The 57,439-nt window shown below is 51.9% G+C and carries 56 protein-coding genes and 4 tRNA genes (1 of these 60 cut by a window edge); 36 read left to right on the forward strand and 24 right to left on the reverse strand.

Going from position 1 to position 57,439, the window contains the following annotated elements:
• From NNO08_RS05930 to aspA, 7 genes are all read right to left on the reverse strand, one after another.
• Window positions 1-233: hypothetical protein (locus NNO08_RS05930; RefSeq protein ID WP_271456342.1), on the reverse strand; the 233-nt coding region annotated here is incomplete at its 3' end.
• 337 nt (window positions 234-570) lie between these two features.
• Window positions 571-646 (reverse strand) — tRNA-Phe (locus NNO08_RS05935).
• Between the two features lie 297 nt (window positions 647-943).
• The gene (locus NNO08_RS05940) at window positions 944-1,519 is read right to left on the reverse strand and encodes a transcriptional regulator (RefSeq protein WP_271440259.1); all 576 of its coding nucleotides are present in this window, start codon (window positions 1,517-1,519) and stop codon (window positions 944-946) included.
• Window positions 1,520-1,555: 36 nt separating this feature from the next.
• Window positions 1,556-3,265: a protein-disulfide reductase DsbD gene (locus tag NNO08_RS05945; protein WP_271456343.1), complete on the reverse strand. Its 1,710-nt coding sequence runs from the start codon at window positions 3,263-3,265 to the stop codon at window positions 1,556-1,558.
• Complete coding sequence (gene cutA, locus NNO08_RS05950; protein ID WP_003025447.1) at window positions 3,241-3,588, reverse strand: divalent cation tolerance protein CutA; 348 nt, start codon at window positions 3,586-3,588, stop codon at window positions 3,241-3,243. The genes NNO08_RS05945 and cutA overlap by 25 nt, the downstream gene beginning before the upstream one ends.
• Before the next feature lie 125 nt (window positions 3,589-3,713).
• Window positions 3,714-5,015: an anaerobic C4-dicarboxylate transporter DcuA gene (gene dcuA, locus NNO08_RS05955; RefSeq protein ID WP_271449144.1), complete on the reverse strand. Its 1,302-nt coding sequence runs from the start codon at window positions 5,013-5,015 to the stop codon at window positions 3,714-3,716.
• 115 nt (window positions 5,016-5,130) lie between these two features.
• Window positions 5,131-6,567, reverse strand: a complete 1,437-nt coding sequence (aspA, locus tag NNO08_RS05960) for an aspartate ammonia-lyase (RefSeq protein ID WP_048212919.1) — start codon at window positions 6,565-6,567, stop codon at window positions 5,131-5,133.
• 337 nt (window positions 6,568-6,904) lie between these two features.
• Between aspA and NNO08_RS05965 the strand changes: the two genes are divergently transcribed.
• Window positions 6,905-7,381, forward strand: a complete 477-nt coding sequence (locus tag NNO08_RS05965; RefSeq protein WP_271440261.1) for an FxsA family protein — start codon at window positions 6,905-6,907, stop codon at window positions 7,379-7,381.
• Between the two features lie 49 nt (window positions 7,382-7,430).
• On the opposite strand, the gene yjeH is transcribed toward NNO08_RS05965, so the two are convergent.
• Window positions 7,431-8,696, reverse strand: a complete 1,266-nt coding sequence (yjeH, locus tag NNO08_RS05970; protein ID WP_271456344.1) for an L-methionine/branched-chain amino acid transporter — start codon at window positions 8,694-8,696, stop codon at window positions 7,431-7,433.
• Window positions 8,697-8,971: 275 nt separating this feature from the next.
• Here yjeH and NNO08_RS05975 point away from each other — a divergent pair, with 275 nt between their 5' ends.
• From NNO08_RS05975 to NNO08_RS05985, 3 genes are all read left to right on the forward strand, one after another.
• Window positions 8,972-9,265 (forward strand): co-chaperone GroES, encoded by a 294-nt coding sequence (locus tag NNO08_RS05975; RefSeq protein WP_005120976.1) that lies wholly within the window; start codon window positions 8,972-8,974, stop codon window positions 9,263-9,265.
• A 43-nt stretch (window positions 9,266-9,308) separates the two neighbouring features.
• A complete protein-coding gene (groL, locus tag NNO08_RS05980; protein ID WP_137384020.1) occupies window positions 9,309-10,952 on the forward strand; it encodes a chaperonin GroEL in 1,644 nt (547 codons plus the stop codon).
• A gap of 251 nt (window positions 10,953-11,203) precedes the next feature.
• A complete protein-coding gene (locus tag NNO08_RS05985; RefSeq protein WP_137384019.1) occupies window positions 11,204-11,557 on the forward strand; it encodes a DUF4156 domain-containing protein in 354 nt (117 codons plus the stop codon).
• A 131-nt stretch (window positions 11,558-11,688) separates the two neighbouring features.
• On the opposite strand, the gene epmB is transcribed toward NNO08_RS05985, so the two are convergent.
• The gene (gene epmB / locus NNO08_RS05990; RefSeq protein WP_040232942.1) at window positions 11,689-12,717 is read right to left on the reverse strand and encodes an EF-P beta-lysylation protein EpmB; all 1,029 of its coding nucleotides are present in this window, start codon (window positions 12,715-12,717) and stop codon (window positions 11,689-11,691) included.
• Between the two features lie 40 nt (window positions 12,718-12,757).
• Between epmB and efp the strand changes: the two genes are divergently transcribed.
• From efp to ecnB, 3 genes are all read left to right on the forward strand, one after another.
• Entirely contained in the window at window positions 12,758-13,324 is a 567-nt protein-coding gene (gene efp / locus NNO08_RS05995; RefSeq protein WP_005120972.1) for an elongation factor P, read from the forward strand.
• A gap of 99 nt (window positions 13,325-13,423) precedes the next feature.
• On the forward strand, window positions 13,424-13,558 hold the full coding sequence (ecnA, locus tag NNO08_RS06000) for a lipoprotein antitoxin entericidin A (protein ID WP_040232999.1): 135 nt from the start codon (window positions 13,424-13,426) through the stop codon (window positions 13,556-13,558).
• Between the two features lie 107 nt (window positions 13,559-13,665).
• Window positions 13,666-13,812, forward strand: a complete 147-nt coding sequence (gene ecnB, locus NNO08_RS06005; protein WP_003025482.1) for a lipoprotein toxin entericidin B — start codon at window positions 13,666-13,668, stop codon at window positions 13,810-13,812.
• Window positions 13,813-13,842: 30 nt separating this feature from the next.
• Here ecnB and NNO08_RS06010 read toward each other — a convergent pair whose 3' ends face one another.
• Window positions 13,843-14,442 carry a helix-turn-helix transcriptional regulator gene (locus tag NNO08_RS06010; protein ID WP_271456345.1) on the reverse strand — a complete coding sequence of 200 codons (600 nt, stop codon included), beginning with the start codon at window positions 14,440-14,442 and terminating at the stop codon, window positions 13,843-13,845.
• Window positions 14,443-14,701: 259 nt separating this feature from the next.
• On the opposite strand from NNO08_RS06010, the gene sugE reads away from it, so the two are divergent.
• Window positions 14,702-15,019: a quaternary ammonium compound efflux SMR transporter SugE gene (sugE, locus tag NNO08_RS06015; RefSeq protein WP_000118520.1), complete on the forward strand. Its 318-nt coding sequence runs from the start codon at window positions 14,702-14,704 to the stop codon at window positions 15,017-15,019.
• On the opposite strand, the gene NNO08_RS06020 is transcribed toward sugE, so the two are convergent.
• Window positions 15,016-15,549, reverse strand: a complete 534-nt coding sequence (locus NNO08_RS06020; protein WP_202039898.1) for a lipocalin family protein — start codon at window positions 15,547-15,549, stop codon at window positions 15,016-15,018. The genes sugE and NNO08_RS06020 overlap by 4 nt on opposite strands.
• A 93-nt stretch (window positions 15,550-15,642) precedes the next feature.
• Complete coding sequence (gene blaCMY / locus NNO08_RS06025; RefSeq protein ID WP_271456346.1) at window positions 15,643-16,788, reverse strand: CMY-2 family class C beta-lactamase; 1,146 nt, start codon at window positions 16,786-16,788, stop codon at window positions 15,643-15,645.
• 131 nt (window positions 16,789-16,919) lie between these two features.
• On the opposite strand from blaCMY, the gene ampR reads away from it, so the two are divergent.
• Complete coding sequence (gene ampR, locus NNO08_RS06030; RefSeq protein WP_271456347.1) at window positions 16,920-17,795, forward strand: LysR family transcriptional regulator AmpR; 876 nt, start codon at window positions 16,920-16,922, stop codon at window positions 17,793-17,795.
• Between the two features lie 41 nt (window positions 17,796-17,836).
• On the opposite strand, the gene frdD is transcribed toward ampR, so the two are convergent.
• The 4 genes from frdD to frdA are packed head-to-tail and all read right to left on the reverse strand — an operon-like array spanning window position 17,837 to window position 21,130.
• The gene (gene frdD, locus NNO08_RS06035; protein ID WP_048212909.1) at window positions 17,837-18,196 is read right to left on the reverse strand and encodes a fumarate reductase subunit FrdD; all 360 of its coding nucleotides are present in this window, start codon (window positions 18,194-18,196) and stop codon (window positions 17,837-17,839) included.
• A gap of 10 nt (window positions 18,197-18,206) precedes the next feature.
• On the reverse strand, window positions 18,207-18,602 hold the full coding sequence (gene frdC, locus NNO08_RS06040) for a fumarate reductase subunit FrdC (RefSeq protein ID WP_048212908.1): 396 nt from the start codon (window positions 18,600-18,602) through the stop codon (window positions 18,207-18,209).
• A 10-nt stretch (window positions 18,603-18,612) separates the two neighbouring features.
• Window positions 18,613-19,347 (reverse strand): fumarate reductase iron-sulfur protein, encoded by a 735-nt coding sequence (gene frdB, locus NNO08_RS06045; RefSeq protein WP_137384014.1) that lies wholly within the window; start codon window positions 19,345-19,347, stop codon window positions 18,613-18,615.
• On the reverse strand, window positions 19,340-21,130 hold the full coding sequence (gene frdA, locus NNO08_RS06050) for a fumarate reductase (quinol) flavoprotein subunit (RefSeq protein WP_271456348.1): 1,791 nt from the start codon (window positions 21,128-21,130) through the stop codon (window positions 19,340-19,342). Before frdA ends, frdB begins: the two co-directional genes overlap by 8 nt.
• A gap of 324 nt (window positions 21,131-21,454) precedes the next feature.
• On the opposite strand from frdA, the gene epmA reads away from it, so the two are divergent.
• Window positions 21,455-22,432 carry an elongation factor P--(R)-beta-lysine ligase gene (epmA, locus tag NNO08_RS06055; RefSeq protein WP_137384013.1) on the forward strand — a complete coding sequence of 326 codons (978 nt, stop codon included), beginning with the start codon at window positions 21,455-21,457 and terminating at the stop codon, window positions 22,430-22,432.
• A 216-nt stretch (window positions 22,433-22,648) separates the two neighbouring features.
• Window positions 22,649-24,151, forward strand: coding sequence for a glutamate/gamma-aminobutyrate family transporter YjeM (gene yjeM / locus NNO08_RS06060; RefSeq protein WP_271454078.1), 1,503 nt, complete (start codon window positions 22,649-22,651; stop codon window positions 24,149-24,151).
• A gap of 94 nt (window positions 24,152-24,245) precedes the next feature.
• Here yjeM and mscM read toward each other — a convergent pair whose 3' ends face one another.
• The 3 genes from mscM to rsgA form a co-directional block, all read right to left on the reverse strand.
• Complete coding sequence (gene mscM / locus NNO08_RS06065) at window positions 24,246-27,560, reverse strand: miniconductance mechanosensitive channel MscM (RefSeq protein ID WP_271454077.1); 3,315 nt, start codon at window positions 27,558-27,560, stop codon at window positions 24,246-24,248.
• Between the two features lie 17 nt (window positions 27,561-27,577).
• On the reverse strand, window positions 27,578-28,546 hold the full coding sequence (gene asd / locus NNO08_RS06070; protein WP_271456349.1) for an archaetidylserine decarboxylase: 969 nt from the start codon (window positions 28,544-28,546) through the stop codon (window positions 27,578-27,580).
• 92 nt (window positions 28,547-28,638) lie between these two features.
• Entirely contained in the window at window positions 28,639-29,691 is a 1,053-nt protein-coding gene (gene rsgA, locus NNO08_RS06075) for a small ribosomal subunit biogenesis GTPase RsgA (RefSeq protein ID WP_271440269.1), read from the reverse strand.
• 106 nt (window positions 29,692-29,797) lie between these two features.
• Between rsgA and orn the strand changes: the two genes are divergently transcribed.
• From orn to NNO08_RS06095, 4 genes are all read left to right on the forward strand, one after another.
• Window positions 29,798-30,343, forward strand: coding sequence for an oligoribonuclease (gene orn, locus NNO08_RS06080; protein WP_040232952.1), 546 nt, complete (start codon window positions 29,798-29,800; stop codon window positions 30,341-30,343).
• Between the two features lie 241 nt (window positions 30,344-30,584).
• Window positions 30,585-30,660: transfer RNA gene (locus tag NNO08_RS06085), tRNA-Gly, on the forward strand.
• 156 nt (window positions 30,661-30,816) lie between these two features.
• Window positions 30,817-30,892 (forward strand) — tRNA-Gly (locus tag NNO08_RS06090).
• Window positions 30,893-31,048: 156 nt separating this feature from the next.
• Window positions 31,049-31,124 (forward strand) — tRNA-Gly (locus NNO08_RS06095).
• A gap of 269 nt (window positions 31,125-31,393) precedes the next feature.
• On the opposite strand, the gene queG is transcribed toward NNO08_RS06095, so the two are convergent.
• On the reverse strand, window positions 31,394-32,533 hold the full coding sequence (gene queG, locus NNO08_RS06100) for a tRNA epoxyqueuosine(34) reductase QueG (protein WP_271440270.1): 1,140 nt from the start codon (window positions 32,531-32,533) through the stop codon (window positions 31,394-31,396).
• Here queG and nnr point away from each other — a divergent pair.
• The 15 genes from nnr (at window position 32,532) to NNO08_RS06175 (ending at window position 50,374) form a co-directional block, all read left to right on the forward strand.
• Window positions 32,532-34,079: a bifunctional ADP-dependent NAD(P)H-hydrate dehydratase/NAD(P)H-hydrate epimerase gene (nnr, locus tag NNO08_RS06105; RefSeq protein ID WP_271456350.1), complete on the forward strand. Its 1,548-nt coding sequence runs from the start codon at window positions 32,532-32,534 to the stop codon at window positions 34,077-34,079. The two genes, queG and nnr, sit on opposite strands and share 2 nt — an antisense overlap.
• Window positions 34,051-34,512, forward strand: coding sequence for a tRNA (adenosine(37)-N6)-threonylcarbamoyltransferase complex ATPase subunit type 1 TsaE (gene tsaE, locus NNO08_RS06110; RefSeq protein WP_271440272.1), 462 nt, complete (start codon window positions 34,051-34,053; stop codon window positions 34,510-34,512). Before nnr ends, tsaE begins: the two co-directional genes overlap by 29 nt.
• Before the next feature lie 16 nt (window positions 34,513-34,528).
• Window positions 34,529-35,854: an N-acetylmuramoyl-L-alanine amidase AmiB gene (amiB, locus tag NNO08_RS06115; protein WP_271456351.1), complete on the forward strand. Its 1,326-nt coding sequence runs from the start codon at window positions 34,529-34,531 to the stop codon at window positions 35,852-35,854.
• Window positions 35,855-35,863: 9 nt separating this feature from the next.
• Window positions 35,864-37,726 carry a DNA mismatch repair endonuclease MutL gene (gene mutL, locus NNO08_RS06120; RefSeq protein ID WP_271456352.1) on the forward strand — a complete coding sequence of 621 codons (1,863 nt, stop codon included), beginning with the start codon at window positions 35,864-35,866 and terminating at the stop codon, window positions 37,724-37,726.
• On the forward strand, window positions 37,719-38,669 hold the full coding sequence (miaA, locus tag NNO08_RS06125; RefSeq protein WP_271440275.1) for a tRNA (adenosine(37)-N6)-dimethylallyltransferase MiaA: 951 nt from the start codon (window positions 37,719-37,721) through the stop codon (window positions 38,667-38,669). The genes mutL and miaA overlap by 8 nt, the downstream gene beginning before the upstream one ends.
• Before the next feature lie 210 nt (window positions 38,670-38,879).
• On the forward strand, window positions 38,880-39,188 hold the full coding sequence (hfq, locus tag NNO08_RS06130; protein WP_003025584.1) for an RNA chaperone Hfq: 309 nt from the start codon (window positions 38,880-38,882) through the stop codon (window positions 39,186-39,188).
• 74 nt (window positions 39,189-39,262) lie between these two features.
• Window positions 39,263-40,543, forward strand: a complete 1,281-nt coding sequence (gene hflX, locus NNO08_RS06135; protein WP_271440276.1) for a ribosome rescue GTPase HflX — start codon at window positions 39,263-39,265, stop codon at window positions 40,541-40,543.
• Window positions 40,544-40,732: 189 nt separating this feature from the next.
• Window positions 40,733-41,986: an FtsH protease activity modulator HflK gene (gene hflK / locus NNO08_RS06140; RefSeq protein WP_271440277.1), complete on the forward strand. Its 1,254-nt coding sequence runs from the start codon at window positions 40,733-40,735 to the stop codon at window positions 41,984-41,986.
• Window positions 41,987-41,988: 2 nt separating this feature from the next.
• Window positions 41,989-42,993: a protease modulator HflC gene (gene hflC, locus NNO08_RS06145; protein WP_005122169.1), complete on the forward strand. Its 1,005-nt coding sequence runs from the start codon at window positions 41,989-41,991 to the stop codon at window positions 42,991-42,993.
• A gap of 83 nt (window positions 42,994-43,076) precedes the next feature.
• Entirely contained in the window at window positions 43,077-43,274 is a 198-nt protein-coding gene (locus tag NNO08_RS06150; RefSeq protein ID WP_005122170.1) for a DUF2065 domain-containing protein, read from the forward strand.
• Window positions 43,275-43,376: 102 nt separating this feature from the next.
• Entirely contained in the window at window positions 43,377-44,675 is a 1,299-nt protein-coding gene (purA, locus tag NNO08_RS06155) for an adenylosuccinate synthase (protein WP_005134423.1), read from the forward strand.
• Window positions 44,676-44,903: 228 nt separating this feature from the next.
• A complete protein-coding gene (nsrR, locus tag NNO08_RS06160; protein WP_005134424.1) occupies window positions 44,904-45,329 on the forward strand; it encodes a nitric oxide-sensing transcriptional repressor NsrR in 426 nt (141 codons plus the stop codon).
• Window positions 45,330-45,367: 38 nt separating this feature from the next.
• Complete coding sequence (gene rnr / locus NNO08_RS06165) at window positions 45,368-47,830, forward strand: ribonuclease R (protein WP_271456353.1); 2,463 nt, start codon at window positions 45,368-45,370, stop codon at window positions 47,828-47,830.
• Window positions 47,831-47,900: 70 nt separating this feature from the next.
• Window positions 47,901-48,632: a 23S rRNA (guanosine(2251)-2'-O)-methyltransferase RlmB gene (rlmB, locus tag NNO08_RS06170; RefSeq protein ID WP_271456354.1), complete on the forward strand. Its 732-nt coding sequence runs from the start codon at window positions 47,901-47,903 to the stop codon at window positions 48,630-48,632.
• A gap of 119 nt (window positions 48,633-48,751) precedes the next feature.
• Complete coding sequence (locus tag NNO08_RS06175; protein WP_271449155.1) at window positions 48,752-50,374, forward strand: isovaleryl-CoA dehydrogenase; 1,623 nt, start codon at window positions 48,752-48,754, stop codon at window positions 50,372-50,374.
• An 85-nt stretch (window positions 50,375-50,459) separates the two neighbouring features.
• On the opposite strand, the gene yjfN is transcribed toward NNO08_RS06175, so the two are convergent.
• Window positions 50,460-50,735: a DUF1471 family protease activator YjfN gene (gene yjfN, locus NNO08_RS06180; protein ID WP_005134428.1), complete on the reverse strand. Its 276-nt coding sequence runs from the start codon at window positions 50,733-50,735 to the stop codon at window positions 50,460-50,462.
• Between the two features lie 147 nt (window positions 50,736-50,882).
• The gene (gene bsmA, locus NNO08_RS06185; protein ID WP_271440281.1) at window positions 50,883-51,212 is read right to left on the reverse strand and encodes a biofilm peroxide resistance protein BsmA; all 330 of its coding nucleotides are present in this window, start codon (window positions 51,210-51,212) and stop codon (window positions 50,883-50,885) included.
• A 181-nt stretch (window positions 51,213-51,393) separates the two neighbouring features.
• Here bsmA and yjfP point away from each other — a divergent pair, with 181 nt between their 5' ends.
• Complete coding sequence (gene yjfP / locus NNO08_RS06190) at window positions 51,394-52,143, forward strand: esterase (protein WP_271456355.1); 750 nt, start codon at window positions 51,394-51,396, stop codon at window positions 52,141-52,143.
• Here the strand turns inward: yjfP and ulaR are convergent.
• Window positions 52,140-52,895 (reverse strand): HTH-type transcriptional regulator UlaR, encoded by a 756-nt coding sequence (gene ulaR / locus NNO08_RS06195; protein WP_271440283.1) that lies wholly within the window; start codon window positions 52,893-52,895, stop codon window positions 52,140-52,142. The genes yjfP and ulaR overlap by 4 nt on opposite strands.
• A gap of 105 nt (window positions 52,896-53,000) precedes the next feature.
• On the reverse strand, window positions 53,001-54,065 hold the full coding sequence (gene ulaG / locus NNO08_RS06200; protein ID WP_271449157.1) for an L-ascorbate 6-phosphate lactonase: 1,065 nt from the start codon (window positions 54,063-54,065) through the stop codon (window positions 53,001-53,003).
• Between the two features lie 367 nt (window positions 54,066-54,432).
• On the opposite strand from ulaG, the gene ulaA reads away from it, so the two are divergent.
• The 5 genes in view from ulaA to NNO08_RS06225 are tightly spaced (at most 15 nt apart) and all read left to right on the forward strand, a layout consistent with a single transcriptional unit that may run on beyond the window.
• Entirely contained in the window at window positions 54,433-55,830 is a 1,398-nt protein-coding gene (gene ulaA / locus NNO08_RS06205; protein ID WP_271456379.1) for a PTS ascorbate transporter subunit IIC, read from the forward strand.
• 15 nt (window positions 55,831-55,845) lie between these two features.
• Window positions 55,846-56,151, forward strand: coding sequence for a PTS ascorbate transporter subunit IIB (gene ulaB / locus NNO08_RS06210; RefSeq protein ID WP_045439008.1), 306 nt, complete (start codon window positions 55,846-55,848; stop codon window positions 56,149-56,151).
• Window positions 56,152-56,162: 11 nt separating this feature from the next.
• Window positions 56,163-56,630, forward strand: coding sequence for a PTS ascorbate transporter subunit IIA (gene ulaC / locus NNO08_RS06215; protein WP_271440285.1), 468 nt, complete (start codon window positions 56,163-56,165; stop codon window positions 56,628-56,630).
• A gap of 12 nt (window positions 56,631-56,642) precedes the next feature.
• The gene (locus NNO08_RS06220) at window positions 56,643-57,293 is read left to right on the forward strand and encodes a 3-keto-L-gulonate-6-phosphate decarboxylase UlaD (RefSeq protein ID WP_271456356.1); all 651 of its coding nucleotides are present in this window, start codon (window positions 56,643-56,645) and stop codon (window positions 57,291-57,293) included.
• Window positions 57,294-57,302: 9 nt separating this feature from the next.
• Window positions 57,303-57,439: the 5' end (the start) of an L-ribulose-5-phosphate 3-epimerase gene (locus tag NNO08_RS06225; protein WP_271456357.1), read on the forward strand. 718 nt of this gene lie beyond the right edge of the window; only the first 137 of its 855 coding nucleotides appear in the window; the start codon lies at window positions 57,303-57,305; its stop codon lies off the right edge, out of view.

Here is a 57,439-nt window from a genome sequence, read left to right on the forward strand (position 1 = left end):
TCTGTCGGTGAGCGCTCTCCTGAGTAGGACAAATCCGCCGGGAGCGGATTTGAACGTTGCGCAGCAACGGCCCGGAGGGTGGCGGGCAGGACGCCCGCCATAAACTGCCAGGCATCAAATAAGTGAAAAAGCCCATCCTGACGGACGGGCTTTTTTGCGTCTGCGTGTTTTTCCGGAAACAGGCGGATGCGCCGGACTGAATGTATTTTGTAGGCCTGATAAGCGCAGCGCATCAGGCACTCCCGGCGGCATTTTGCCGGATGCGGCGTATCGCCTTATCCGGCCTACAACTGTCTGGACCATCAGGCACTCCCGGTGGCATTTCGCCGGATGCGGTGTATCGCCTTATCCGATCTACAACTGTAAAAACCTGCCCTGTTATCCGTATCCCACCTTCAGTAGTGGGTGCGGTCATCCTCTTAAGTCCTGTCCTATTGTTGAATCTAACAGTTTTGTATCGATGTTGGGTTTACGCAGTGAGATGGGGGGTTGAGAGGGGTTGTGATTGCTTTAGAAAGATCAGAGGCTATAAAAGCAAAAACCCAGCCATAGGCTGGGTTCTTTAAATAGTGGTGCCCGGACTCGGAATCGAACCAAGGACACGGGGATTTTCAATCCCCTGCTCTACCGACTGAGCTATCCGGGCAACGGGGCGCATTAAACCGTATTCACGCATGCCAGTCAATCAAATTTCAGGAAAAGCTGCTCAACCGCTTAATATTACGGCAATCTGTGTGTTTTTGCCTGAAGTTTGCACAAATTATCCCTGATAATCCAGGTGTAAGGGGGCACAACCATGGTGACATGTATTGCGTGCTAAGTACGGTGGTTTTTGCTGATTCCAGCTGCGTGGGTGCATGGTAAGACAAGGTGAATAACAGAACATTTCGCACCACCGTGAAGATGGTGCGGTTTTAGCCGTGCGCCGGAAAGGAATGCTCGTTTAGGTGAGTGCGCCACCCTGACGACACTGAGCAAAACGCAGGATATCTTCGGCCAGACGATGTGCTGTTTCTACATCAGCATGGCTGCGATTAACCAGCATGCGACTCAGGCAGCCCTCCAGCACCAGTTCCATCTGTTTGGCGACCATTGCCGGGTCATCAACTTCCAGTGTCGTCAGCAGCTCATGTGTGAAGTCATGTGCAGCCTTTTTCTGCTGATCAGCTAACTGATGGACAGGATGGCCAGGATCGGGATAAAACGTGCAGGCAGCGATGAACAGGCAACCAGGATAGCGATTATTACTCACGCATTCGGACAGTGCGTTATAGCGTGCCAGTAGTTTCTGCTCAGCACTCAGCGTGTCATCCAGCAAAAGCTGACGCCGCCAGATATCCACCCGTTGGCTGAGGTAACGCAAGGCATCGTACAGAATGGCCTCTTTATCAGGCCAGAAGCGTTGCAGTTCATCAAGTGGATAATCGACATGCTCAGCCACCATTTCCAGTGTGGTATTGGCTATCCCTTGAACCTCAAGTAATTTCAGGGCTTCTCCCAGGACATCTTCACGTTGCACGGTATTCTCCTCCGTATTTCCTTTTGCAAGTGTCGCTCACGGTTGGCGATCACGCAAATGCGCACTAAAGGTCGATGCATCCATAAAGCCCGTTACCCGTGCTTGCGGATGCTCTTTACCCTGGGCATCAAAGAACAGAATTGTCGGCAGCCCTAATACCTGTAAATGTTTAAGAAGTGCGACATCTTGTGCATTGTTTGCGGTGACATCCGCCTGCAACAGCACCGTATCGCCCAGCGCGTGTTGCACCTGTGGGCTACTGAAGGTGTACTTCTCGAACTCTTTACAAGCAACACACCAGTCAGCATACAAATCCAACATGACAGGCTTGCCTCTGGCTCGCTCCAGTGCCTGATTTAACTCGTCCACCGATGTCACTGGGGTGAAGTTCAGGTGCGTCTGGGTTTGGGCATGCGACGCACCAAATGCCCAATCCTGTAATGGTCGTACACTTACCAGCGCCGCAGCTAACAGGACAATCTGCACGATACGCATCCAGCCTTGTTTTGCCTGCAGACTGGTGATGAACGCCCAGGCAAAGAATGCCACGCCAAGCAGTGACCACAGGCGAATGCCCCACTCATCGCCGATAATCCGCTCGAGTAAAAAGACGGGAAGCGCAAGGATGACGAAACCAAAAGCAGTCTTGACCTGTTCCATCCATGGGCCACTTTTTGGCAGTAGGCGGTTACCAAATACGGTAATCAGCATCAGGGGTAATCCCATCCCCAGTGCGTACAGATACAGCGTACCGCCTCCCAGCCACATATTTCCGCTCTGAGCGATATACAGCAAAATCGCGCTCAGTGGTGCCGTGGTGCAAGGGGAACAGATCAGTCCAGCAATCGCTCCCATTGTAAATACGCTGCCCGGAGAACCGCCTTGCTGGCGATTACTCATCAATGTCAGACGTGTTTGCAGTGAGGAAGGGAGTTGTAATGTGAACAAGCCGAACATCGACAAGGCCAGCAGCGTAAAGACAATGGCAAGCCCAATCAGTACATAGGGATGCTGTAGCGCGGCCTGGAACTGTAGCCCGGCAGCCGCAACAACCAGACCCAGAGCAGTGTAGGTGAGCGCCATTCCCTGTACGTAGATGAAGGTCAGCAGCAGCGCACGCCCGGTTGATAAGCGTTGTTTACCACCGAGTACGATCCCGGAAATTAGTGGATACATCGGCAGTACACAAGGGGTAAAGGCAATGCCAATCCCGATCAGCAATGCCCACAGTGCGGAAAAGGGGAGTTGGGCGGCTGGTTGTGATTGTTCTTCCGGGGCGACTGTAACAGGCGTTGGTGTAGGCGTCGCATCTGTACGAGCCATGACTTCGCTGAGTGGAACGGTTTTGGTTTCCGGCGGATAGCAAAATCCGGCATCGGCACAGCCCTGGTAAGTGACGGTCAGCGTTGCTCCAGATGCGGCCTGATTGATCGTTACTGGAACGTTCAACTGCTTACGGTAAATTTCGCTTTTGCCGTAAAACTCATCTTCATGCCAGACGCCTGGCGGCAGCTTTACCTCGGCAATATCGGCCTGTGATGGCGTAATGCTTATCTGTTTGCGGTACAGGTAGTAGCCGTCTTTTACCTGCCATGAGAGGTTCAGATCATGTTGGTTTTGCTGAAAATCAAAAATAAATGCCCGGTCAGCAGGAACAAACTGCGAGTGGCCAGGCGAATCGAATAATCCGGCAAAAGTGGATGTGCTGCATAGCAGCAGGATCAGCGTAAGGATGCGTTGAGCCATGAGCGGTAATCAAAGTCTCCGTGAGTGACGGGTAAAACCAGAAGTTCAGGGGTTTGATACGGATGATGAGACTTCAGGCAATCGAGAAGTGCTTGCTGGTGCGTGACGGTGGTTTTTAAAATCATCTGGACTTCATATTCCTGCTCCAGCTTACCCTCCCAATAATAGAGAGACGTTGCACCGGGCAGCAGAGTCACGCAGGCGGCCAGTTTTTCTGCCAGTACTTTGGCTGCCAGATCCTGGGCCGTTGCTTCATCCGGGGCGGTACAAAGCACCACAACGGTATCGGGGATGGAAATATCCTGACTCTTTACATCAAGCATAAACACCTCGAAATAACAGAGTAACCAGCAAGAGAACGGTAACTATACAACGGACGAGGGAAGGATGTTAGTTAAAGCGAGGCGGGGAGGAACTGCGGGATGCATAAGCACCCCGCAGGTAAAACTTACAGCATGACGCTACCCAGCAAGAAGCCGAAGCAGACAGCCAGAACCACACCCAGCGTACCTGGGATGAAGAACGGATGGTTAAAGACGAATTTACCGATACGGGTAGTACCGGTGTCATCCATCTGAACCGCCGCAACCAGAGTCGGGTAGGTAGGCAGAATGAACAGACCAGAAACCGCAGCGAAAGACGCTACAGCGGTCAGTGGAGAAACGTTCAGTGCCAGAGCCATCGGCATCAGTGCTTTAGCCGTTGCAGCCTGAGAATACAGCAGTGCAGAAGCAAAGAAGAAGATGACGGCCAGCAGCCACGGATGACCCTGAATTACGCTACCTGCAGTATCTTTGATCCAGTCAATGTTGTGAGATACGAAGGTATCACCCAGCCATGCAACACCCAGGATACAAATACAGGCACTCATACCTGCTTTGAAGGTGCTGGAGTTCAGGATGGAGTCAGTTTCAACGCGGCAGATGATTGTCGTCAGCGTCGCGATGCTCAGCATAATGATCAGAATGGCGTTGGTGGTGTTCATCAGCGGCTTAGCAACCAGACCGAGGCTTGGGCTGTTGACGATGGCGTAAACGACGACACAAACCACACCGAGCAGGAACAACCATACGGAGGTTTTCGCACCGGCTTTGATTTCAACTTGTCTTTCACCGCGCAGCTCAACCAAACCTTCTTCCAGACGCTTACGATAAATCGGATCGTCAGACAGTTTGGAGTTGAACAGCATGGTGACCAGGAAGGACATCACCAGCACAGCCAGCAGGGTGGACGGAATGACCACTGACAGCAGGTGAATGTAGCTGATACCATGACCTTCCATTACGGAAGACATGTAAACCACGGCCGCAGAGATAGGTGATGCGGTAATCGCAATCTGTGCAGAAACCACGGCAGTAGAGAGCGGACGGCAAGGTTTGATCCCTTGCTCCTTCGCGACTTCAGCGATAACTGGCAGCGTTGCCAGAGAGATGTTGCCGGTACCCGCGAAGATAGTCAGGAAATAGGTCACGATCGGTGCAAGGATTGTGATGTATTTCGGGTTCTTACGCAGCAGTTTTTCAGTTTGATGGACCAGATAGTCCAGACCACCAGCAATCTGCATGGCAGAGATAGCAGCGATAACTGCCATGATAATGGAAATAACATCGAACGGAATATTACCCGGTTTTACGCCAATAGCGGCGAGAACCAGAACACCCAGCCCACCTGCAAATCCAATACCGATACCCCCAAGTCTGGCACCTAAAAAGATTGCCAGCAAAACGATGATAAGTTCTAAAACTATCATATTAGCCTTCCTTGTTGTTTAACAAGTTGATATTAAATTGTTGTTTTTAAGTAACTTCGTGCAAGAAAAAAGGCACGTCATCATGACGTGCCCTCTCTGGTACTACCCTACACGATTACTGTTCGCTTTCATCAGTATAACGTTTTGCTTTATAAGCCGGGTGCATCAGGTTCTGTGCAGAGAAGATATCGTCCAGTTCTGCTTCGGTCAACAGACCGCGCTCCAGGACAACTTCACGCACGCTCTTACCGGTTTCGGCACAAATTTTACCGACGATGTCGCCGTTGTGGTGACCGATGAACGGGTTGAGGTAGGTGACGATACCGATGGAGTTATAAACGAATGCTTCACACACTTCTTTGTTAGCAGTGATGCCGCTAACGCATTTTTCCAGCAGGTTGTAGCAAGCGTTGCTCAGAATGTGGATAGATTCGAACATTGCCTGGCCGATAACCGGTTCCATTACGTTCAGCTGCAGCTGGCCTGCTTCAGATGCCATGGTAACAGTAACGTCGTTACCGATGACTTTGAAGCAAACCTGGTTTACAACTTCTGGAACAACCGGGTTCACTTTTGCTGGCATGATAGAAGAACCCGCCTGCAGTTCCGGCAGGTTGATCTCATTCAGGCCGGCACGTGGACCAGAGGAGAGCAAACGCAGGTCGTTACAGATTTTGGACATTTTCACAGCCAGACGTTTCAGTGCACCATGCACCATAACGTATGCGCCGCAGTCGGAGGTTGCTTCAATCAGGTCTTCTGCCGGAACGCAGGCGAAACCGGTCACTTCAGCCAGTTTTTGCACTGCCAGCGGAGAGTACTCTTTCGGTGTGTTCAGACCCGTACCGATTGCAGTTGCGCCGAGGTTAACTTCCAGCAGCAGCTCAGCGGTACGTCCAATGTTTTTCACTTCTTCTTTCAACAGTACGCTGAAAGCACGGAATTCCTGACCGAGGGTCATCGGTACAGCATCCTGCAACTGGGTACGACCCATTTTCAGGATGTCCTGGAATTCAACAGCTTTTTGCTCGAAGCCTTCACGCAGCTGGTTAAGAGCATCAATCAGTTTGATGATGGATGCGTAAACAGCGATACGGAAACCGGTCGGGTAAGCGTCGTTGGTAGACTGACATTTGTTGACGTGGTCGTTCGGGTTCAGGTACTGATATTCACCTTTCTGGTGACCCATCAGTTCCAGACCGATATTGGCCAGCACTTCGTTGGTGTTCATGTTGACGGAGGTACCCGCACCACCCTGGTAAACATCTACCGGGAACTGATCCATGCATTTTCCGTTATTCAGGACTTCATCACACGCCGCGATGATGGCATTTGCCACGCTCTTAGGAATAGTTTGCAGCTCTTTGTTGGCCAGTGCCGCTGCCTTTTTAACCATTACCATGCCGCGAACAAATTCAGGAATGTCACTGATTTTGTTGTTGCTAATGTAGAAGTTTTCAATCGCTCTCAGAGTGTGAACACCATAGTAAGCGTCCGCTGGAACTTCCCTGGTACCCAACAAGTCTTCTTCGATACGAATGTTGTTTAACATGTGAACCTTCTTTTTCAAGCTGCCAATGATTTGACTAAACACACAGGATATATGTGATTTCGATTGTTTCTCGACCGACGATTATCCCCTGCATCGGTCTGATACCCGAGATCATATGCTGGTTCAGGATTTCTACCGTAATCTGGATCACTTAAAACGTGGAATTTACCCCTTATTTATTATTCTGTGAAATAGATCACCCCTTTAGGATTAACACCAAATATTAGTGTACAAGTAGCTTGAAATTTTGCTAATCACCACAATATTTGGGTGATGCAAGTCACACAATTTTCGAACAGTTGTTGGTGAAAACGACTGTTTTCAACAGGAGAGCCCTTTGCGCTGGATACCATTACTTGCCATTTTTCTCTATGTTTACATAGAGATATCTATTTTTATCCAGGTCGCCCATGTGCTGGGTGTCCTGATGACCCTGATTTTGGTTATTTTTACCTCGGTTATCGGTATGTCTCTGGTTCGTAACCAAGGATTTAAGAACTTTTTACTGATGCAACAGAAAATGGCAGCAGGTGAAAGTCCGGCTGCAGAAATGATCAAGAGCGTGTCGCTGATTATCGCCGGCTTACTGTTGGTGTTGCCTGGTTTCTTCACCGATTTCCTCGGTCTTCTTCTTTTATTACCACCAGTGCAGAAACATTTGACCATGAAGTTACTGCCGCATTTGCGTTTTTCGCGTATGCCAGGTGGTGGATTTAGTGCCGGAACTGGCGGTGGTGATACCTTTGACGGTGAATTTCAGCGCAAAGATGACAAGCGCGACAGCATCGAACATAAAGACGATCGTCGGGATTAAGCATCAGTATGTAGGCCGGATAAGCGTTAGCGCCATCCGGCAAAAGTATTTATAGGCCGGATGATGGCGTCAACGTTGCCTTATCCGGCCTGCGGGGTAAAAACAGCCACAGTCCTGCCAGCATAATCAACGCATACAGACTCTTCCAGCCGACCATCGCCAGCAGCAGTAGGCACAGTAGCCCCCCCACTATCGCCAGTACGCGATAGTGCCCTTTTAGCAATCGACACCCTGCCAGCATGCACAGCAGATAAATCATAATAAAGATGCCGTTAGCGTAGACGATTAACGCGTCGAGATTGATTTGCAGCATATAGATGCACAAGGTACTGATGACGCAGCAACCCAATACCGCGTTTAGCGCATTACCCGGAAGATGGCGAGGGGACAGGCGAGCCAGATAGCTCTCCGGTTTATATTGTGCTTGCGACCACACCAGACGGGCGAAACTTTGGATATAAATGTTCAGGCTGGCAAAGCAGGCCAGATAACCAATGATGCAGGCAACCCACAGGGCCTGAATGCCAAACAGTTGGACGACGATTTCAGGCAGCGATGCCGCCGCCGCCATCTGTTTACCGTAGGCATCAAAATGCAGCACAACGACGGTACATGCCCAGTACACGGAGCCGGCCAGTAGCAGGCCAATCATCAGGGCGCGCGGGAAGTCCCGTTCCGGATTTTTGAATTCAGAGGCCAGGTGTGCGAACGCCTCAAGGCCAACAAAGCACCAGAACATCACCGACAGCGCGGCAAAAAGTCCGGGAAACTCAATCTTGTCGATGGCAGGAAAGGGGATCTCACTCGGTTTCAACTCGCCAGCCCACCAGATGGCGACAATCAGCGCTACGATCAGTCCGGCAATCACCGTTTGCAGGTTAGCGCTGGAGCTGGCACCCCGCGAACCGATGTACCAGACCAATACCAGCGTGCCAAGTTCAGCCAACAGAAGCTGCCAACCATGCCAGCCAAACATTGCCTGGCCAAATCCTGCGGCGATGTGCAATGCCGCAGGTAACCCCACTGGAATTACCGATAAAAAAAGCCATCCGGTAACGCGCTCAAGCCGTGAGCCAAAGGCCATGCCGACAAAATGCGCCACACCGCCTGCGCTGGGAAAATGGCGACCGAGTACGGCGAAGACAATCGCCACCGGAAAGACTAAAACGATCAGCACCGGCCATGCCCACAGGCTGTTGTTGCCAGCAACCAGCGCAGCCAATGCGGGGACGGCGAAAACGCCTGTACCTAACAATGATGTCGACAACAGGCCAACGCCTTGAGCCAGTCCCAGCTCTTGTTTTAGTCCGCTCATAAGTTGTTATCCGGTTATGCCCATGTACCGGGCTACAGCGCAGATTTTCGATGGTATCACAATAGGATTTGCTTATGACGACGTGGCTGAAATCGTTATGAAATGTGAGGCGTGTCGGTGTTTTGACGGGATTTTCTGCTGATAAAAATTTTTTTTCGCTTGCCCCCTTGAAGGCACAAAAGCCCATCCCCATCTCTCTGGTCACTAGCCGGGATACCGTTTACGGGCCGGCGTCACCCATAACTGATAAAGACTTTCTCAAAGGAGAGCTATCAATGAGTATTCGTCCGTTACATGATCGTGTGATCGTCAAACGTAAAGAAGTTGAATCCAAATCTGCTGGTGGCATCGTACTGACCGGTTCCGCAGCAGGTAAATCAACTCGTGGCGAAATCATCGCTGTCGGTAAGGGTCGCATCCTGGACAACGGTTCTGTACAGCCGCTGGACGTGAAAGTCGGCGATATCGTCATTTTCAACGATGGCTACGGTGTTAAATCTGAGAAGATCGACAATGAAGAAGTGTTGATCATGTCTGAAAGCGACATCCTGGCAATTGTTGAAGCCTAATCCGCGAACGACACTGAACATACGAATTTAAGGGAAAGAGAAAATGGCAGCTAAAGACGTAAAATTCGGTAACGACGCTCGTGTGAAAATGCTGCGCGGCGTAAATGTACTGGCAGATGCAGTGAAAGTTACCCTCGGTCCAAAAGGCCGTAACGTAGTTCTGGATAAATCTTTCGGTGCACCGACCATCACTAAAGATGGTGTTTCTGTTGCACGTGAAATCGAGCTGGAAGACAAGTTCGAAAACATGGGCGCGCAGATGGTGAAAGAAGTTGCCTCTAAAGCGAACGACGCTGCAGGCGACGGTACCACCACCGCAACCGTTCTGGCCCAGTCTATCATTACTGAAGGCCTGAAAGCTGTTGCCGCGGGTATGAACCCGATGGATCTGAAACGTGGTATCGACAAAGCTGTCGCTGCTGCAGTTGAAGAACTGAAAGCACTGTCCGTACCGTGCTCCGACTCTAAAGCTATTGCTCAGGTTGGTACCATCTCCGCTAACTCCGACGAAACCGTAGGTAAACTGATCGCTGAAGCGATGGACAAAGTCGGTAAAGAAGGCGTGATCACCGTTGAAGACGGTACCGGTCTGCAGGACGAACTGGACGTGGTTGAAGGTATGCAGTTTGACCGCGGCTACCTGTCTCCTTACTTCATCAACAAGCCGGAAACTGGCGCAGTAGAACTGGAAACGCCGTTCATCCTGCTGGCTGACAAGAAAATCTCCAACATCCGCGAAATGCTGCCAGTTCTGGAAGCCGTGGCTAAAGCAGGCAAACCGCTGCTGATCATCGCTGAAGATGTTGAAGGCGAAGCGCTGGCTACTCTGGTAGTTAACACCATGCGTGGCATCGTTAAAGTGGCTGCAGTTAAAGCACCTGGCTTCGGCGACCGTCGCAAAGCAATGCTGCAGGATATCGCAACCCTGACTGGCGGTACCGTTATCTCTGAAGAGATCGGTATGGAGCTGGAAAAAGCGACCCTGGAAGATCTGGGTCAGGCGAAACGTGTTGTTATCAACAAAGACACCACCACCATCATCGATGGCGTGGGTGAAGAAGCGGCAATCCAGGGTCGTGTGACTCAGATTCGTCAGCAGATCGAAGAAGCAACTTCTGATTACGACCGTGAAAAACTGCAGGAGCGCGTAGCGAAACTGGCTGGCGGTGTTGCTGTGATCAAAGTCGGTGCTGCAACCGAAGTTGAAATGAAAGAGAAGAAAGCTCGCGTTGAAGATGCCCTGCACGCGACCCGTGCTGCGGTAGAAGAAGGCGTGGTTGCTGGTGGTGGTGTAGCGCTGATCCGCGTAGCATCCAAAATTGCTGGCCTGAAAGGTCAGAACGAAGACCAGAACGTGGGTATCAAAGTTGCGCTGCGCGCAATGGAATCTCCGCTGCGTCAAATCGTTCTGAACTGCGGCGAAGAGCCGTCTGTTGTTGCTAACACCGTGAAAGCGGGCGACGGTAACTACGGTTACAACGCTGCAACTGAAGAATACGGCAACATGATCGATATGGGTATTCTGGATCCGACCAAAGTAACTCGTTCTGCTCTGCAGTACGCGGCTTCTGTTGCGGGCCTGATGATCACCACCGAATGCATGGTTACCGACCTGCCGAAAGGCGATGCGCCTGACTTAGGTGCTGCCGGTATGGGCGGTATGGGTGGAATGGGCGGCATGATGTAATTTAATCTTCATACTTCAAGCCGCAGGTTCGTTGGCTGCGTTCGTTCACCCCAGTCACTTACTCATGTAAGCTCCTGGGATTCATGAACTTGCCGCCTGCCTGCAACTTGAATTATTTGATTAAATACATATCTCGCGAAAAATGAGAAACCCTCGGGCAGAAATGTCCGGGGGTTTTTCTTTTGGTCATCTTTTTAGTATATGATTCAGCTACGGACATAAGGTCCAACTAATTGATTATGGGGAATGACATGCACGTGAAATATTTAGCAGGGATCGTTGGTGCCGCGCTACTGATGGCGGGTTGTAGCTCCAGCAATGAACTGAGTTCAGCCGGACAAAGCGTTCGCTTTGTTGAAGATAAGCCTGGTGCTGAGTGTCAACTGCTCGGCACTGCGACCGGTAAACAGAGCAACTGGCTTTCTGGTCAGCATGGCGAAGAAGGTGGCTCTATGCGTGGCGCGGCGAACGATCTGCGTAACCAGGCCGCTGCAATGGGCGGTAACGTGATTTATGGTGTCAGCAGCCCATCTCAGGGAATGCTCTCCAGTTTTGTCCCGACCGCCAGCGAGATGAATGGCCAGGTTTATAAGTGCCCTAACTGATAGATGCTGTTGATGCCGGCTGGCGAGGCTGACATGTCTTATCCGGCCTACAGGTATCAGTAAACGTAGGCCTGATAAGCAGAGCACGGAGTGTCCCTGAACAGGGCACTCACAGGGGTTACTGCTAGGGGTTACTGCTGTCGTAATTGCAAATCCAACGGCGTTTTACTTGGCTCACCGCCAATTTCGCGCGCCAGTTTTGGGACCATATAGCCTGAAATAAGCGTCAGCAGCTCTCGCATGATTTTACGCGCTTCATCGTCACTCACCATAAAGTGAGCGGCTCCCTGCACTTTATCCAAAACATGCAGGTAATAGGGCATCACGCCCGCATCAAACAATGCATTGCTCAGGTTTGCCAGCGTTTGTGCGTTGTCGTTCACGCCACGCAGCAGGACGCTTTGGTTAAGCAATGTGACCCCCACTTTACGCAAGCTGGCCATCGCCTGACGAAATGTCTCATCAATTTCGTTCGCGTGATTAATGTGATTCACCAGCAGAATTTGCAGAGAAGATCGTGCAAAACGATCGACTAATCCTTCAGTAATGCGAGCCGGGATCACAATGGGCAAGCGGCTGTGAATTCGCAGACGCTTAATGTGTGAAATGGCCTCCAGTTGCGTGAGTAACCAGTCAAGCTCGTGGTCCTTAGCCATGAGGGGATCGCCACCGGAGAAAATAATCTCATCCAGCTCAGGGTGCGCGGCGATGTAATCTAACGCCACCTGCCAGTTGCGTTTATTCCCCTGGTTTTCGGCATACGGGAAGTGGCGACGGAAGCAATAGCGGCAGTTTACCGCACATCCGCCTTTTACCAGCAACAACGCCCGGTTGCGATATTTATGCAGCAATCCAGGAACGACGCTGTGCTGCTCTTCCAGTGGATCGGTAGAGAATCCGGGGGCGGCAACGAATTCATCCTGCGAGGTAAGCACCTGACGCAATAGCGGATCGTTGGGGTTGCCTTTCTCCATGCGTGCGATAAACGATCGCGGCACACGAAGGGCAAAAAGACGTTTTGCCTCACGACCAGCGAGCAAATTTTCATCAGCGTCTATATTCAAAAGACGTAATAGTTCATCCGGATCGGTGAGAACATCGGCAAGTTGTACTAACCAATCTTCTCTGGATGGGGTGTTTAGGGTTACAATATGCGCCATTTTGTGGCTTAGCTACCAGTTAACAATTTCAGAGGGCCTTATGGCGACTTACTATAGCAACGATTTTCGTGCCGGTCTTAAAATCATGATGGATGGCGAACCTTATGCGGTTGAAGCCAGTGAATTCGTTAAGCCGGGTAAAGGTCAGGCATTTGCACGCGTTAAGCTGCGCCGCCTGCTGACCGGTACTCGTGTAGAGAAAACCTTCAAATCCACCGACTCCGCAGAAGGCGCAGACGTTGTAGATATGAACCTGACTTACCTGTACAACGACGGTGAGTTCTACCATTTCATGAACAACTCCACTTTCGAACAGCTTGCTGCTGACGCGAAAGCGGTAGGTGATAGCGCTAAATGGCTGCTGGATCAGGCTGAGTGCATCGTGACCCTGTGGAACGGTCAGCCTATCTCCGTGACCCCGCCGAACTTCGTTGAGCTGGAAATCATTGAAACTGACCCAGGTCTGAAAGGTGACACTGCAGGTACTGGTGGTAAACCAGCGACGCTGTCCACCGGTGCAGTGGTTAAAGTTCCGCTGTTCGTACAGATCGGCGAAGTCATCAAAGTGGATACCCGCTCTGGTGAATACGTATCCCGCGTGAAGTAATATTCTTCATCTTTCAGGCTGCATCAGGCGGCCTGAATGATTTTGCGTATTTTTAAGATGTTGGTGCAGATTGCTGCGCCATACTTTTCCAGGGCAGGAATGATGAAACGTCTTCTCGGTCTTGTAATGCTTATCCTTTTCACCAGCACCCTCCTGGCGGGCTGTAATACGGCGCGCGGTTTTGGTGAAGATATCAAACATCTTGGTAATTCAATTTCTCACGCTGCCAGCTAGTCCCCTCATATTGTCTTAAAAACGGTCGTTTATCCGTCACCCCCCCGGATCTTGTCTATTATTAAGTAGCTATACACAAACAATATTGGCTAGAAAAGGAAGACGTTATGGTTAAGAAGACAATTGCTGCGATCTTTTCTGTGTTGGTACTTTCTTCCGTATTAACGGCGTGTAATACGACGCGAGGCGTAGGTCAGGATATTTCTGAGGGCGGTAGCGCCATTTCTGGTGCAGCGACAAAGGCTCAGCAATAACTATGAACGGTACGACGCACAGTCGTACCGTTAATTCATCTTCTCAGGTAGAGAGAGAAACGGTGAAAATCGGTTCCCCAGGTGTAGCTTCATACGGATATTTCGCTTATAGGTGTACACCGTCTTACCATGAATGCAGAGCGTGGCGGCTATTGCATTGTTATCAACGCCATCCATCCACAACGACAGTACCTTCTCTTCCTGTGGTGTAAGCAGCGGTGTGGCATTTTTAGGTGTATCTAATACGGGGCGGATCTGTAGCGCATCCTGGATCGTGCGTGAAAGATCATGCAGTGTGATATGTTTGGACAATGTCGAGTGAACGGCAGAGTGAGGGGGATCGATTGGGTTATGCGATCGGTCGCCTGATTGTAGTAAAATCAGCGGGATGGCGCCACAGCTCATAAAAAAGGGTGCGATAGGGGGGCTGGAGTGAATATCGCTGAGAAAACTACATAAATCTGCGATTACCAGATGTGGCTTCCACTGCAAAATATGCTCTTTAGCCAACATCAGATTATTAATCCCTGACACCAGAAATGAAGAGTTGAACATACCAGAATGATTAAGCAAGGCCTCTATCCCTGTGCGGGTGAAGTGGCACCGGTCAATCACTAAAATTTTAAGCATAAACCTTTCGCATTCAGAAGAGGATCCAATGGCTCTCGGAGTTCAGAAAGCTCTTCATCATAGAGAAGTCCAATGTGAGCCAAATGCGGGAACTACGCCTCTAATTGGGCTTAATTCTTGCTTTAAGTAAGCAATGAATAAAAAGGTTGAAATTCATTTTCTCCCGGGCAAAAATGCCATTTCATACATCCGCTTTGCGGGACGACCTGCAAACGCATCTTTCACCCGGGGACGGCCCCATAGTGTTCTGGAGCCTGTTATGTCCTGGATCGTTTTACTTATCGCGGGCCTGCTTGAAGTTGTCTGGGCGATTGGTTTGAAATATACCCACGGTTTTACCCGTTTAACGCCAAGTATTATCACCATTGCGGCGATGATCGTCAGTATCGCTATGCTTTCCTGGGCGATGAGAACGCTGCCAGTTGGTACAGCTTATGCCGTCTGGACCGGGATTGGCGCGGTAGGGGCAGCCATTACCGGCATTCTGCTACTGGGTGAATCAGCCAGCCCGGCGCGTCTGCTCAGCCTGGGGTTGATTGTTGCCGGCATTATTGGCCTGAAGCTCAGCACCCACTAAGCGCCTGGCTGTTTTACCCAAATCAACTTGTTCACTTCAAACCCTTCCCGGGTCGCGACTGCCAGCATCTGCTGTTTCATCTCATCTGAAATCGTTGGGGTGCGAGAGAGGATCCACAGATAGTCGCGATCCGGGCCACAGACCAGCGCATGGCGATACTCCCGGTCGAGTGCAATCACGTTATACCCGCCATAGAAGGGACCGAAGAACGAGACCTTAAGAGCAGCCCGTCCAGGATCGCCGGTGAAATAGGCTTTGCCTTCCGTTTTTTGCCACATGCCTCGGTCCGGGTTGTAGCCTTTGTTGATGACGTTGATCCCACCGTCATCGCGCAAGCTATAGGTTGCAGTAACTTTATCCAACCCACGTTCAAAGCGGTGGTCGAACCGCGCGATCTCATACCAGGTGCCAAGATAACGTTTGGCATCAAAGTTGTTTACAACAGTAACGCCTTTGGGCGGCGTAGGTGAACTGCAAGCCACTACCAGAAATGCAGCCGTGACTGCAGCAACGACAGGCAGAATGCGCATGGGATATTCCTTGCTGTATTTTTGTTAAGTGTAGATGACAGCAGGAAAAGACGTGGAAGAAAGGAGGCCCGACGGATCGGACCTCAACGCCGGTTACTGCAGTTTTTCAAGGATGCGCCAGGCCGCGTCGACGCGAGCAGGATTCGGGTAGCTTTTATTGGCCAGCATCACGATGCCCAGATTTTTCTCCGGAATAAAAGCTACATAACTACCAAATCCGCCAGTCGAACCTGTTTTATGTACCCAGGAGGTTTTTACTGCGGGGGCTGGTGGGGTTACCTCAACGGCCGGAAGCGCCGCCAGAGCGATTTTACTGTCGCTGCCGTTGATAATCGTCTCTGCTTTTACTGGCCAGTTCAGCATTTCCCAGCCTAAGCCCTGGTACATCTCACCAATGCGCCAGTAACGTGACTGTGCGAGCCGGATGCCCTGCTGCAGAGTTTTCTCCTGCACGTGGCTGGCGTCCATATTGGCCTGAACCCAGCGTGCCATATCCATAATGCTGGATTTCACACCATACGCTTCGGCATCAAGCTGGCCCGGCGAAACATGTACGGGCTTACCATCGCGATAGCCCCAGGCATAATCCCGTTGCTCGTTCTGTGGAACGGTAATCCAGGTGTGTGTGAGTTTTAATGGCTGCAGGACGCGTCTGGTCATCGCCTCTTCGTAGCTCATTCCTGAGGGTTTCACCGCCAGTGCGCCAAACAGACCAATGCTGGAGTTAGCATAGAGACGTTTAGCGCCTGGGGCCCACTGAGGTTGCCAGTTTTGATAAAAGTGCAGCAATGCGGTTTTATCCGTCACCTCGTCGGGGATCTGAAGCGGCAGGCCACCAGCCGTGTATGTGGCTAAGTGCAGCAGACGAATGTCCTGCCACTGTTTGCCTGTGAGTTCCGGCCAGTACTGGGTGACCGGATCGCTGAGTTTGATTTCGCCGCGGGCGATCGCATCGCCACCCAGCACGCCATTGAAGGTCTTACTGACTGAACCGAGCTCAAACAGCGTATTCTGTGTGACCGGGCGATTATTGGCGATATCAGCTTTACCCCAGGTAAAATAATACGGTTTTCCCTGGTAGATAACGGCCACGGCCATACCCGGAATGGCCTGTTCTTTCATCAGCGGTGTGATGGTGCGGTTAACGATATCGGCAATGTGTTGTTCTGTGTTCGAGGCGGCAAACGTTGAGAAAGAAGCGGCCATCAGCAGCATGCAGCATAACGATTTTTTCATCATGAAATCATTTCCGTAATAAAAAGCGAAAGGGTGTCCGGGCCCATCAGACGCGACAAGTTTGTTTGATTTGCACTGTGTTGACAAACGGTTAAATTTAGCAGCAGATATAAGTTTTTCTAACAGGCAAGATGATGACGCGTAGCTATATCCCACTTAATTCTCTGCGGGCTTTTGAAGCGGCCGCCAGGCATCTCAGCTTTACCCGCGCAGCAATTGAGCTGAATGTAACGCATTCTGCTATCAGCCAGCATGTGAAAGCGTTGGAGCAACAGCTGAATTGTCAGCTCTTTATCCGCGTTTCACGGGGACTGATGCTCACGACAGAAGGTGAAAGTCTGTTACCTGTACTTAATGATTCCTTCGATCGTATGGCGGCGATGTTAGACCGTTTTGCCAGTAACCAGGCTCAGGAAAAACTGAAAATTGGTGTGGTAGGCACTTTTGCGGTGGGGTGCCTTTTCCCACTTCTACACGATTTCAAACGGGGCTATCCGCATATCGATTTACAGCTTTCCACGCATAATAACCGTGTTGATCCTGCCGCCGAAGGCCTGGATTATACCATTCGCTATGGTGGTGGAGCCTGGCACGATACCGATGCGCAATATTTATGTAGCGCGCTGATGTCTCCACTTTGTTCACCCGATCTGGCCTTTCAGATTCAGACGCCTGCAGATATCCTGAAATTTCCGCTATTACGATCGTATCGTCGTGATGAATGGGCGCTGTGGATGCAGGCGGCCGGAGAGACTCCCCCTTCACCAACGCACAATGTGATCGTGTTTGACTCGTCCGTCACGATGCTTGAAGCGGCGCAGGCAGGGCTGGGGGTGGCGATTGCTCCCGTCAGAATGTTCACGCATTTGTTGAGCAGTGAGCGTATCGTACAACCGTTTTTAACGCAGATTGATTTGGGAAGTTACTGGATTACGCGATTGCAATCCCGTCCGGAGACGCCTGCGATGCGTGATTTTTCCCGCTGGTTGACCGGCGTTGTGCAAAAATAAAAAGGCCCGCCAGTGGCGGGCCTAATAGGTAGCAACTGCGATTAGATAGTCAGAATGCCAATCGCTGTTACAACGGTCAGGATTGCAGCCAGGCCGTAGAATACCCATTTGCCAGCAGGCACGTGGATTTTCAGGTCATGCATAGCGTGGTGCATACGGTGTAAACCACACCACAGCGGCAGAACGATCATCAGGAACAGAAATGCGCGTCCGATGAAGCTCTGGGCAAATGCCATAATGCGCTCATAGCTCAGCGCATCGCCCGGGAACAGACCCAGCGGCAGCATAATACCAACCAGCAGAACCACTACCGGCGCAATGATTGCGCCCCACATACCACCTGCACCAAACAGACCCCAGAATACAGGTTCGTCAGAGCGTTTTGGATTTGGATTAATCATCCCGGACTCCTTACCAGTACAGGGCTACATACAGTATGACTACGGTCACAACCGCAGTAACTACCCAGAGACCTTTGATGATCGGCTCTGGCCCCATTTTTTCGTCTTTTACGATGATGTTGGCGGCTTTCGGCGCCAGTTCAAACCAGGTTTTGGTATGCAGCAGCGCTGCAGCCAGAACAACCAGGTTGAGGATGACCACCACCGGGTTTTGCAAAAAGCCGACAAAGCCCATCCAGGACTCAGCACCATGCTTCAGAGCAAACAGGCCGAAAATCAGTTCAATACTGAACCAGACTGCCGGAACTGCCGTGCCTTCGCGCAGCATGTAAAAGCGATAAAATGGCAGCTTTTTCCACCAGGTGGACGTCATCGGCCGCACATAGGGTTTGCGTTTAGTCGTCATCATGCACTCCTTAGCGTGGTTTCAGGGTGGCGATAAGAAAGTCTTTTGAACTTTCAACTTTACCCTGCTGAATGGCCGCAGCCGGATCGACGTGTTTCGGGCAGACTTCGGAGCAGTAGCCCACGAAAGTACAGGTCCAAACGCCGTTCGGGCTGTTCAACTGAGCCATACGCTCCTTCTTACCGTGGTCGCGGCTATCTTCGTTATAGCGATGCGCCAGTGTAATTGCAGCCGGTCCAATGAACTCAGGGTTCAGGCCGAACTGCGGACACGCGGCGTAACACAGACCACAGTTGATGCAACCGGAGAACTGATGATATTTCGCCATCTGCGCCGGAGTCTGGGTGTTTGGACCCTGATCCGGAGTACGCGGGTTACCAATGATGTACGGCTTGATCGCTTCCAGACTTTCGATGAAGTGCGTCATATCGACGACCAGATCGCGTTCAATCGGGAAGTTGCCCAACGCTTCAACCTTCATACCGCTGGTGTAATCACGCAGGAAGGTTTTGCACGCCAGCTTCGGCACGTTGTTGACCATCATGCCGCAAGAGCCGCAGATTGCCATACGGCAGGACCAACGATAGCTCAGGTCCGGTGCCAGGTTATCTTTGATGTAGCCCAACGCATCCAGCAGAGACGTGGTTTCATCATAAGGAACTTCATAGAAAGCACTGTGCGGCGCGGTATCGGTTTCCGGGTTATAGCGCACCACCTCAACTTTCAGGTTTTTCATCTCAGCCATTCGCCTTCTCCTTCTTATCGGCTGCTTCCGCTTCGCCACCGTATACACGTTTAGCTGGTGGCAGAGTGGTGATTTTCACGTCGCTGTATTCCAGGCGAGTCGTGCCGTCAGCATCGCGGAAGGCGAGGGTATGTTTGAGGAAGTTAACGTCGTCACGCTCGGTGCAGCCTTCATCCAGACGCTGGTGCGCGCCGCGGGATTCTTTACGTGCCAGCGCGGAGTGCGCCATACATTCGGCAACGTTCAGGCCGTGACCCAGTTCAATGGTGTACAGCAGGTCGGTGTTAAAGACGCTGGAGGTATCAGTGATACGTACGCGCTTGAAGCGTTCCTGCAGCTCAGCCAGCTTATCAACGGTTTTCTGCATGAGTTCCGGTGTACGGTAGATACCGCAACCTTCTTCCATAGACAGACCCATTTCGTCGCGGATCTTAGACCAGTTTTCGTTACCTTCCTGGTTAACCAGATCTTTCAGACGTTTTTCAACGCTAGCAACCTGTGCATCGAGCGCGGCACTGTTTGCAGCGCCAGCCGTTGCAGCACGTTCTGCAGCCTGCTCACCCGCCATACGGCCAAAGACCACCAGTTCCGCCAGAGAGTTGGAGCCCAGACGGTTAGCACCGTGCAGACCAACAGAGGAACATTCACCCACCGCGAACAGACCTTTAATACGGGTTTCGCAGTGCTGATCGGTTTCGATACCGCCCATGGTGTAGTGTGCGGTCGGGCGTACCGGGATCGGTTCTTTAACCGGATCGACACCCACGTAGGCTTTCGCCAGTTCGCAGATGAACGGTAAACGTTCGAGCAGTTTTTTCTCGCCGAGGTGACGCAGGTCGAGGTGAACGACATCGCCACGTGGGGTGGAGATGGTGTTGCCTTTACGCCATTCGTGCCAGAAAGCCTGAGAAACTTTGTCACGCGGACCGAGTTCCATGTATTTGTTTTTCGGCTCACCCAGCGGAGTTTCCGGGCCCATGCCGTAATCTTGCAGATAGCGGTAGCCATTTTTGTTGACCAGAATACCGCCTTCACCACGGCAGCCTTCAGTCATCAGGATACCGGAACCAGGCAGACCGGTTGGGTGATACTGAACGAATTCCATATCACGCAGCGGAACGCCGTGGCTCAGCGCCATGCCCATACCGTCGCCGGTTACGATGCCGCCGTTGGTGTTGTAACGGTAAACACGACCCGCACCGCCCGTTGCCATCACGACGGCGTTAGCACGGATTTGTACCAGGGTGCCTTCCATCATGTTCATGGCGACCAGGCCGCGAGCATGACCGTCGTCAACCAGGATATCCAGAACGAAGTGTTCATCAAAGCGCTGAATCTGCGGGAACTGCAAAGAAGTTTGGAACAGCGTATGCAGCATGTGGAAGCCGGTTTTATCCGCGGCAAACCAGGTACGCTCGATTTTCATGCCGCCGAAGCGACGTACGTTGACGCTACCGTCTTCACGACGGCTCCATGGGCAGCCCCATTGTTCCAGCTGCGTCATTTCAGTTGGGCAGTGGTGGACAAAGTAATCCACGACATCCTGCTCACACAGCCAGTCTCCGCCTGCTACCGTATCGTGAAAATGGTAGTCAAAGCTGTCATGATCCTGCGCGACAGCAGCAGAGCCGCCTTCGGCAGCAACGGTATGGCTGCGCATTGGGTACACTTTTGAGATCAGTGCGATTTTAGCGTTGGGATTTGCTTGTGCGGCAGCAATTGCAGCACGTAATCCCGCGCCACCGGCGCCTATAATGGCAAGATCGGCTTGAAAGGTTTGCACGACATTCCTCCAGATTGTTGTTATTTCATCCCCGCCCGAATTCAGATGCTTAATCGGATTCAAACAGGTTATGAACGCGTTTCCACTGCTCCTTTATAGGTACAATAGTATAGTCTTAGGGATGTGAGGGAAATTTGACGTGTTCGATTTTTTTAGCGTATCAGAGGGCTGAATTATCATTGAATTTGATTAATTTAATTACTAAACCACCCAATATTGCTTTTTTTACCCGCCAGCCAGTGTTTATTATTCCCGCGTGAAATTTGTCTCGCTAGCACGATACGAGTAGACTTCGTGCCCTTGTCTGAAATCGGAGAAACAACCATGAGCGAAACGGCAACCTGGCAGCCGAGCGCGTCCATCCCCAATCTGTTAAAACGTGCAGCAATTATAGCGGAGATTCGCCGCTTTTTTGCCGATCGTGGAGTGCTTGAGGTTGAGACACCTTGCATGAGTCAGGCGACGGTAACGGACATTCATCTGTTCCCGTTCGAAACGCGTTTCGTTGGCCCTGGTCATTCCCAGGGGATGAACCTCTATTTAATGACCAGCCCGGAATACCATATGAAGCGCCTGCTGGTCGCTGGATGTGGCCCGGTGTATCAGCTATGTCGCAGCTTCCGCAATGAAGAAATGGGACGGCATCATAATCCTGAGTTCACCATGCTTGAGTGGTATCGCCCACACTACGACATGTATCGCCTGATGAACGAAGTGGATGATTTGTTGCAGCAAGTGCTGGACTGCTCACCTGCCGAAAGCCTTTCTTACCAGCAAGCTTTCCAGCGTCATCTGGAGATTGACCCGCTGTCTGCGGATAAAACCCAACTGCGAGAAGTGGCGGCGAAGCTGGATCTCAGCAATATCGCGGATACTGAAGAAGACCGGGATACCTTGCTGCAACTGTTGTTTACAATGGGTGTTGAGCCGCATATTGGCAAAGACAAACCAACGTTTGTGTACCATTTCCCGGCCAGCCAGGCGTCACTGGCGCAAATCAGTACTGAAGATCATCGGGTCGCAGAGCGATTTGAGGTTTATTATAAAGGTATTGAGCTGGCGAATGGTTTCCATGAGTTGACCGATGCGCGTGAACAGCAGCAACGGTTTGAGCAGGATAATCGTAAACGTGCAGCGCGTGGCCTGCCGCAACAGCCAATTGACAACAACTTGCTTGAAGCGTTGAAGGTTGGGATGCCGGATTGCTCTGGTGTGGCGCTGGGTGTTGATCGTCTGGTGATGCTGGCGCTGGGCGCTGATAGCCTGGCTGACGTTATCGCCTTTACCGTCGATCGCGCATAACGTGTTTTCCCTTCGCAAAACAAAGTGGCGGTAAAACCGCCACTTTGTAGCACATTTTTTCACTTTCCCTCTAATAGCCACAATTTGACTCTGGATATCTGGTATCGTTTAGGTATCAATTCTGTGTTGATTTTTAATTGCTGAACTCTGCAAAGAGAGCGGTGCCAATCGGTGAGCGGCGTTTGCTAAACGCTTGCCAGAGTAAGGGATGGTTGAATGACCCAAACAATAAAGAAGATGAGCCTGATAGGTCTCATCCTTATGATATTCACGTCAGTTTTCGGATTTGCAAATAGTCCCTCTGCATTTTATTTGATGGGATATAGTGCGATTCCCTGGTATATATTTTCTGCATTATTATTCTTTATTCCCTTCGCTTTAATGATGGCAGAAATGGGTTCCGCCTATCGAAAAGAAGAGGGTGGAATATATTCGTGGATGAATAATAGCGTTGGACCACGCTACGCATTTATCGGTACGTTTATGTGGTTCTCCTCCTACGTGATATGGATGGTTAGCACAGCGGCAAAAGTATGGGTGCCTTTCTCCACCTTCTTATTCGGTGCAGACATGACGCAGCATTGGGGTATCGCCGGGCTTGAACCAACCCAGGTTGTCGGACTGCTTGCGGTCGGCTGGATGGTGGTGGTGACCTGTGTTGCTTCCCGCGGTATTAATAAGATTGCACGTATTACGGCTGTAGGCGGAATTGCCGTAATGTGTCTTAACTTAGTTCTGTTGTTAGTGAGTGTCGCTATTTTGTTATTAACAGGTGGCCACTTTGCGCAGGATATTAATTTTACATCTTCACCCAATCCGGGATATCAGTCAGGCCTGGCAATGTTGTCGTTCGTGGTATTTGCCATTTTTGCTTATGGTGGAATTGAAGCCGTGGGTGGACTGGTCGATAAAACGGAGAAACCAGAAAAGAACTTTGCAAAAGGCATTGTCTTTGCCGCTATCGTCATTTCAGTTGGTTATTCGCTGGCCATATTTTTGTGGGGTGTTAGCACCAACTGGCAGCAGGTATTAAGTAATGGTTCCGTTAACCTTGGTAATATTACTTATATCCTGATGAAAAGTCTTGGCATGACATTGGGTAATGCGCTGCACCTTTCCCCAGAGACGGCAACGACGATGGGGGTATGGTTTGCGCGTATTACCGGGCTTTCCATGTTCCTTGCCTATACCGGTGCTTTTTTTACCCTTAGCTACTCGCCGCTGAAAGCGATTATTCAGGGAACACCAAAAGCGCTGTGGCCGGCACCGATGACCAAACTGAATGCGATGGGTATGCCAACGACAGCAATGTGGATGCAGTGCCTGTTGGTGAGTTTGTTTATTCTGTTAGTTTCCTTCGGCGGTGATACGGCCTCCGCGTTTTATAACAAACTGACGCTGATGGCGAACGTATCTATGACGTTGCCGTATCTGTTCCTGGCGTTGGCGTTTCCGTTCTTCAAATCCCGCGTGGGGTTGGAAAGGCCGTTTGTTATTTTTAAAACCCGGGCGGCAACGTTGCTGGCAACGGGAGTGGTGGTACTGGTGGTGACGTTTGCCAACGTATTTACCATCATCCAGCCGGTGATCGAGGCCGGAGACTGGAACAGTGCGCTGTGGATGACTGGCGGTCCGATATTCTTCTCACTGCTGGCGATGGCGATTTATCAGAACTACAGTCGCCGCGCGTCCAATGAGCCTGAATGGGCTGTGGAATAAACGACCTGCTTAATCCGGCCTACAAAGAAGCATCTTCGTAGGCCGGATAAGACCCAACGGGTCGCCATCCGGCATTTCTTGCCTGGAGCATGCGCTACAAACTTCCCGCCGGACGACTGCTTCTGCCCGCAGAACTTAACGTTCTTCCCGTTTGCTTACCCCCCAGACTTTCCAGACGCATCTGGAACGGCGGGAATGGCATATCAATACCGTGCTCACGGAAGCCTGCCAGAATCAGTTGGTGGATCTCGTGGCGCAGCGGCATACGGTGTCCCATCTCCGCAGCATAGATACGCAGTTCGAAGATCTGAATCCCTTGCTGAAGGTCAACCAGGAAGACTTCCGGAGCAGGTGTGTCGATCACCAGCGAACAGCGGTGTGCGGCGGTAAGCAGGATTTGTGTGACTTCCTCGCTGTTAGCTTCCGACGGCGCCGGGATAGTTAACACGACACGCGTGACCGAGTCAGATAGTGACCAGTTGATAAACTGCTCGGTGATGAACGCTTTGTTGGGCACGATTATCTCTTTGCGGTCCCAGTCGCTGATGGTGGTCGCGCGGGTATTAATTTTCGTCACGCTACCGGTGAGATCGCGAATGGTCACCGTGTCGCCAATACGGATTGGTTTTTCAAACAGGATGATCAGGCCAGAAATAAAGTTGGCGAAGATCTCCTGCAAGCCAAAGCCCAGCCCCACACCGAGAGCGGCTACCAGCCACTGCAGTTTTGACCATTCGATACCAATCATTGAGAAGCCCACCAAACCGCCAATCAGCATCAGCAGATATTTGGTGATAGTGGTGATGGCATAACCGGTGCCGGGGGTTAAATCCAGGTGTTGTAGCAACGCCAGTTCCAGCAATGCGGGCAGGTTTCGCACCAACTGCGTCGTGATAATAAACACCAGAATCGCAATTAACACCGCACCCAGTGTAATGGGCTCTAAACTTTCTACGCCCTGCACCGTGGAGGTGACATCCCATAGTGAGATATTTTCCAGGAAGCCGAAAGCGGAATGAATTTCTGACCACAGCACGATAACCGAGAGCAGGGCGATGAGCATCAGGATAGAACGCACCAGGCGCAGTGATTGTGCACTGATCGCATCAAGATCCACTTCGCTTTCGTCAACATCAACGGCCCCTTCAAGGCTGGTTGAATGTGGTGGCTCTTCCTCACCGCGCGCGCGTTGCGCCAGCATTTCAGCACGTCGATGCTTGGCACGATCGAATGCCAGACGGCGACGTTGGATTAGCATCCAACGGCGAATGACGTGATAGACCACCAGTAACAAGAACCAGATTGCTACCGAAGTCTCCAGGCGCGCCAGCAAGGCTTGTGATGTTGCCAGGTAGCCCACAGCAGCCGCGAGAATAGCAATGAGTGGTGCACCCATCAGCATATTCCACAGCATGCTGTTGACCATGTTGTCGCCATTGCCTTCTTTGTCGAGATACAGCGGTATACCGGCGCGTTTCAGGCTCAGGGTTACGATCGCCAGCGCCCCGCAAATCAGGATAAAGCACAGGCGCCCCAATGAAGCGGAGAATTCCCGGTCATTGAGGTTATCAAACATAATCACCGCCATGATCAGCGGGACAATCAGCCCGATACTCATCAGGTAATAGTGCATGGCCTTCGCGACACGGTTACGCGGCCAGCCAAAGTGCGCAATGAACAGACCGTTGGGGCGTGCGAAGGTGGCGCAAATCATTACCGCCCACAGCATGGGTACCGTTGCGGTAACGCCGTCTCCTATCGCGACGGCCAGCGGGTAGGGCCAGGCTTCCTGTAATCCGTAACCCAGTGTTGCCCATAGCACTGGCAGCGGTGAGGCCACAAGTATCGACCAGAATACCGTGCGTATCGTGAGCCAGAAGTGGTCCTGGGTGACTTTACCAACACGCGCTGACGAGCGTTCAAGAAAGCGGGTGAAGTGTTTACGTGAAGAAAGGCTAAACCCAACCAGCACCAGCGCACCGAACAGTGGCAGCAGCGTTTCTTTGCTGGTCAGCATCATGATCGTGGCTTTGCCGAGCTGATTAAATGTATCGAGTGAGATCAGGCGGCGCAGATCCTGAACAATGTCGACAGGCCAGGAAAGCGAGATGGGGCTGACGTCTGATGTCCAGAACAGATAACGGTGCGTCGCCTCGTTGACCTCTTTCAACGCGTCTTCCAGTTGGCTATTGGAGACTTTTAGCTTAGTGAGCTCGAGGATCAGTGTATCGCCACCCTGTAGCAGTGAGTTCAGTAGTTCACGCTGAGTGCGCAACTGGGCGTTGAGAATGCTGCTCTGCTCAGCGGTTAGTGGTTGTCCGTCGGCCTGGTGAATTTGACGTAATTGCGGCTGCTTGTTGAGGAGATCTTCATAGCGCATGCGGTGTACGCGCAGCTGTGCCATTTCGGTATCTAACTGCTGGGGTTTGGGCATTTCTGGCAGACGAGAAACTTGTGCACGCAGTGCTTCTCCCAGCATATTCGAGACGCCAAGCCATTGTGACTGTTCCCGCAGCGTATTCAGCGCCTGACGTACCTGCAACGTTTGGCTGGTGGCCTGACGCTGCTGGGAGGCGACCAGATCCATACGTTGCGCCTGCTGATTGAGTGCCTGAGACAGCTCACGGTTAACTTTAAACTGGTCAATGATGCCTTCCGGCAATCCTGCGCTGTTTTCTGCCAACAGTTCCGTGCTTTCCAGCGCTCGTTCGGCTTCACGCTGGCGCTGGCTGTTGAGTTGGTTGCGTAATGCCTGCAGGTAAGCGTCGAGCTGTTGGCTCTGTTTTTCTGCCAGTTCGGAGCGCATTCGCGCCAGTTCCTGACGGTTGTTTGCGGAAAGCTGAGCCAGTTCCAGTTCATCGACCTGGGCTTTAAGCCTGGCGGATTCTGCCTGCATTGCTTGATTGAGCGCTGAGTTACTGTTGGCTGTACCAAGGCGCCGCTCAATATCATTTAGCTGGCGGCGAGCATCGGTTTGTTGCTGGGGAAGCTGGCTTAACGAGTCGGCGATTTCCCTGGCGCGATCCTGCTCCTGTTGAGCCTGGCGGCTTTTATCCAGTAACTGACTGCTGACCTGAAGGATCTCCTGGTTTAATGCATCCGTCGTGAGGCCGGTCGGTACGCTACGCGGTTCGTCGCGCAGGTTGTTGAGCTGTGCGCGTAACGTGGCGGACAGCTTGGGGAAGTTATCGATAACCTGCTGATATTGTTCAGCACGCTCAAGGGAGCCTTTCCGCTCCTCAAGAGCATTCAGCGCGGACTGGAGCGCCTCAACGGTTTCTGGCTGAGCGGGTTTCGCCGCCTTTGCCTGCTCCAGTTCCTGAGTGAGTTGTTTACTGTCGGGGGCCGTCGCAGCGTACGCCCCCTGGCTGAGGCACCAGGCCATCAGAAAAGTGATAATCAGGCGCACAGCAGCGATTCCTATGGTTAACTTGCGTCTTTTTTGTCTTCAACCAGCGGGCTGGCGTCGTGTTCTACTTCGATTTCTTCTTTCGGCAATGGCGCGGGCTCTGCCTCCGGCGTCACGAAGGTCTCGGTCGAGATGGCCATCGGCTGGCCAATTTTGGTGACCGACAGATCCTGCAACTGTGCAACCAGATTAACTTTACCCGGCGCAAACAGGTTGATAACGGTTGAACCGAGTTTAAAGCGGCCCATTTCCTGACCTTTCAGCAGCGCCACAGAGCCTTCGCTTTCGCCTTCCGGCCATGTCCAGCGTTTGATCACGCCTTCACGTGGTGGGGTAATGGTGCCAGCCCATACGGTTTCAATGCTGCCGACGATGGTCGCACCGACCAGAATCTGCACCATCGGGCCGAATTCGGTATCAAACAGGCAAATAACACGTTCGTTGCGGGCAAACAGGTTCGGCACGTTCTGCGCGGTCAGGATGTTCACAGAGAAGAGATCGCCTGGCACGTACATCATTTCTCGCAAGATACCGTTACACGGCATGTGTACGCGGTGGTAATCACGCGGTGAGAGGTAAGTCGTGACAAACGTCCCGTTACGGAATTTATCCGCCATCTGGTAGTTGCCTGCCAGCAGCGCTTCAAGGGTGTAGCTATGCCCTTTGGCCTGCAAAAGTTTGTCTTCCTCAATATTACCCAACTGATTAATCACGCCGTCAGCGGGCATGACCAGCACATTGGGATCGGTATTGATCGGGCGTGCATCTTCGCGCAGCGGGCGAACAAAAAAGTCGTTAAAGGTACGATAGCTGGCGGTGTCCGGCTTTTGCGCCTCTTTCATATCGACCTTGTAATATTTCACGAACAGATCGATGACCAGTTTGGTCAACCATCCTGCACGTTTGCTCGCACCCCAACCCGCCAGGCGAGTGAGCCATAGTTTCGGCAGAATGTATTGTAGCGAAAGCTTAAATGAGTTTAACAAGGTAGCCTCCAGGCCATAATTTGTTCCCGATCCGGCATAGGGGCCGGATCCTGAAAAAAGGGGGACGATTCTAGCGATGCTTAGCTTAGTTGTCAGTTGTCTGTATCAGAAAAGTTTTTACGCGTTTTTACCTGCGCCATGCTTTCCAGGATGCGGTGATAATTTTCAAACCGAATCTCAGCGATTTTCCCTTCCTCGACAGCTTCACGAATTGCACAGCCCGGATCTGCATCATGTTTACAGTCGCGATACTTGCAATGGCCTAAATAGTCATGAAATTCGACAAAGCCATCAGTGATTTGTTCCGGTTCAAGATGCCACAGCCCAAACTCACGTACACCGGGGGAGTCGATGACATCGCCACCGTGAGGGAAGTGGTACAGGCGAGAAGCTGTTGTGGTGTGCTGCCCAAGACCAGAGTTGTCGGAGACATCATTGGTCAGGATCTCTTCCTGCAGGCCGAGAAGGTTATTGAGCAGGCTGGATTTGCCTACGCCTGACTGACCAGCAAAGATACTAATACGATCGGTCAATGCTTCTTCAAGCGGTTTCAGGCCGTCTTTGGTGCGGCTTGAGACCATCAACACGCGATAACCAATGTTGCGATAGATGTCCATCTGCTCGTTAACGAAGGCCATACCTTCGTTGTCCAGCAGATCGATTTTGTTGAGTACGATGATGGGCTCTACGTGCAAGGTTTCGCAAGCCACCAGATAACGGTCGATAATATTCAGTGACAGCTCAGGTAAGATGGCTGAAACAATCACGATTTGATCGATGTTGGCCGCAATGGGTTTCACCCCGTCGTAAAAGTCCGGGCGTGTGAGTACGGAGGTACGCTCATGTACCGCCTCAACGATCCCTTTAACATTCACGCCCTCTGCTGCCGCTTTACCCGGACGCCAGACTACACGATCGCCGGTAACCAGCGAACGAATGGTACGGCGGATGTTGCAACGGTGAATTTCACCGTCAGCAGATTCTACGTCGGCATGCATGCCAAAACGGCTGATAACGATGCCTTCAGCGGTCTCGCCAAACAGGTTGTCGTCGTAGTCGGGCTTCTCCGCGGACGTTTTAAGACGACGCTGGTGATTGGCGTTCACGCGGCGCTGTTGGCCTTTGGAGAGTTTATTCTTACTCAATCGGACTGGCTCCTGGTCGCCCATAATGGGCAAAACATTTATGATACACGCAATTTTAGATGAATATAGTCACACTGAATGTGACGTCTGAAGGGTGGAAAATAGCATGAGTGCCAATGAAAACAACCTGATTTGGATCGATCTGGAGATGACAGGTCTGGATCCCGAGCGCGATCGCATTATTGAGATCGCTACGCTAGTGACTGATGCCAACCTGAATATCCTGGCTGAAGGACCAACAATTGCGGTGCATCAGTCTGATGAGCAACTGGCGCTAATGGATGACTGGAACGTACGTACGCATACCGGAAGTGGACTAGTGGAACGCGTAAAAGCGAGCACCATGGGCGATCGTGAAGCCGAGCTGGCAACGCTGGCCTTTTTAAAAGAGTGGGTACCTGAAGGAAAATCACCTATCTGCGGCAACAGCATCGGCCAGGATCGCCGTTTCCTGTTTAAATATATGCCGGAACTGGAGGCGTATTTCCATTATCGCTATCTGGACGTCAGCACGCTTAAAGAGTTGGCCCGTCGCTGGAAACCAGAGATCCTTGATGGCTTCAAGAAACAAGGAACACACCAGGCAATGGACGATATTCGTGAGTCCGTTGCTGAGCTGGCTTACTATCGCGAGCATTTTATTAAGCTTTAATTTTGTGGATGACCGGGTGGCGGTTGTACTCTGCCCGGCCTACGAATATCGTTCCTGTGCGCTTGCACTGGGGCTGGATTGCCGCTAAATTAGACGACTTGTCGATAAATTCAGCACTTGAGCAGAAAAACGAAAAAATCGCTTTTAGGGGGGTTGCAGCTAAACGGATTTCTCGTATAATGCGCCTCCCGTAACGACAGAGAATTACACGTTACGGCAGCAACAAAAGAAGTACAAATTTGCGGGAATAGCTCAGTTGGTAGAGCACGACCTTGCCAAGGTCGGGGTCGCGAGTTCGAGTCTCGTTTCCCGCTCCAAAATTTGAAAGTGCTTATTAAGCACAGACCACCAATCGCAGGATTTCGAATTGCGACAAGGCGGCAACTGAATGAGTCCTCAGGAGCTTACAAAAGTAAGTGACTTAGGTGAATGAAGGCAGCCAACGCAGTAGCGGTTCGAAAGACGAAGATTATGCGGGAATAGCTCAGTTGGTAGAGCACGACCTTGCCAAGGTCGGGGTCGCGAGTTCGAGTCTCGTTTCCCGCTCCAAAATTTGAAAGTGCTTGTTAAGCACAGACCACCAATCGCAGAATTTCGAATTGCGACAAGGCGGCAACTGAATGAGTTCTCAGGAGCTTACAAAAGTAAGTGACTTAGGCGAATGAAGGCAGCCAACGCAGTAGCGGTTCGAAAGACGAAGATTATGCGGGAATAGCTCAGTTGGTAGAGCACGACCTTGCCAAGGTCGGGGTCGCGAGTTCGAGTCTCGTTTCCCGCTCCAAATTCTTATCTCAATAAAAATATCCACAACGTAGTATCGCGTTGGGGACGTTTTCGTTCGCCATTGACATACTTCTGTAAACAGACTTATCCACAGGTCGAGGCATCATTCCTTGAATGCAAATAACTTCGCCGGGTGAATGATATCTTTGTAACCAATTGAAATTATTGAACTAATTATCATTTCAAATTGTTAATGCGATCACTTGACGATTTTTTCCCTCTTGAATATCAATGTGTTTTTATTTTTATACACAAGCTGTGGATGATTTAAGCATCGCGCGGCAATCCTTTTTCAACGACCCTGACCAGGCGTTGTTTCTTCGGTAACTGTACTTCCACTACGCAGGCATTTCGCTTCTCAATTTGCCGGGCAATCGCCCATGATATGTGCTCGTCGAGAAGTGGGTGCTCACCTCTGCGGGTTTCCAGCGCATTGATTACGGCTTCATCCCAGGGGGCATTTCCCAGCGCAACGGCGATATTGCGCAGCCAGCGCAGATGGCCAATACGACGAATGGCAGATCCCTCCGTGACTTTCAAAAACCACGCCTCGCTCCAGCTAAATAGTTCTATTAACTCCGGAGCATGAAGCTGCTTGCGCGGATTGAAGTCATCCTCTGCCGTCAACTGCGAATAGCGATTCCACGGGCAGATGAGCTGGCAGTCATCGCAGCCATAGATGCGGTTCCCCAGTAGCGGACGAAACTCTTCCGGGATCGCGCCTTCCAGTTCGATCGTGAGATAAGAGATACAGCGGCGCGCATCCACCGTGTAGGGTTCAACGATAGCGCCGGTAGGACAAATGGTCATACAGGCCACGCATTTGCCGCATCCTTCTTCGACTGGCTTATCAACCGGGAGAGGCAAATCGATCAGTAACTCACCGAGAAAGAAGAATGAGCCAGCCTCACGGTTGAGGATAAGTGAGTGCTTACCTGTCCAGCCAAGCCCGGCTTTTTCCGCCAGTGGACGCTCAAGAATGGGCGCTGAATCGACAAAAGGTCTAAAATTCAGCGAAGCGCAGTGCTGTTGAATCATCTCGCCCAGCTTTTTTAAGCGGTTACGTAGCAACTTATGGTAGTCACGTCCAAGCGCGTAACGGCTGACGTAACCCAGGGAGGGGTTTTTCAACGTGCTGGCAAAGGCCGCGTTGGCAGGAAGATAGTTCATTCGCACGCTGATAACGCGTAATGTACCGGGCAATAATTCATGAGGTCGGGCGCGCATCATGCCGTGACGGGCCATCCAGTCCATTTCGCCGTGATAGTGTTTATCCAGCCAGGCCTGCAGTTTGGGTTCGGCTTCGCTGAGGTCGGTATCGGTAATACCGACCTGCTGAAAGCCAAGTTCCAGCCCCCACTGTTTAATATTTTGCGCTAACTGATTGAGATCGAGGGGCTCTGACATGACGGACCATACAATGAAGAAAAACCTCGCAAGTATACCACACTCCATCTGGCACGCCGATGACATCAAACGGATGGAACGAGAGGCGGCAGACAACTTAGGGCTGACGCTTTATGAACTGATGCTGCGTGCGGGAGAGGCTGTGTTTCAGGCTACACGGAACGTATATCCGCACGCTCAACACTGGCTGGTGCTATGCGGCCACGGTAACAATGGCGGTGATGGGTATGTGGTGGCAAGACTCGCTAAAGCGCTGGGTATTGATGTCACATTGCTGGCGCAGGAGAGCGATAAAACGCTTCCCGAGGAAGCACAGCAGGCGCGCGATGCCTGGCTTAATGCGGGGGGCGTCATCCATTCTACAGATATCGTCTGGCCAGGTCGTGTGGATGTCATTATCGACGCGCTGTTGGGGACCGGTTTAAAACAGGCTCCGCGCGAACCTCTCCGGACGCTGATTGAGCATGCCAATACCCATCCTGCCCCCATCGTCGCCGTAGACATTCCTTCTGGTCTGCTGGCACAAACAGGAGCGACACCGGGGGCGGTGATAAACGCAGCGCATACCGTCACCTTTATTGCGTTGAAACCAGGGCTGTTAACTGGCAAAGCGCGCGATGTTACCGGACATCTGCACTTTAACGCGCTTGGGTTGGACGCCTGGCTTGCCAGGCAAGATGCGCCGATTCAGCGTTATGAAGCCTCGCAGCTTGCGCATTGGTTAACACCACGTCGACCTACCTCACACAAAGGTTCCCATGGTCGGTTGGTCATTATTGGCGGTGACCACGGCACGGGGGGTGCCATTCGTATGGCCGGTGAAGCGGCGCTGCGTGCGGGGGCTGGATTGGTCAAAGTACTGACGCGCAGTGAAAATATCGCCCCCATTTTGACTGCCCGACCGGAACTCATGGTCGATACGCTAATGCCAAAGACGCTGGAAGAGGGTTTGGCGTGGGCGGATGTCGTGGTGATTGGTCCTGGTCTTGGACAGCAGGAGTGGGGCAAAAAAGCATTGCAAAAGGTCGAGAATTTTCGCAAACCGATGCTCTGGGATGCCGATGCGCTTAACCTGCTGGCAATCAATCCCGATAAACGTCACAATCGCGTGATCACGCCGCATCCGGGTGAGGCAGCACGGCTGCTGGGTTGTTCCATTGCAGAAATTGAGGACGATCGCTTACTTTGTGCACAACGTCTGGTAAAACGGTACGGAGGTGTGGTGGTGCTGAAAGGCGCGGGGACGGTTGTCGCCTCTGAACAGGCTGCATTGAGTATTATTGATGCCGGTAATGCCGGAATGGCCAGCGGCGGGATGGGGGATGTGCATTCCGGTATTATTGGCGCATTGCTCGGACAGAAGCTTACCCCGTATGATGCAGCGTGTGCGGGATGTGTTGCGCATGGTGCGGCGGCGGATGTACTGGCAGCGCGTTTTGGTATGCGCGGCATGCTGGCGACAGATCTCTTTACCACGCTACAGCGTATTGTTAACCCTGATGTGATTGACGTTTATCATGATGAATCGAGTAATTCCACTACCTGATGAGCAGGCAACTTTAGACCTGGGACAGCGGGTAGCCAAAGCCTGTGACGGCGCGACGGTTATTTATTTATATGGCGACCTGGGGGCGGGTAAAACGACCTTCAGTCGGGGATTTCTGCAGGCGTTAGGTCACAAAGGTAATGTAAAAAGCCCGACCTACACACTGGTCGAACCCTATGCGCTCGATAATTTAATGGTCTATCACTTCGACCTGTATCGCCTTGCGGACCCGGAGGAGCTGGAATTTATGGGGATCCGCGATTATTTTGCCAATGATGCCATCTGCCTGGTGGAATGGCCGCAACAAGGTAAAGGTGTACTGCCAGACCCGGACGTCGAAATACACATTGAATATCAGGCGCAAGGTCGTGAGGCGCGCGTAAGTGCGGTCTCCTCATCGGGTGATTTATTGCTGGCGCGTTTGGCCGATTAACCTTAAGGGGGGCGGGATGATTTATCGCATCAGAAACTGGCTGATGGCAACCCTGGTCCTGCTGTGCGCGCAGGCAGGGGCCGCCAGCCTCTCCGATCTTCAGGTTTCCAATGGCGATCAACAGGCGCGGATTACGCTGAGCTTTATCGGTGAGCCGGAATACGCTGTGTCACAGGAGGGGAAACGAACGGTCACGCTGGATATTAAACAAACCGGTGTGATTCAGGGATTACCACTGCTGTTCAGCGGCAATAATCTGGTGAAGGCGATCCGTTCGGGTACGCCAAATGATGCCCAGTCTCTGCGGCTGGTTGTCGATTTAACCGAAAACGGAAAAGCAGAAGCCGTAAAACGACAAAACGGTGGCAATTACACCGTTGTGTTTACGATTAAAGCGGATGCGCCGCCACCGCCGCCACCTGTGGTGGTCAAGCGTGTCGAGGCACCGGTTGTTGCTCCGCGTCCCGTTGAGCCAGCACGTAATCCGTTTAAAGCAGAAAATGATCGCACCACCGCGGTGACCAGCAGCAATACGGCCACGAGACCGGCAGCTCAGGCTCGCGTCAGCAACGGCGATAAAGTTGTTATTGCTATCGATGCCGGACACGGCGGACAGGACCCAGGGGCGATCGGCCCTGGTGGTACACGCGAGAAAAACGTCACTATCGCTGTTGCACGCAAACTGCGCGGCTTGCTGAATGATGATCCGATGTTTAAGGGTGTACTCACCCGTGACGGCGATTACTTTATCTCGGTGATGGGCCGTTCTGATGTTGCGCGTAAACAAAATGCCAACTTCCTGGTCTCTATTCATGCGGATGCCGCACCAAACCGCGATGCGACAGGCGCTTCCGTATGGGTGCTGTCAAACCGTCGTGCCAACAGTGAAATGGCCGGTTGGCTGGAGCAGCACGAGAAACAGTCGGAACTGCTGGGCGGCGCGGGTGATGTGCTGGCTAACAGCCAGTCTGACCCCTATCTCAGTCAGGCCGTACTGGACCTGCAGTTCGGTCATTCGCAACGCGTCGGCTATGATGTGGCGACCAGCATGATCGGTCAGTTAGAACGTATTGGTTCGATGCATAAACGCCGCCCGGAACACGCCAGCCTTGGCGTATTGCGCTCGCCGGATATCCCGTCAGTCCTGGTCGAAACCGGTTTTATCAGCAACAACAGCGAAGAACGGCTGTTGGCAAGCGATGATTACCAGCAGCAGCTGGCCGAGGCGATTTACAAAGGACTGCGTAACTATTTCCAGGCGCATCCGATGCAAACCGGCCCACAGGGCGCACCGGCGCAAACTGCCAGCGCCGTATCGCCTGGCAGCACGTTAACAAACTAAGGATTAGCCATGCCGATTCAGGTTCTACCGCCACAGCTGGCGAACCAGATTGCCGCAGGCGAGGTGGTGGAACGACCTGCGTCGGTGGTTAAAGAGCTGGTAGAAAACAGCATCGATGCGGGTGCAACGCGTATCGATATTGATATCGAACGCGGTGGGGCGAAGCTTATCCGTATTCGTGACAACGGTTGTGGGATTAAAAAAGACGAGCTGGCGCTGGCGCTGGCGCGTCACGCCACCAGTAAAATTGCCTCGCTTGACGATCTCGAAGCGATTGTAAGCCTTGGATTTCGTGGAGAGGCACTGGCGAGTATCAGCTCGGTTTCCCGTTTAACACTGACATCGCGTACGCAAGAACAACCCGAAGCCTGGCAGGCCTATGCTGAAGGGCGTGACATGGATGTGACGGTTAAACCCGCTGCGCATCCGGTGGGTACCACGCTGGAAGTACTGGATCTGTTTTACAACACGCCAGCACGACGCAAGTTTATGCGCACGGAGAAAACGGAATTTAACCACATCGACGAAATTATCCGCCGCATTGCGTTGGCGCGTTTCGATGTGACGATTAATCTGTCGCACAACGGCAAAATGGTGCGCCAGTATCGTGCTGTCGCGGCGGATGGACAAAAAGAGCGCCGACTGGGTGCTATTTGCGGGACACCGTTTCTGGAGCATGCTCTGGCGATTGAATGGCAGCATGGCGATTTGGCGCTGCGCGGCTGGGTGGCCGATCCGAACCACACGACGGCGGCGCTGGCGGAAATCCAGTATTGCTATGTGAATGGCCGGATGATGCGCGATAGACTGATCAACCATGCCATTCGCCAGGCTTGTGAAGATAAGCTGGGCGCCGATCAGCAACCCGCATTTGTACTGTATCTGGAAATTGACCCGCATCAGGTGGATGTAAACGTGCATCCAGCCAAACATGAGGTACGCTTTCACCAGTCTCGTCTGGTGCATGATTTTATTTATCAAGGGGTGTTAAGCGTCCTGCAACAGCAGTTGGAAACCTCGCTGCCGTTGGTTGATGACGAAGAACTCGCCCCGAGACACATCCCGGAAAATCGCGTGGCGGCAGGGCGTAACCATTTTGCCGAACCTGCGCCAGCGCGTGAACCTGCTACTCCCCGTTATTCTGCCTCTTCCAGTAGCGGGAGTGGTCGCCAGGGGCAGGCAAGCGCCAGTTGGCCGCATGCCCAGCCTGGATATCAAAAGCAGCAGGGCGAAATTTATCAGCGCCTGCTGCAGACACCGGCTCCGATGCACAAACCACCGGTCGCTGAAACACCGACGGTACCTCTTACCGGCAACAGTCAGGGGTTTGGACGGGTGCTGACTATCGTAGGGACAGACTGTGCATTACTGGAAAGCGATGGCCAGATTCGGCTGCTGGCGTTACCTGTTGCGGAACGGTGGTTGCGTCAGGCGCAGCTTACGCCTGGGCAGGGTCCTGTTTGCGCTCAGCCACTGCTGATCCCGTTGCGTCTAAAAGTCACCGCAGGTGAAAAAGCAGCGTTGCAAAAAGGACAAAGCCAACTGGCCGATTTGGGGATTGAATTTCAGCTGGATGCGCAGCATGTGACCATCCGAGCGGTGCCTTTACCCTTACGCCAACAAAATTTACAAATCTTGATTCCTGAACTGATAGGCTACCTGGCGCAGCAAACCGTATTTGAACCGGGCAACATTGCGCAGTGGATTGCACGTAATCTGATGAGCGAGCATCCGCAGTGGAGCATGGCTCAGGCGATTACGCTGTTGGCGGATGTTGAGCGGCTATGCCCACAACTCGTGAAGGCGCCGCCGGGTGGTCTGTTACAACCTGTTGATTTACATTCGGTAATGAACGCCCTGAAACATGAGTGATACCTGTAAGGCGAGCCTGCCAAAGGCAATTTTTTTAATGGGGCCGACGGCCTCCGGTAAAACGGCATTAGCAATTGAATTGCGTAAAGTTTTGCCTGTAGAGTTGATAAGCGTTGATTCCGCCCTTATTTACAAGGGGATGGATATCGGCACCGCGAAGCCTGATGCTGATGAATTGAAGGCCGCACCACACCGATTGCTGGATATTCGTGATCCGGCGCAAGCGTATTCTGCAGCGGATTTTCGTCGCGATGCGCTAGCCGAGATGGCCGATATCACCGCAGCGGGGCGTATCCCGCTGTTAGTGGGTGGCACAATGTTATATTTCAAAGCGTTGCTTGAAGGGTTGTCACCGTTACCGTCGGCGGACTCGGAGGTCAGGGCCAGAATCGAGCAGCAGGCGGCAGAGCTTGGATGGGACGCGTTACACCGACAGCTTCAGGAGATTGACCCGGTAGCTGCGGCGCGGATTCATCCAAATGATCCGCAAAGACTTTCCCGGGCACTGGAAGTTTTTTTCATTTCGGGTAAAACTTTAACGGAGCTGACGCAAACGTCAGGAGATGCTTTGCCGTATGAGGTGCACCAGTTTGCGATCGCTCCGGCGAGCCGTGAATTGCTCCATCAGCGAATTGAGCAGCGTTTTCATCAGATGTTAGCTTCAGGTTTTGAAGCAGAAGTCCGGGCGCTTTTTGCCCGAGGAGATTTGCATACGGATTTGCCTTCCATTCGTTGTGTAGGGTATCGCCAGATGTGGTCATACATTGAAGGCGAAATTTCATACGATGAAATGGTTTATAGAGGTGTTTGCGCCACGAGGCAGTTAGCGAAGCGGCAGATAACCTGGTTGCGTGGTTGGGAAGGGGTGCACTGGCTTGACAGTGAAAAGCCTGACCAGGCGCGAAACGAAGTATTACAGGTTGTTGGTGCTATCGCGAACTGAATGTGTACAATTGAAACGTATCGTGCGCAATTTTTCAGAACCATAAGGTTCAATACGCAAAGTCATTCAAGTTGCATCAAGGCAGCAAGAGAGTGAATCCCCAGGAGCTTACTCAAGTAAGTGACAGGGGTGAACGAACGTCGCTAACGTAGAGGCAACCTGAAGGATCAAGCGTATTAAGTACAAATAAGCATATAAGGAAAAGAGAGAATGGCTAAGGGGCAATCTTTACAAGATCCGTTCCTGAACGCACTGCGTCGGGAACGTGTTCCAGTTTCTATTTATTTGGTGAATGGTATTAAGCTGCAAGGTCAAATCGAGTCTTTTGATCAGTTCGTGATCCTGTTGAAAAACACGGTCAGCCAGATGGTTTATAAGCACGCGATTTCCACTGTTGTCCCGTCTCGCCCGGTTTCTCATCACAGCAATAATGCCACCGGCGGCACTGGCAGCAACTACCATCACGGTAGCAACGCGCAGGGTTCATCAGCGCAACAGGACAGCGAAGAAACCGAATAAGGTTTTAGGCTGTTTTACACACGGGGAGCCAGAGATCCTGCGTTCCCCGTTGATATATATTGAGGGGTTGACGCTTGTTTGACCGTTATGATGCCGGTGAGCAGGCGGTACTGGTACACATCTATTTTTCGCAAGACAAAGATATGGAAGACCTCCAGGAGTTTGAATCTCTGGTTTCTTCCGCCGGTGTCGAAGCAATGCAGGTGATTACCGGGAGCCGTAAAGCACCGCACCCGAAGTTTTTTGTTGGTGAAGGTAAGGCAATCGAAATTGCTGAAGCCGTAAAAGCGACTGGCGCTGCGGTGGTGATTTTTGATCATGCTCTAAGCCCTGCCCAGGAACGTAACCTGGAACAGTTATGCCAGTGTCTTGTTATCGACAGGACTGGTCTCATTTTAGATATTTTTGCCCAGCGTGCGCGGACCCATGAGGGTAAGTTGCAGGTTGAGCTGGCGCAGTTGCGCCATATGGCTACACGCCTGGTCCGTGGCTGGACTCACCTTGAAAGGCAAAAAGGCGGGATTGGTTTGCGTGGTCCGGGTGAAACCCAGCTCGAAACTGACCGTCGTTTGCTGCGTAATCGCATTTTGCAAATACAGTCGCGCCTGGAAAAAGTTGAAAAGCAACGTGAGCAGGGGCGGCAGTCGCGCAAGAAAGCGGATGTCCCAACCGTATCACTGGTGGGATATACCAACGCCGGAAAATCCACCCTGTTCAACCAGATAACCGAAGCTCGGGTCTACGCAGCGGATCAACTGTTCGCGACCCTGGATCCGACGCTTCGTCGAATAGACGTTGCGGATGTCGGTGAAACCGTGCTGGCGGATACTGTAGGGTTTATCCGTCATTTGCCGCACGACCTGGTGGCGGCGTTTAAGGCCACTTTGCAGGAGACTCGTCAGGCGACCTTGCTGTTGCACGTTATTGATGCGGCAGATTTTCGTGTGCAGGAAAACATTGAGGCCGTCGACACGGTTCTTGAAGAGATCGATGCAAATGAAATCCCGACGCTGCTGGTAATGAATAAGATCGATATGCTGGATGATTTTGAACCGCGTATCGACAGAGATGAAGAGAATAAACCCATTCGCGTGTGGGTCTCAGCGCAAACGGGAATTGGCATACCACAGCTTTTTCAGGCTTTGACAGAGCGACTTTCCGGTGAGGTTGCGCAACATACGTTGCGTCTGCCGCCGCAGGAAGGGCGACTGAGAAGCCGGTTTTACCAACTTCAGGCAATAGAGAAAGAGTGGATGGAGGAAGACGGTAGCGTAGGTCTGCAAGTACGTATGCCGATCGTAGACTGGCGTCGCCTCTGTAAACAAGAACCGGCACTGGAAGACTATGTTGTCTGACCTGACGGATATGGCCTGAAGATTTTTTCGCCTCTATTCCTCGTGGATTTTATGCGGCAGGAAGGCGGCAAGTCCTGAAATCTCCAGGCACATAGTCAACTATGTGACTGGGGTTGAAAGACGTAGCCAACGCATCTGCAGCGCAAAAGACGCAGGTATAGCATCGCATAACAAATATGGAGCACAAAAATGGCGTGGAATCAGCCCGGTAATAACGGACAAGACCGCGACCCCTGGGGAAGCAGCAAACCTGGCGGCAACCCAGAGGGAAATGGAAACAAAGGTGGTCGCGATCAGGGACCTCCCGATCTGGATGATATCTTCCGCAAACTGAGTAAAAAACTCGGTGGTTTGGGTGGCGGTAAAGGTACTGGCTCTGGCGGTGGTAGTTCATCACAAGGCCCGCGTCCGCAACTGGGCGGCCGAGTCTTTACTATCGCAGCGGCAGCTATCGTCATTATCTGGGCGGCTAGCGGTTTCTACACCATTAAAGAAGCGGAACGTGGCGTGGTGACACGCTTCGGTAAATTCAGCCATCTGGTTGAGCCGGGTCTGAACTGGAAACCGACCTTTATCGACGAAGTGACTCCGGTCAACGTTGAAGCTGTGCGTGAACTTGCCGCATCCGGCGTGATGCTGACATCAGACGAAAACGTCGTGCGCGTTGAAATGAACGTGCAGTACCGTGTGACCGATCCGCAGCGTTACCTGTTTAGTGTAACCAGCGCGGATGACAGTCTGCGTCAGGCAACTGACAGCGCCCTGCGTGGGGTCATCGGTAAATACACCATGGATCGTATCCTGACCGAAGGGCGTACCGTTATTCGTAGCGATACCCAGCGTGAACTGGAAGAAACCATTCGTCCGTACAATATGGGTATCACCCTGCTGGACGTCAACTTCCAGGCTGCACGTCCGCCGGAAGAGGTAAAAGCGGCGTTTGATGATGCTATCGCAGCGCGTGAAAACGAGCAGCAGTACATCCGTGAAGCAGAAGCGTATACCAACGAAGTTCAGCCACGTGCAAACGGTCAGGCGCAGCGTATTCTGGAAGAAGCGCGTGCGTATAAGACCCAGACCATCCTGGAAGCACAGGGTGAAGTGGCTCGCTTCGCAAAAATTCTGCCGGAATATAAAGCCGCACCGCAGATTACTCGCGAGCGTCTGTATATCGAAACCATGGAAAAAGTGCTGAGCCATACCCGTAAAGTACTGGTTAACGATAAGGGCAGTAATCTGATGGTTCTACCGTTGGATCAGATGCTGAAAGGCGGCACTGCGCCAGCAGCTAAGACTGACAGCAGTTCAAATCTGCTGCGTCTGCCACCGGCAACGTCTTCCAGCACTGGAGCAAGCAACACCTCGTCCACCAGTCAGGGCGATATTATGGACCAACGCCGCGCGAATGCGCAGCGTAACGACTACCAGCGTCAGGGGGAATAACGATGCGTAAGTCAGTTATTGCGATTATCATCATCGTTCTGGTAGTTCTGTTCATGTCTGTCTTTGTGGTCAAAGAAGGCGAGCGCGGTATTACCCTGCGCTTTGGTAAAGTTCTGCGTGACGATGACAACAAGCCGCTGGTCGTTGCACCAGGCCTGCACTTCAAGATTCCGTTTATTGAATCCGTGAAGATGCTGGATGCGCGTATTCAGACCATGGACAACCAGGCCGATCGCTTTGTGACCAAAGAGAAGAAAGACCTGATCGTTGACTCCTACATCAAGTGGCGCATCAGTGACTTTAGCCGCTACTACCTGGCAACGGGCGGTGGCGATGTTTCTCAGGCAGAAGTGCTGTTGAAACGTAAGTTCTCAGACCGTCTGCGTTCTGAAATCGGTCGCCTGGACGTGAAAGATATCGTTACCGATTCCCGCGGTCGTTTGACTCTGGAAGTCCGTGATGCGTTGAACTCCGGTTCTGCTGGCACAGAAGATGAAGTCGCGACTCCGGCGGCGGATAGCGCGATTGCCGAAGCGGCTGAACGTGTGCAGGCTGAAACGAACGGTAAAGTCCCGGTCATCAACCCGAACAGTATGGCGGCACTGGGTATCGAAGTGGTCGATGTGCGTATCAAGCAAATCAACCTGCCAGCTGAAGTGTCCGAGGCTATTTACAACCGTATGCGCGCTGAGCGTGAAGCGGTAGCACGTCGCCATCGTTCACAGGGTCAGGAAGAAGCGGAAAAACTGCGTGCAACAGCGGACTATGAAGTCACTAAAACGCTGGCAGAGTCTGAGCGTCAGGGCCGCATTATGCGCGGTGAAGGCGATGCAGAAGCCGCTAAATTGTTTGCCGATGCGTTCAGTCAGGATCCTGACTTCTACGCCTTCATCCGTAGCCTGCGCGCTTACGAGAAGAGCTTCGAAGGAAACCAGGATGTCATGGTCATGAGCCCGGACAGCGATTTCTTCCGTTACATGAAGACGCCGAATAGCGCAACACGCTAAAATAGTTCCAGCGGTTTTAGACCAGCAAAACCACCGGTATCCCCAGGGATGCGGTGGTTTTCTTTTTTATATAAGGACGACGGATGAATTCAACAATTTTGCTGGCGCTCGCGTTGGTTTTGGTGCTGGAAGGCTTGGGTCCTATGCTGTATCCCCGCGCCTGGAAGAAAATGATCTCGGCGATGGCACAACTTCCTGAAAATATTTTGCGTCGTTTTGGTGGAGGTCTTGTGGTCGCGGGCGTTGTCGTCTACTACATGTTGAGGAAAACGATTGGCTGATCAATAAGTAGACTAATTTGCAGATTTTTGGATGCAAAAAGTGCTGTATATCTGAAAAAGCGGTGGTAGAATCCATTTTTAAGCAAACGGTGATTTTGAAAAATGGGTAACAACGTCGTCGTACTGGGCACCCAATGGGGTGACGAAGGTAAAGGGAAGATCGTCGATCTTCTGACTGAACGGGCTAAATATGTTGTGCGCTACCAGGGCGGTCACAACGCAGGCCATACTCTCGTAATCAACGGTGAAAAAACCGTCCTCCATCTTATTCCATCAGGTATTCTTCGCGAGAATGTAACCAGCATCATCGGTAACGGTGTTGTTCTGTCTCCGTCCGCGCTGATGAAAGAGATGAAAGGGCTGGAAGATCGTGGTATCCCGGTTCGTGAGCGCCTGCTGCTGTCTGAAGCGTGTCCGCTGATCCTTGATTATCATGTTGCGTTAGATAACGCTCGTGAGAAAGCGCGCGGTGAGAAAGCGATCGGTACCACCGGTCGTGGTATCGGCCCGGCTTATGAAGATAAAGTGGCTCGTCGCGGTCTGCGCGTTGGCGATCTGTTTGATAAAGCAACTTTCGCTGAAAAACTGAAAGAAGTGATGGAATATCACAACTTCCAGTTGGTGAATTTCTACAAAGTTGAAGCAGTTGACTACCAGAAAGTGCTGGATGATGTGATGGCGATTGCCGACATCCTGACGTCTATGGTTGTTGATGTTTCCGATCTGCTGGACCAGGCGCGTAAGCGTGGCGATTTCGTCATGTTTGAAGGTGCGCAGGGTACTCTGCTGGATATCGACCACGGTACCTATCCGTACGTAACGTCCTCCAACACCACTGCTGGTGGCGTGGCGACCGGCTCCGGCCTGGGCCCGCGTTATGTGGACTACGTTCTGGGTATCATCAAAGCATACTCCACCCGTGTAGGCGCAGGTCCGTTCCCGACTGAATTGTTTGATGATGTCGGCGAGTTCCTGTGCAAACAAGGTAACGAGTATGGCGCAACGACCGGTCGCCGTCGTCGTACCGGCTGGCTGGACTCCGTCGCTGTGCGCCGTGCGGTACAGATTAACTCCCTGTCTGGCTTCTGCCTGACCAAACTGGACGTACTGGACGGTTTGAAAGAGGTGAAAATCTGTGTTGCTTACCGTATGCCGGATGGCCGCGAAGTCACGACTACTCCGTTGGCAGCAGACGACTGGAAAGGTATTGAGCCGATTTACGAAACCATGCCTGGCTGGTCTGAATCCACCTTTGGTGTGAAGGAACGTAGTGGTCTGCCGCAGGCAGCACTGAACTACATCAAGCGTATTGAAGAACTGACCGGTGTGCCGATTGATATTATCTCAACTGGCCCAGACCGTACTGAAACCATGATCCTGCGCGACCCGTTCGACGCATAATCATGTTTGGCGCAGTGCCGCTGGCGCTGCGCATATCAGGCCTACATGTGTTATTTTGTAGGCCGGATCAGGCGCTTTTCACCGCCATCCGGCTTAACAAAGAGTGAATTCCTCGCTTTTTTCCTTCCCGAACTGAAATAAATTAGCGACCTGGCTGGTGGCTGGTTTATCATCAATATAAATAATACTACCAGGCTTATCCGTTTTATCCCTTTTCCTGAGGTTGATGTGCAGTTAACAAGTTTCACCGATTACGGATTACGTGCGCTAATCTACATGGCGTCGCTACCCGAAGGACGTATGACCAGTATTTCTGAGGTGACAGAAGTCTACGGCGTGTCCCGTAATCATATGGTCAAAATAATCAATCAACTTAGCCGGGCGGGCTTCGTTACTGCTATTCGTGGAAAAAATGGCGGCATCCGCCTGGGCAAACCGGCTAAGGCTATTGGAATTGGTGATGTGGTTCGCGAGCTGGAACCCTTATCGCTGGTTAACTGTAGCAGCGAGTTTTGCCACATTACCCCTGCCTGCCGACTCAAGCAGGCGCTTTCTAAGGCAGTGCAAAGTTTTCTCACGGAACTGGACAACTACACACTTGCTGATTTGGTTGAAGAGAATCAACCGCTTTATAAATTATTGCTGGTGGAGTGACGAAAATCTTCATCAGAGCTGACAATGGAGGAACCTCGATGTCACAAGATCCTTTCCAGGAGCGCGAAGCTGAAAAATACGCGAACCCTATCCCGAGCCGGGAATTTATCCTCGAACATTTAACTAAACGTGAAAAACCGGCCAACCGCGATGAGCTGGCCGCTGAACTCAATATTGAAGGTGAAGAGCAGCTGGAAGCGCTGCGTCGCCGCCTGCGCGCGATGGAGCGTGACGGGCAACTGGTCTTTACCCGTCGTCAGTGCTACGCGCTGCCGGAGCGTCTTGACCTGCTAAAAGGCACCGTTATTGGCCATCGTGATGGCTACGGTTTCTTGCGCGTCGAAGGACGCAAAGATGATTTGTACCTGTCCAGCGAGCAGATGAAAACCTGCATTCATGGCGATCAGGTACTGGCACAACCGCTGGGTGCGGATCGTAAAGGCCGCCGCGAAGCACGTATCGTGCGCGTGCTGGTACCGAAAACTAGCCAGATTGTTGGTCGCTACTTTACTGACGCTGGTGTGGGATTTGTCGTACCGGACGATAGCCGACTGAGTTTTGACATCCTGCTCCCGCCTGAAGAGGTGATGGGTGCCCGTATGGGCTTTGTGGTGGTGGTTGAACTCACTCAGCGCCCGACTCGTCGTACCAAAGCGGTGGGTAAAATTGTCGAAGTGCTGGGCGATAATATGGGCACCAGCATGGCCGTTGATATGGCTCTGCGTACTCATGAAATTCCCTACATCTGGCCGCAGGCAGTAGAGAAACAGGTCGCTGGTCTGAAAGAAGAAGTACCGGAAGAAGCGAAAGTCGGGCGTGTTGATTTGCGTGATTTGCCGCTGGTTACAATCGATGGTGAAGATGCGCGTGATTTCGATGATGCCGTCTATTGCGAGAAAAAGCGTGGTGGCGGCTGGCGTTTGTGGGTGGCGATTGCTGACGTAAGTTATTACGTTCGCCCACCGACCCCGCTGGACCAGGAAGCCCGTAGCCGCGGTACATCCGTGTACTTCCCGTCGCAGGTTGTACCGATGCTGCCGGAAGTACTTTCCAACGGATTGTGTTCGCTCAACCCGCAGGTGGACAGGTTGTGTATGGTGTGCGAAATGACCATTTCGTCAAAAGGTCGTTTAACCGGCTTTAAATTCTACGAAGCGGTAATGAGCTCCCATGCTCGTCTGACCTACACCAAAGTCTGGCATATGCTGCAGGGCGATCAGGAACTGCGTGAGCAGTACGCGCCGTTGGTGAAACATATTGAAGAGCTGCATAACCTCTACAAAGTGCTGGATAAAGCGCGTGAAGAGCGCGGCGGTATCTCGTTTGAAAGTGAAGAAGCGAAGTTTATCTTCAATGCTGAACGCCGTATCGAGCGTATTGAACAGACGCAACGTAATGACGCGCACAAACTGATTGAAGAGTGCATGATCATGGCGAATATCTCAGCGGCGCGATTCGTTGAGAAAGCCAAAGAGCCTGCACTGTTCCGTATTCACGATAAGCCAACGACCGAAGCGATTAATTCTTTCCGCTCGGTACTGGCCGAGCTGGGACTGGAGCTGCCTGGCGGTAACAAACCAGAGCCGCGTGATTATGCTGAACTGCTGGAGTCGATTGCTGACCGACCTGACGCAGAAATGCTGCAAACTATGTTGCTGCGCTCCATGAAACAGGCCATTTACGATCCGGAAAACCGTGGTCACTTTGGTCTGGCGCTGCAATCTTATGCGCACTTCACCTCACCGATTCGTCGTTACCCGGACCTCTCGTTGCACCGTGCTATCAAATATCTGCTGGCGCAGGAGCAGGGTCATAAAGGTAACACCACGGAGACGGGGGGCTACCATTATTCGATGGAAGAGATGCTGCAACTGGGCCAGCACTGTTCGATGGCAGAGCGCCGTGCTGACGAAGCCACGCGCGATGTTTCTGATTGGCTGAAGTGCGATTTTATGCTGGATCAGGTCGGTAATGTCTTTAAGGGCGTTATTGCCAGCGTGACGGGTTTTGGCTTCTTTGTTCGTCTTGATGAGCTGTTTATCGACGGTCTGGTGCATGTCTCCTCGCTGGATAACGACTACTATCGTTTTGACCAGGTAGGGCAACGCCTGACAGGCGAATCCAGCGGTCAGATGTATCGCCTTGGCGATCGTGTGGAAGTCCGTGTGGAAGCCGTCAATATGGACGAGCGCAAAATCGACTTTAGTCTGATTTCCAGCGAACGTGCTCCGCGCAATGAGGGTAAAACCGCGCGCGAAAAAGCCAAAAAAGGCGATGCAGGTAAGAATACCGGTAAACGTCGCCAGATGGGCAAAAAGGTGAATTTCGAGCCGGACAGTGCTTTCCGCGGTGAGAAAAAAGGCAGAGCCAAACCTCAGGCGGATAAAAAAGCGGCTGAGAAAAAAGGCGACAAAAAAGCGAAAAAGCCTTCGGCGAAAACGCTTAAAATCGCTGCCGCCACCAAAGCCAAACGCGCGGCGAAAAAGAAAGTCACGGAATAAGCCATAAACCGTAAGCCGGGTGGCCAGCGTGCCGCCCGGCGTTACACCTAAACTATTAACGAGTACATTCATGAGTGAAATGATTTACGGCATCCATGCGGTGCAGGCTCTGTTGGAGCGTGCGCCTGAGCGCTTTCAGGACGTCTTTATTCTCAAAGGTCGCGAAGATAAACGTCTGCTGCCGCTGATCCATGCACTGGAAGCACAGGGTGTTGTCATCCAGTTAGCTAACCGCCAGTTCCTGGATGAGAAAAGTGAGGGTGCGGTTCATCAGGGGATTATTGCGCGCGTGAAGCCGGGTCGTCAGTATCAGGAAAACGATCTTCCGGATCTGATCGCGGAACTCGACCAGACGTTCTTTTTGATCCTCGATGGCGTCACCGATCCGCATAACCTGGGCGCATGCCTGCGTAGCGCAGACGCTGCCGGTGTGCATGCGGTGATCGTGCCGAAAGATCGTTCTGCACAATTGAATGCGACGGCGAAAAAAGTTGCCTGTGGCGCGGCAGAAAGCGTACCGCTGATCCGCGTGACCAACCTGGCGCGCACCATGCGTATGTTGCAGGAAGAGAACATCTGGATTGTTGGTACCGCGGGCGAAGCTGACCATACGCTGTATCAGAGCAAAATGACCGGGCGTCTGGCACTGGTAATGGGCGCAGAGGGCGAAGGTATGCGTCGTCTGACCCGTGAACATTGTGATGAACTGATCAGCATCCCAATGGCCGGGAGCGTTTCATCGCTTAACGTCTCTGTCGCGACGGGAATTTGCCTGTTTGAAGCCGTCCGTCAGCGCGGGTAATTGATTCCCTCTTCTCTTAAGCCATCCTTCGGGATGGCTTTTTTGTGACCTTTATCCCAGGCATCCTCTTCTCTGACTGACCATACTTATGGTGACGGCCATTGACGGAGGGAGACACAATGCACTGGCAAACGCATACCGTTTTTAACCAACCTGTACCGCTCAATAACAGCAACTTATACCTGTCCGATGGCGCACTCTGTGAAGCCGTTGCTCGCGAAGGCGCGGGCTGGGACAGCGATCTTCTCGCCAGTATTGGCCAGCAATTAGGGACCGCGGAATCGCTTGAGTTGGGCCGCCTGGCCAATGCCTTTCCCCCCGAATTATTGCGTTACGATCCGCAAGGGCAACGACTGGATGATGTGCGGTTTCATCCCGCGTGGCATTTACTGATGCAGGGATTGTGCGCAAACCGCGTGCATAACCTGGCCTGGGAAGAGGAGGCCAGGCAGGGCACGTTTGTTGCCCGGGCTGCACGTTTTATGCTGCATGCGCAGGTGGAGGCGGGCACCTTGTGCCCGATAACCATGACCTTTGCCGCCACGCCGCTGTTACTGCAGATGCTACCTTCACAATTTCATGATTGGTTTACCCCTCTGCGCAGCGATCGCTATGACTCACATTTGCTGCCCGGTGGACAAAAGCGTGGGGTGCTGATTGGTATGGGAATGACGGAGAAGCAAGGGGGTTCAGATGTGCTGAGCAATACCACTCAGGCTGAACGTCTTGCAGATGGCTCATATCGCCTGGTGGGACATAAATGGTTTTTCTCCGTGCCGCAAAGCGATGCGCATTTGGTACTGGCGCAGACAAGGGGGGGCTTATCCTGCTTTTTTATGCCGCGATTCTTGCCTGATGGTCGACGCAACGCCATCCGCCTTGAACGCCTGAAAGATAAGCTCGGTAACCGTTCTAATGCCAGTTGCGAGGTCGAGTTTCAGGATGCTATCGGCTGGCTGCTGGGCGAGGAAGGGGAAGGTATTCGCCACATCCTGAAAATGGGCGGTATGACGCGTTTCGACTGCGCGCTGGGTAGTCACAGTATGATGCGACGTGCTTTTTCCGTGGCGATTTATCATGCACATCAGCGACAGGTATTTGGTAAACCTTTGATCGAACAACCGATGATGCGTCAGGTACTAAGCCGAATGGCATTGCAGTTGGAAGGGCAGACCGCATTACTGTTTCGGCTGGCGCGAGCCTGGGATCGCCGCACCGATGCGAAAGAAGCCCTGTGGGCCAGATTATTCACACCCGCAGCGAAATTTGCCATCTGCAAAAATGGCATGCCGTTTGTTGCCGAGGCGATGGAAGTGCTGGGCGGAATTGGCTATTGCGAGGAGAGTGAGTTGCCGCGTTTGTACCGTGAAATGCCGGTAAACAGTATCTGGGAAGGCTCCGGCAACATCATGTGTCTTGATGTATTGCGGGTACTGACGAAACAACCCGGCATGTACGATATGCTCAGTGAGGCTTTTGCCGAAGTAAAAGGGCAAGATCGTCATTACGATCGGATGGTGCGTCAGTTGCAGCAACACCTGCGTAAGCCCAGTGAGGCGTTGGCGAGGGAGATTACGCAGCAGCTTTTTCTGCTCGGGTGTGGCGCGCAGGTACTGCGTTATGCCTCTCCGCCAGTCGCGCAGGCCTGGTGTCAGATGATGTTGGATACGCGTGGTGTAAAACAGTTGTCTGCACAGGTGCAGAGTGATTTGCTACTGCGGGCGACGGGAGGAATACGGTAAGACTATGCCAGATGGCGATGCTGTCGCGTCGTATCCTGCCTACGTTCAATACCGGCAGGATACGTTTACGCCATCCGGCAATCTGTTATGCATAAAGTATGGCCTGTACGCGCCAGTTATCTGGCTGCTGTTCTTCATACATCTGAATAATCCGGTACCATGAGGCACCTTGTTCATCCGCTTTTAACGCCACAACGCGTTCTACATCCTGCGGGTTTCCTGCAATGTTACTGACCGATATCAGGCCAATTTCGTTCAGGCCTGTTACGCAGTCAGCACTGGCGAACTCGGCAGACTGCGCCGTTGTACCTACCAGTCCGGCAGAAAGCAGCAGTGAGGATAAGGCAAGTGATTGTTTCATAGTCAGCTCCATTATTCGTACCCCTACACATGGCAGGGCATTCCATCGCGATAATAAACCTCAAGCTCCCTGCTGTTGGTTTATTGTGCACAGGTAAACGCATAGGGGCGCAAAGCAATGTAAAGCTGACTAAATTTCAACCCAATGTTATTTACGATACAAAATAGCTTGTGAATACCATTGGCCTGTCACTACGGTCTCATCAACTAATAAGACAACGTAATAATCAGCTTTAGCCGCGACGGCTTTGGCACGGATCTCTGCCAGCGCATCATCTGGAGAGCCTCTTACCAGCGCATTGACTGTCCCTATTCGCTGCAACCCGTTGCTCTGGTCGCGGCGGATTTCTTGCGGGTGGTCGGCTACGGGCGGTGCAGGTTGTGGTGTACCCTGTAATACGCTACAGGCGCTTAAAAACGTCACCAGCAACAAAGAGGCAAACCGACGCATAACTCTATCTCGTTTCCTGATAGCCATAGTGTAGTGCCTTATTAAATTCCCTTTAGGGGAATGTTCCCGAATTGTTATCTCTCACGCGATTTTCGAATGAAAATGTTGCGAAAGCGTAACCCAGTTCTCAACATTATGAATCATTGCTGAACACATTCACTTGCGTTAAGTATTTCTCCATGGCATACCAGAAAAAAAGAGGCGACAAATGATCGAAATTGAAACACGCCAGCTGGCTGGTATCCCTGTCCTGCACGCCGTTCCTGCGGGTAAACGCGAATGTTCACTCCCTTGTATTATCTTCTATCACGGGTTTACCTCTTCTGGTCTGGTCTACAGCTATTTTGCCGTTGCTCTGGCACAGGCCGGATTCCGGGTCGTGATGCCAGATGCGCCCGATCATGGTGCCCGCTTCACTCGCGATGCGCAGGGGAGAATGTATCGCTTCTGGCAGATTTTGCAGCAAAATATGCAGGAGTTTGCGACGTTACGTGCGGCGCTGGTGGCAGAAAATTGGCTATCAGATGAACGTCTTGCCGTCGGAGGAGCCTCAATGGGGGCAATGACGGCTCTGGGCATTATGGCGCGTCATCCTGACGTAAAATGTGCAGCGAGCCTGATGGGTTCGGGGTATTTTACCCGGCTTGCACAAACGCTTTTCCCCCCCGTAGCGGTTCAGACGCCAGAACAGCAGGCGGAATTTGATAAGATTATCGCCCCACTGGCCGAGTGGGATGTTACACATCAGTTGCAACGTCTGGCCGACAGACCATTACTGTTGTGGCATGGCCAGGATGACGATGTGGTTCCGGCTGTGGAAACGTTCCGTTTGCAGCAGGCGTTAATTCAGGCAGGTCTGGATAACCATCTGACCTGCCTGTGGGAAGCGGGTGTCCGACACCGCATCACGCCAGAAGCGCTCGCTGCGACAGTATCGTTTTTCCGCCAGCACCTCTAAACCCGTAAAATGTTCACGCCCTGAGCTTCAAGTTGTTCCAGGATCTCAGGGTTAGCATTTTTGCCGGTAATCAGCATATCGATTTGATCGGCACGGCTGAACAACATTCCCGCACGTTCTCCAACTTTACTGCTATCGACCAGCACCACCAGTTTGCCGACCACGTTGAGCATCTTTTGCTCGGCCATTGCCGTCAGCATATCGGTTTTATACAGTCCATCAGCGGTCAGCCCTTTACCACTCGTAAACATCCAGTGTCCGGCATACAGGCTATTTTCGCTGCCCTGTGGGCTAAGTGTGATGGATTGGCTCTTGTTGTATTGCCCTCCCATGATGATCACGCTTTCATGCTCCTGGTCGATCAGATAGTTTGCCAGTGGCAGATAATTGGTGATGATCTGCACGGGTTTGCCGCACATTTCGCGTCCGAGCAGGAAGGCGGTTGATCCGCAGTTGATCACCACGCTTTCGCCTGCATTCACTAACTGGGATGCCGCTTTGGCAATGCGAACTTTTTCATCGTGATTCTGTGCCTGGTGCAGATTCATCGGTGTCCAGCGTGGGCGCTGCTGGGTAATGGCTTCTGCGCCGTTACGGACTTTCTTGAGTTTGCCGCTTTCGTCGAGCTTGTTGATATCCCTGCGTGCTGTGGCCGGTGAAATCCCCAGGCGCTCAATTACGTTCTCAACGGTAACAAAGCCCAATTGCGCCAGCATATCCAGCAATATTTGATGTCTTTGTGCTTCAGTCATGAGCTATTCCGATACAAATTGATTTGAAAAGATGATATTTGAAATAGCCTGGAAATACTAAGTAAATGGGAAAAAATGCCGGGAGAAACCGGCATTTTGTATGGATTACAGGAAGGATTTAAACGGTAAATCCGGCTCAATCGTAAAGCAGTCATCAAAGCCGCGTGGATAGTGATATTCGAAGTTATCTTTATCCAGTGGCCAAGTGAACTTGCCGCCGACCTGCCAGATAAACGGTTTGAAATTATACTTCAGGCGGTCTTTTTTCATGTCCCACAGGACGCGGATCTCCTGTGGATCAGCCTGGAAGTTTGACCAAATATCATGATGGAAAGGGATCACCACTTTTGTATTCAAGGATTCCGCCATACGCAGTATGTCGGAACTGGTCATCTTGTCCGTAATCCCACGTGGGTTTTCACCGTAGGAGCCGAGTGCGACGTCGATCTGATACTCATTTCCGTGCTTGGCGTAGTAGTTTGAGTAGTGGGAGTCGCCACTGTGGTACAACGTGCCGCCCGGAGTCTTGAACAGATAGTTGACTGCGCGTGCATCCATACCATCTGGCAGAACGCCTGCGGCTTTTTGGTCGGCTGGCAGGGTGATTAACGCAGTACGGTCGAACGCGTCAAGCGCATGAATTTCAATATCTTTTATCTTAACAACATCACCTGGTTTTACCACAATACAGCGCTCTTGTGGTACGCCCCAACCTATCCACAGATCGACACAGGTTTGTGGTCCAATAAACGGGACATTGTCAGCACAGTTCTGCATGATGGCAGCGGCGACATTCACATCAATGTGATCGTTATGATCGTGCGTAGCAAGAACCGCATCGATCTGACGAATAGCAAACGGATCAAGGACAAACGGCGTCGTGCGCAGATTGGGTTGTAGTTTCTTTACACCCGCCATGCGCTGCATTTGGTGGCCGGTTTTCATCAGTGGATTGCCGTGGCTTTGTTTACCGGTGCCGCACCAGAAATCGACGCAGACGTTCGTCCCGCCTTCCGACTTCAGCCAAATTCCAGTACAGCCAAGCCACCACATCGCAAAGGTGCCCGGCGCAACCTGTTCCTGCTCGATCTCTTCATTTAGCCAACTTCCCCATTCCGGGAATGTGTTCAGGATCCATGATTCACGCGTGATACTTTTTACTTTACTCATCGCATTTACCCTCATGTTTATTCATATCGAATCATAACGTGATTTAATTTGATTGATACTGACATCATTTTATCAAGAAGGCAATGTGCTGATTTTTTATGTCACCGCAAGAAATGGGGAGGATTCACAGGGTTATAAGTTGTTTTTGTATCAGTGTTTAATTGTATTTATTTGTTTTATCAGAGGTTATTTTTTTACTGCTGAATAACGAACAAGACCTTTCTTACAGTGAGAGAATTATTTGCGTACTGCATCACATTTAATCAAATTCAATCTTGTTGTGATTACTTTTGAAAACTAGAGTGGGGGCACAACATCCTGGGCATCTGTAATGAATGTTCAGCAACTTCGTCTACTGGAGATCGTTATGGAGATCCTCTACAACATCTTTACCGTCTTTTTTAATCAGGTTATGACTAACGCCCCACTGCTGCTGGGGATTGTGACCTGTCTCGGCTACATCTTGCTGCGTAAAAGTGTCAGCGTCATTATCAAAGGCACGATCAAAACGATCATCGGCTTTATGTTGCTGCAGGCAGGGTCCGGCATCCTGACCAGCACGTTCAAACCGGTAGTGGCTAAGATGTCTGAGGTCTATGGCATCAATGGGGCAATTTCAGATACCTATGCCTCAATGATGGCAACCATTGAACGCATGGGGGATGCCTATAGCTGGGTGGGGTATGCGGTGCTGTTAGCGCTGGCGCTGAATATTTGTTACGTACTTCTTCGACGTATTACCGGTATCCGCACCATCATGTTGACCGGACACATCATGTTCCAACAGGCGGGGCTGATTGCGGTTTCTCTGTATATCTTTGGTTACCCGATGTGGACCACCATTATCTGTACGGCGGTACTGGTGTCGCTCTATTGGGGCATTACCTCCAATATGATGTATAAGCCGACGCAAGAAGTGACCGATGACTGTGGCTTCTCCATTGGTCACCAGCAGCAGTTCGCCTCCTGGATTGCTTACAAAATTGCCCCCTATCTCGGTAAGAAAGAAGAGAGTGTCGAAGACCTTAAACTGCCGGGCTGGCTGAATATCTTCCATGACAACATCGTTTCAACCGCGATCGTGATGACTCTTTTCTTCGGTGCAATTCTGCTCTCTTTTGGTATTGATGTGGTCCAGGCGATGGCGGGAAAAACGCACTGGACGGTGTATATCCTGCAAACTGGTTTCTCGTTCGCTGTTGCCATTTTCATCATCACCCAGGGTGTGCGTATGTTCGTTGCTGAACTTTCAGAAGCGTTCAACGGTATTTCTCAACGTTTGATTCCTGGGGCAGTACTGGCGATTGACTGTGCGGCGATATACAGCTTTGCCCCAAACGCTGTGGTCTGGGGTTTTATGTGGGGCACCATTGGTCAACTGATTGCTGTTGGCATTCTGGTAGGCCTCGGCTCTTCCATTCTGATTATTCCCGGCTTTATTCCAATGTTCTTCTCTAACGCCACTATCGGCGTATTTGCTAACCATTTTGGCGGCTGGCGAGCGGCGCTTAAGATTTGTCTGGTGATGGGCATGATCGAAATATTTGGCTGTGTCTGGGCGGTAAAACTCACCGGTATGAGTGCCTGGATGGGAATGGCTGACTGGTCGATTCTGGCTCCACCTATGATGCAAGGGTTTGCCTCTATCGGACTGATTTTTATGGCCGTCATTATTCTGATTGCACTGGCTTATATGTTTTTCGCAGGACGCACGTTGCGCGCTGAGGAAGACGCAGAAAAACAACTGGCAGAACACTCTGCTTAATAAGGAGTTCCGATTATGACCGTACGTATTCTGGCTGTATGTGGCAACGGACAGGGCAGTTCCATGATCATGAAAATGAAGGTGGATCAGTTTTTAACTCAGTCAAATATTGACCACACGGTGAATAGCTGTGCAGTGGGTGAGTACAAAAGTGAACTGAGCGGCGCGGACATCATCATCGCCTCTACTCACATCGCCGGCGAAATTACCGTTTCTGGCAATAAGTATGTTGTAGGGGTACGCAACATGCTGTCTCCCGCTGATTTTGGTCCAAAACTGCTGGAAGTGATTAAAGAACACTTTCCGCAGGACGTGAAGTAAGGACACGGAATATGAAACTACGAGATTCGCTGGCGGACAATAACGCCATCCTTTTACAGGCTGACGCCAGTAACTGGCAGGACGCGGTAAAGCTGGGCGTGGATCTGCTGGTTAAGGCTGATGTGGTCGAGCCACGCTACTACCAGGCTATTCTCGACGGGGTTGCACAGCACGGTCCTTATTTTGTGATTGCCCCTGGGCTGGCTATGCCGCATGGCCGCCCTGAAGAGGGGGTTAAAAAAACCGGTTTTGCGTTGGTCACGCTGAAAACACCGTTAGTGTTCAACCATGAAGATAATGACCCGGTCGACATCCTGATCACAATGGCGGCGGTTGATGCTAATACGCATCAGGAAGTGGGCATCATGCAGATCGTGAATCTCTTTGATGACGAAGCCAATTTCGACCGTTTACGCGCCTGTCGCACCGCGCAGGAAGTATTGGATTTAATTGATAACGCCACTGCGGCGGCTGTTTAAAAGGATACCAAAATGTCATTACCTATGTTGCAGGTTGCGCTGGATAACCAATCAATGGCTTCTGCGTATGAAACGACGCGTCTGATTGCCGAAGAAGTCGATATCATTGAGGTGGGCACTATTCTTTGCGTGGCAGAGGGCGTGCGCGCCGTTCGCGATCTGAAGGCGCTTTACCCGCATAAAATTGTGCTGGCGGATGCCAAAATTGCCGATGCGGGGAAAATCCTGTCGCGTATGTGCTTTGAAGCCAATGCCGACTGGGTCACGGTGATTTGCTGTGCAGATATCAACACCGCCAAAGGTGCGCTGGAAGTGGCGCACGAGTTTAATGGCGACGTACAGATTGAACTGACTGGCTATTGGACGTGGGAACAAGCACAAGAGTGGCGCGAAGCCGGTATTGGGCAGGTGGTATATCACCGCAGCCGCGATGCGCAGGCGGCCGGTGTGGCATGGGGAGCGGCGGATATCAGTGCCATCAAACGTCTGTCTGATATGGGCTTTAAGGTCACCGTTACCGGGGGCCTGGCGCTGGAAGACCTGCCGCTGTTCCAGGGGATTCCGATTCATGTCTTTATTGCCGGTCGCAGCATTCGCGACGCCGTGTCTCCGGTGGAGGCTGCGCGTCAGTTCAAACGTTCCATCGCCCAACTGTGGGGATAAGGAGCGGACATGTTGTCAAAACAGATCCCACTTGGCATCTATGAAAAAGCGCTCCCCGCCGGGGAGTGTTGGCTGGCGCGCCTACGCCTGGCAAAGGAGTTGGGTTTTGACTTTGTTGAAATGTCGGTTGATGAAACCGACGCGCG

Source organism: Citrobacter sp. Igbk 17 (genome assembly GCF_028069775.1).
GTDB lineage: Bacteria > Pseudomonadota > Gammaproteobacteria > Enterobacterales > Enterobacteriaceae > Citrobacter.

Bases quoted from the DNA above. Each gene is read 5' to 3' on its own strand.
- tsaE (WP_271440272.1), top strand. From the start codon at position 34,051: ATGATGAATCGAGTAATTCCACTACCTGATGAGCAGGCAACTTTAGAC.
- yjfP (WP_271456355.1), top strand. From the start codon at position 51,394: ATGATCGAAATTGAAACACGCCAGCTGGCTGGTATCCCTGTCCTGCAC.
- groL (WP_137384020.1), top strand. From the start codon at position 9,309: ATGGCAGCTAAAGACGTAAAATTCGGTAACGACGCTCGTGTGAAAATG.
- ecnA (WP_040232999.1), top strand. From the start codon at position 13,424: ATGATGAAACGTCTTCTCGGTCTTGTAATGCTTATCCTTTTCACCAGC.
- aspA (WP_048212919.1), bottom strand. From the start codon at position 6,567: ATGTTAAACAACATTCGTATCGAAGAAGACTTGTTGGGTACCAGGGAA.
- NNO08_RS06020 (WP_202039898.1), bottom strand. From the start codon at position 15,549: ATGCGCATTCTGCCTGTCGTTGCTGCAGTCACGGCTGCATTTCTGGTA.
- frdB (WP_137384014.1), bottom strand. From the start codon at position 19,347: ATGGCTGAGATGAAAAACCTGAAAGTTGAGGTGGTGCGCTATAACCCG.
- efp (WP_005120972.1), top strand. From the start codon at position 12,758: ATGGCGACTTACTATAGCAACGATTTTCGTGCCGGTCTTAAAATCATG.
- yjfN (WP_005134428.1), bottom strand. From the start codon at position 50,735: ATGAAACAATCACTTGCCTTATCCTCACTGCTGCTTTCTGCCGGACTG.
- dcuA (WP_271449144.1), bottom strand. From the start codon at position 5,015: ATGATAGTTTTAGAACTTATCATCGTTTTGCTGGCAATCTTTTTAGGT.
- amiB (WP_271456351.1), top strand. From the start codon at position 34,529: ATGATTTATCGCATCAGAAACTGGCTGATGGCAACCCTGGTCCTGCTG.
- NNO08_RS05975 (WP_005120976.1), top strand. From the start codon at position 8,972: ATGAGTATTCGTCCGTTACATGATCGTGTGATCGTCAAACGTAAAGAA.
- blaCMY (WP_271456346.1), bottom strand. From the start codon at position 16,788: ATGATGAAAAAATCGTTATGCTGCATGCTGCTGATGGCCGCTTCTTTC.
- NNO08_RS06010 (WP_271456345.1), bottom strand. From the start codon at position 14,442: ATGCTTAAAATTTTAGTGATTGACCGGTGCCACTTCACCCGCACAGGG.
- NNO08_RS06150 (WP_005122170.1), top strand. From the start codon at position 43,077: ATGAATTCAACAATTTTGCTGGCGCTCGCGTTGGTTTTGGTGCTGGAA.
- NNO08_RS05945 (WP_271456343.1), bottom strand. From the start codon at position 3,265: ATGGCTCAACGCATCCTTACGCTGATCCTGCTGCTATGCAGCACATCC.
- epmA (WP_137384013.1), top strand. From the start codon at position 21,455: ATGAGCGAAACGGCAACCTGGCAGCCGAGCGCGTCCATCCCCAATCTG.
- rlmB (WP_271456354.1), top strand. From the start codon at position 47,901: ATGAGTGAAATGATTTACGGCATCCATGCGGTGCAGGCTCTGTTGGAG.
- ulaR (WP_271440283.1), bottom strand. From the start codon at position 52,895: ATGACTGAAGCACAAAGACATCAAATATTGCTGGATATGCTGGCGCAA.
- frdD (WP_048212909.1), bottom strand. From the start codon at position 18,196: ATGATTAATCCAAATCCAAAACGCTCTGACGAACCTGTATTCTGGGGT.
- ampR (WP_271456347.1), top strand. From the start codon at position 16,920: ATGACGCGTAGCTATATCCCACTTAATTCTCTGCGGGCTTTTGAAGCG.
- yjeM (WP_271454078.1), top strand. From the start codon at position 22,649: ATGACCCAAACAATAAAGAAGATGAGCCTGATAGGTCTCATCCTTATG.
- nnr (WP_271456350.1), top strand. From the start codon at position 32,532: ATGACGGACCATACAATGAAGAAAAACCTCGCAAGTATACCACACTCC.
- ulaC (WP_271440285.1), top strand. From the start codon at position 56,163: ATGAAACTACGAGATTCGCTGGCGGACAATAACGCCATCCTTTTACAG.
- hflC (WP_005122169.1), top strand. From the start codon at position 41,989: ATGCGTAAGTCAGTTATTGCGATTATCATCATCGTTCTGGTAGTTCTG.
- NNO08_RS05985 (WP_137384019.1), top strand. From the start codon at position 11,204: ATGCACGTGAAATATTTAGCAGGGATCGTTGGTGCCGCGCTACTGATG.
- queG (WP_271440270.1), bottom strand. From the start codon at position 32,533: ATGTCAGAGCCCCTCGATCTCAATCAGTTAGCGCAAAATATTAAACAG.
- purA (WP_005134423.1), top strand. From the start codon at position 43,377: ATGGGTAACAACGTCGTCGTACTGGGCACCCAATGGGGTGACGAAGGT.
- epmB (WP_040232942.1), bottom strand. From the start codon at position 12,717: ATGGCGCATATTGTAACCCTAAACACCCCATCCAGAGAAGATTGGTTA.
- cutA (WP_003025447.1), bottom strand. From the start codon at position 3,588: ATGCTTGATGTAAAGAGTCAGGATATTTCCATCCCCGATACCGTTGTG.
- ulaB (WP_045439008.1), top strand. From the start codon at position 55,846: ATGACCGTACGTATTCTGGCTGTATGTGGCAACGGACAGGGCAGTTCC.
- sugE (WP_000118520.1), top strand. From the start codon at position 14,702: ATGTCCTGGATCGTTTTACTTATCGCGGGCCTGCTTGAAGTTGTCTGG.
- ulaA (WP_271456379.1), top strand. From the start codon at position 54,433: ATGGAGATCCTCTACAACATCTTTACCGTCTTTTTTAATCAGGTTATG.
- ecnB (WP_003025482.1), top strand. From the start codon at position 13,666: ATGGTTAAGAAGACAATTGCTGCGATCTTTTCTGTGTTGGTACTTTCT.
- hfq (WP_003025584.1), top strand. From the start codon at position 38,880: ATGGCTAAGGGGCAATCTTTACAAGATCCGTTCCTGAACGCACTGCGT.
- frdC (WP_048212908.1), bottom strand. From the start codon at position 18,602: ATGACGACTAAACGCAAACCCTATGTGCGGCCGATGACGTCCACCTGG.
- NNO08_RS06220 (WP_271456356.1), top strand. From the start codon at position 56,643: ATGTCATTACCTATGTTGCAGGTTGCGCTGGATAACCAATCAATGGCT.
- NNO08_RS06175 (WP_271449155.1), top strand. From the start codon at position 48,752: ATGCACTGGCAAACGCATACCGTTTTTAACCAACCTGTACCGCTCAAT.
- rnr (WP_271456353.1), top strand. From the start codon at position 45,368: ATGTCACAAGATCCTTTCCAGGAGCGCGAAGCTGAAAAATACGCGAAC.
- hflK (WP_271440277.1), top strand. From the start codon at position 40,733: ATGGCGTGGAATCAGCCCGGTAATAACGGACAAGACCGCGACCCCTGG.
- yjeH (WP_271456344.1), bottom strand. From the start codon at position 8,696: ATGAGCGGACTAAAACAAGAGCTGGGACTGGCTCAAGGCGTTGGCCTG.
- bsmA (WP_271440281.1), bottom strand. From the start codon at position 51,212: ATGGCTATCAGGAAACGAGATAGAGTTATGCGTCGGTTTGCCTCTTTG.
- miaA (WP_271440275.1), top strand. From the start codon at position 37,719: ATGAGTGATACCTGTAAGGCGAGCCTGCCAAAGGCAATTTTTTTAATG.
- orn (WP_040232952.1), top strand. From the start codon at position 29,798: ATGAGTGCCAATGAAAACAACCTGATTTGGATCGATCTGGAGATGACA.
- ulaG (WP_271449157.1), bottom strand. From the start codon at position 54,065: ATGAGTAAAGTAAAAAGTATCACGCGTGAATCATGGATCCTGAACACA.
- mutL (WP_271456352.1), top strand. From the start codon at position 35,864: ATGCCGATTCAGGTTCTACCGCCACAGCTGGCGAACCAGATTGCCGCA.